This is a genomic window from Flavobacterium palustre, assembly GCF_014639535.1.
Taxonomy (GTDB): domain Bacteria; phylum Bacteroidota; class Bacteroidia; order Flavobacteriales; family Flavobacteriaceae; genus Flavobacterium; species Flavobacterium palustre.
The window spans coordinates 1-57,671 of sequence record NZ_BMGA01000010.1; the positions used below are offsets into that span (position 1 = coordinate 1).

Annotated in this window: 52 protein-coding genes and 1 tRNA gene; 33 read left to right on the plus strand and 20 right to left on the minus strand. The window is 32.8% G+C overall.

Annotated features, from left to right (window positions below):
• The 3 genes from IEV84_RS15125 to IEV84_RS15135 all read right to left on the minus strand — a co-directional run.
• The coding region (locus IEV84_RS15125) for a hypothetical protein (RefSeq protein WP_229732708.1) at positions 1–1,128 on the minus strand (1,128 nt) is incomplete at its 3' end.
• Positions 1,129–1,135: 7 nt separating this feature from the next.
• A complete protein-coding gene (locus IEV84_RS15130) occupies positions 1,136–1,765 on the minus strand; it encodes a hypothetical protein (RefSeq protein WP_188495442.1) in 630 nt (209 codons plus the stop codon).
• Positions 1,762–2,232 (minus strand): T9SS type A sorting domain-containing protein, encoded by a 471-nt coding sequence (locus tag IEV84_RS15135; RefSeq protein WP_188495444.1) that lies wholly within the window; start codon positions 2,230–2,232, stop codon positions 1,762–1,764. Before IEV84_RS15135 ends, IEV84_RS15130 begins: the two co-directional genes overlap by 4 nt.
• 362 nt (positions 2,233–2,594) lie before the next feature.
• On the opposite strand from IEV84_RS15135, the gene IEV84_RS15140 reads away from it, so the two are divergent.
• A complete protein-coding gene (locus IEV84_RS15140) occupies positions 2,595–3,773 on the plus strand; it encodes a helix-turn-helix domain-containing protein (protein ID WP_188495446.1) in 1,179 nt (392 codons plus the stop codon).
• A 59-nt stretch (positions 3,774–3,832) separates the two neighbouring features.
• Here the strand turns inward: IEV84_RS15140 and IEV84_RS15145 are convergent, their stop codons facing one another.
• Positions 3,833–7,066, minus strand: coding sequence for a cytochrome c biogenesis protein CcsA (locus tag IEV84_RS15145; RefSeq protein WP_188495455.1), 3,234 nt, complete (start codon positions 7,064–7,066; stop codon positions 3,833–3,835).
• Between the two features lie 364 nt (positions 7,067–7,430).
• Here IEV84_RS15145 and IEV84_RS15150 point away from each other — a divergent pair, with 364 nt between their 5' ends.
• Complete coding sequence (locus IEV84_RS15150) at positions 7,431–8,123, plus strand: hypothetical protein (RefSeq protein ID WP_188495457.1); 693 nt, start codon at positions 7,431–7,433, stop codon at positions 8,121–8,123.
• Between the two features lie 409 nt (positions 8,124–8,532).
• Positions 8,533–8,703, plus strand: a complete 171-nt coding sequence (locus tag IEV84_RS15155; RefSeq protein ID WP_229732716.1) for a DUF6500 family protein — start codon at positions 8,533–8,535, stop codon at positions 8,701–8,703.
• A 330-nt stretch (positions 8,704–9,033) separates the two neighbouring features.
• Here IEV84_RS15155 and IEV84_RS15160 read toward each other — a convergent pair whose 3' ends face one another.
• Positions 9,034–11,949 (minus strand): FAD-binding and (Fe-S)-binding domain-containing protein, encoded by a 2,916-nt coding sequence (locus tag IEV84_RS15160; RefSeq protein ID WP_188495459.1) that lies wholly within the window; start codon positions 11,947–11,949, stop codon positions 9,034–9,036.
• A 450-nt stretch (positions 11,950–12,399) separates the two neighbouring features.
• On the opposite strand from IEV84_RS15160, the gene IEV84_RS15165 reads away from it, so the two are divergent.
• From IEV84_RS15165 to IEV84_RS15235, 15 genes are all read left to right on the plus strand, one after another.
• A complete protein-coding gene (locus IEV84_RS15165; protein ID WP_229732709.1) occupies positions 12,400–14,052 on the plus strand; it encodes a glycoside hydrolase family 10-like protein in 1,653 nt (550 codons plus the stop codon).
• Positions 14,039–15,307, plus strand: coding sequence for an MFS transporter (locus IEV84_RS15170; protein WP_188495460.1), 1,269 nt, complete (start codon positions 14,039–14,041; stop codon positions 15,305–15,307). Before IEV84_RS15165 ends, IEV84_RS15170 begins: the two co-directional genes overlap by 14 nt.
• Before the next feature lie 182 nt (positions 15,308–15,489).
• On the plus strand, positions 15,490–17,085 hold the full coding sequence (locus tag IEV84_RS15175) for a glycoside hydrolase family 3 protein (RefSeq protein ID WP_188495462.1): 1,596 nt from the start codon (positions 15,490–15,492) through the stop codon (positions 17,083–17,085).
• 134 nt (positions 17,086–17,219) lie between these two features.
• Positions 17,220–17,858, plus strand: a complete 639-nt coding sequence (locus IEV84_RS15180) for a peroxiredoxin (RefSeq protein WP_188495464.1) — start codon at positions 17,220–17,222, stop codon at positions 17,856–17,858.
• Between the two features lie 185 nt (positions 17,859–18,043).
• Positions 18,044–18,352 (plus strand): thioredoxin family protein, encoded by a 309-nt coding sequence (locus tag IEV84_RS15185; RefSeq protein ID WP_188495466.1) that lies wholly within the window; start codon positions 18,044–18,046, stop codon positions 18,350–18,352.
• 94 nt (positions 18,353–18,446) lie between these two features.
• Positions 18,447–18,704 (plus strand): DUF6952 family protein, encoded by a 258-nt coding sequence (locus tag IEV84_RS15190; RefSeq protein WP_188495468.1) that lies wholly within the window; start codon positions 18,447–18,449, stop codon positions 18,702–18,704.
• Positions 18,705–18,884: 180 nt separating this feature from the next.
• Positions 18,885–19,382 carry a thiol peroxidase gene (gene tpx, locus IEV84_RS15195; protein ID WP_188495470.1) on the plus strand — a complete coding sequence of 166 codons (498 nt, stop codon included), beginning with the start codon at positions 18,885–18,887 and terminating at the stop codon, positions 19,380–19,382.
• A 1-nt stretch (position 19,383) separates the two neighbouring features.
• Positions 19,384–19,758 (plus strand): diacylglycerol kinase family protein, encoded by a 375-nt coding sequence (locus IEV84_RS15200; RefSeq protein WP_188495472.1) that lies wholly within the window; start codon positions 19,384–19,386, stop codon positions 19,756–19,758.
• Positions 19,759–19,780: 22 nt separating this feature from the next.
• The gene (locus IEV84_RS15205; RefSeq protein WP_188495474.1) at positions 19,781–22,231 is read left to right on the plus strand and encodes a DNA translocase FtsK; all 2,451 of its coding nucleotides are present in this window, start codon (positions 19,781–19,783) and stop codon (positions 22,229–22,231) included.
• A gap of 5 nt (positions 22,232–22,236) precedes the next feature.
• Entirely contained in the window at positions 22,237–22,878 is a 642-nt protein-coding gene (gene lolA1, locus IEV84_RS15210) for an outer membrane lipoprotein periplasmic chaperone LolA1 (RefSeq protein WP_188495476.1), read from the plus strand.
• Between the two features lie 8 nt (positions 22,879–22,886).
• Positions 22,887–24,350, plus strand: coding sequence for an LptF/LptG family permease (locus tag IEV84_RS15215; RefSeq protein ID WP_188495477.1), 1,464 nt, complete (start codon positions 22,887–22,889; stop codon positions 24,348–24,350).
• Positions 24,351–24,356: 6 nt separating this feature from the next.
• Positions 24,357–25,490, plus strand: a complete 1,134-nt coding sequence (ribB, locus tag IEV84_RS15220; RefSeq protein WP_188495479.1) for a 3,4-dihydroxy-2-butanone-4-phosphate synthase — start codon at positions 24,357–24,359, stop codon at positions 25,488–25,490.
• 157 nt (positions 25,491–25,647) lie between these two features.
• Positions 25,648–25,732, plus strand: a tRNA-Ser gene (locus IEV84_RS15225).
• Positions 25,733–26,017: 285 nt separating this feature from the next.
• Positions 26,018–27,265 carry a site-specific integrase gene (locus IEV84_RS15230; protein WP_188495481.1) on the plus strand — a complete coding sequence of 416 codons (1,248 nt, stop codon included), beginning with the start codon at positions 26,018–26,020 and terminating at the stop codon, positions 27,263–27,265.
• Positions 27,266–27,441: 176 nt separating this feature from the next.
• On the plus strand, positions 27,442–28,935 hold the full coding sequence (locus IEV84_RS15235) for a hypothetical protein (RefSeq protein WP_188495482.1): 1,494 nt from the start codon (positions 27,442–27,444) through the stop codon (positions 28,933–28,935).
• On the opposite strand, the gene IEV84_RS15240 is transcribed toward IEV84_RS15235, so the two are convergent.
• On the minus strand, positions 28,915–29,085 hold the full coding sequence (locus IEV84_RS15240) for a DNA-directed RNA polymerase subunit alpha C-terminal domain-containing protein (RefSeq protein WP_188495483.1): 171 nt from the start codon (positions 29,083–29,085) through the stop codon (positions 28,915–28,917). The genes IEV84_RS15235 and IEV84_RS15240 overlap by 21 nt on opposite strands.
• Positions 29,086–29,485: 400 nt before the next feature.
• Between IEV84_RS15240 and IEV84_RS15245 the strand changes: the two genes are divergently transcribed.
• The 8 genes from IEV84_RS15245 (at position 29,486) to IEV84_RS15280 (ending at position 39,908) form a co-directional block, all read left to right on the plus strand.
• Complete coding sequence (locus tag IEV84_RS15245; RefSeq protein WP_188495484.1) at positions 29,486–29,773, plus strand: helix-turn-helix domain-containing protein; 288 nt, start codon at positions 29,486–29,488, stop codon at positions 29,771–29,773.
• 24 nt (positions 29,774–29,797) lie between these two features.
• Entirely contained in the window at positions 29,798–30,694 is an 897-nt protein-coding gene (locus IEV84_RS15250; RefSeq protein WP_188495485.1) for a transcriptional regulator, read from the plus strand.
• Positions 30,681–31,337, plus strand: a complete 657-nt coding sequence (locus IEV84_RS15255) for a P-loop NTPase family protein (protein WP_229732710.1) — start codon at positions 30,681–30,683, stop codon at positions 31,335–31,337. Before IEV84_RS15250 ends, IEV84_RS15255 begins: the two co-directional genes overlap by 14 nt.
• Positions 31,338–31,547: 210 nt before the next feature.
• Entirely contained in the window at positions 31,548–36,428 is a 4,881-nt protein-coding gene (locus IEV84_RS15260) for a DEAD/DEAH box helicase (protein ID WP_188495486.1), read from the plus strand.
• A complete protein-coding gene (locus IEV84_RS15265; RefSeq protein WP_188495487.1) occupies positions 36,429–37,634 on the plus strand; it encodes an SIR2 family protein in 1,206 nt (401 codons plus the stop codon).
• 1 nt (position 37,635) lies between these two features.
• On the plus strand, positions 37,636–38,151 hold the full coding sequence (locus IEV84_RS15270; RefSeq protein ID WP_188495488.1) for a hypothetical protein: 516 nt from the start codon (positions 37,636–37,638) through the stop codon (positions 38,149–38,151).
• Between the two features lie 117 nt (positions 38,152–38,268).
• On the plus strand, positions 38,269–38,616 hold the full coding sequence (locus tag IEV84_RS15275) for a helix-turn-helix domain-containing protein (protein WP_188495490.1): 348 nt from the start codon (positions 38,269–38,271) through the stop codon (positions 38,614–38,616).
• Entirely contained in the window at positions 38,616–39,908 is a 1,293-nt protein-coding gene (locus IEV84_RS15280; protein ID WP_188495492.1) for a type II toxin-antitoxin system HipA family toxin, read from the plus strand. Before IEV84_RS15275 ends, IEV84_RS15280 begins: the two co-directional genes overlap by 1 nt.
• Positions 39,909–40,332: 424 nt before the next feature.
• Here IEV84_RS15280 and IEV84_RS15285 read toward each other — a convergent pair whose 3' ends face one another.
• From IEV84_RS15285 to IEV84_RS15320, 8 genes are all read right to left on the minus strand, one after another.
• Complete coding sequence (locus IEV84_RS15285; RefSeq protein WP_188495494.1) at positions 40,333–41,061, minus strand: superoxide dismutase; 729 nt, start codon at positions 41,059–41,061, stop codon at positions 40,333–40,335.
• Positions 41,058–42,224 (minus strand): chromate transporter, encoded by a 1,167-nt coding sequence (locus IEV84_RS15290; RefSeq protein ID WP_188495496.1) that lies wholly within the window; start codon positions 42,222–42,224, stop codon positions 41,058–41,060. The genes IEV84_RS15285 and IEV84_RS15290 overlap by 4 nt, the downstream gene beginning before the upstream one ends.
• Before the next feature lie 13 nt (positions 42,225–42,237).
• Positions 42,238–42,738 (minus strand): hypothetical protein, encoded by a 501-nt coding sequence (locus IEV84_RS15295; RefSeq protein ID WP_229732712.1) that lies wholly within the window; start codon positions 42,736–42,738, stop codon positions 42,238–42,240.
• 60 nt (positions 42,739–42,798) lie between these two features.
• Positions 42,799–43,668 carry a chromate resistance protein ChrB domain-containing protein gene (locus IEV84_RS15300; RefSeq protein WP_188495499.1) on the minus strand — a complete coding sequence of 290 codons (870 nt, stop codon included), beginning with the start codon at positions 43,666–43,668 and terminating at the stop codon, positions 42,799–42,801.
• Between the two features lie 45 nt (positions 43,669–43,713).
• A complete protein-coding gene (locus tag IEV84_RS15305; RefSeq protein ID WP_188495501.1) occupies positions 43,714–44,370 on the minus strand; it encodes a hypothetical protein in 657 nt (218 codons plus the stop codon).
• Between the two features lie 30 nt (positions 44,371–44,400).
• Entirely contained in the window at positions 44,401–45,306 is a 906-nt protein-coding gene (locus IEV84_RS15310; RefSeq protein ID WP_188495502.1) for an IS1595 family transposase, read from the minus strand.
• Between the two features lie 142 nt (positions 45,307–45,448).
• Complete coding sequence (locus IEV84_RS15315; protein ID WP_188495503.1) at positions 45,449–45,694, minus strand: hypothetical protein; 246 nt, start codon at positions 45,692–45,694, stop codon at positions 45,449–45,451.
• Positions 45,695–45,782: 88 nt separating this feature from the next.
• Positions 45,783–46,388 carry a hypothetical protein gene (locus IEV84_RS15320; protein WP_188495504.1) on the minus strand — a complete coding sequence of 202 codons (606 nt, stop codon included), beginning with the start codon at positions 46,386–46,388 and terminating at the stop codon, positions 45,783–45,785.
• Positions 46,389–47,739: 1,351 nt separating this feature from the next.
• Between IEV84_RS15320 and IEV84_RS15325 the strand changes: the two genes are divergently transcribed.
• Together IEV84_RS15325 and IEV84_RS15330 are read left to right on the plus strand one after the other, a co-directional pair.
• On the plus strand, positions 47,740–48,165 hold the full coding sequence (locus tag IEV84_RS15325) for a DUF6943 family protein (RefSeq protein WP_188495506.1): 426 nt from the start codon (positions 47,740–47,742) through the stop codon (positions 48,163–48,165).
• Between the two features lie 25 nt (positions 48,166–48,190).
• A complete protein-coding gene (locus tag IEV84_RS15330; protein ID WP_071185565.1) occupies positions 48,191–48,370 on the plus strand; it encodes a hypothetical protein in 180 nt (59 codons plus the stop codon).
• 65 nt (positions 48,371–48,435) lie between these two features.
• Here IEV84_RS15330 and IEV84_RS15335 read toward each other — a convergent pair whose 3' ends face one another.
• The 6 genes from IEV84_RS15335 to IEV84_RS15360 form a co-directional block, all read right to left on the minus strand.
• Positions 48,436–50,490, minus strand: a complete 2,055-nt coding sequence (locus tag IEV84_RS15335) for a TrbL/VirB6 family protein (protein WP_188495508.1) — start codon at positions 50,488–50,490, stop codon at positions 48,436–48,438.
• A 9-nt stretch (positions 50,491–50,499) separates the two neighbouring features.
• Positions 50,500–51,045, minus strand: a complete 546-nt coding sequence (locus IEV84_RS15340) for a type II toxin-antitoxin system antitoxin SocA domain-containing protein (RefSeq protein ID WP_188495509.1) — start codon at positions 51,043–51,045, stop codon at positions 50,500–50,502.
• A gap of 206 nt (positions 51,046–51,251) precedes the next feature.
• Positions 51,252–51,425, minus strand: a complete 174-nt coding sequence (locus tag IEV84_RS15345) for a hypothetical protein (RefSeq protein WP_188495511.1) — start codon at positions 51,423–51,425, stop codon at positions 51,252–51,254.
• On the minus strand, positions 51,412–51,690 hold the full coding sequence (locus IEV84_RS15350; protein WP_188495513.1) for a hypothetical protein: 279 nt from the start codon (positions 51,688–51,690) through the stop codon (positions 51,412–51,414). The genes IEV84_RS15345 and IEV84_RS15350 overlap by 14 nt, the downstream gene beginning before the upstream one ends.
• Positions 51,691–51,752: 62 nt before the next feature.
• Positions 51,753–52,190, minus strand: a complete 438-nt coding sequence (locus IEV84_RS15355) for a DUF5675 family protein (protein ID WP_188495515.1) — start codon at positions 52,188–52,190, stop codon at positions 51,753–51,755.
• A gap of 43 nt (positions 52,191–52,233) precedes the next feature.
• A complete protein-coding gene (locus IEV84_RS15360) occupies positions 52,234–52,992 on the minus strand; it encodes a hypothetical protein (protein ID WP_188495517.1) in 759 nt (252 codons plus the stop codon).
• Positions 52,993–53,289: 297 nt separating this feature from the next.
• Between IEV84_RS15360 and IEV84_RS15365 the strand changes: the two genes are divergently transcribed.
• The 5 genes from IEV84_RS15365 (at position 53,290) to IEV84_RS15385 (ending at position 57,597) form a co-directional block, all read left to right on the plus strand.
• Positions 53,290–53,493, plus strand: coding sequence for a hypothetical protein (locus tag IEV84_RS15365; RefSeq protein WP_188495519.1), 204 nt, complete (start codon positions 53,290–53,292; stop codon positions 53,491–53,493).
• A 433-nt stretch (positions 53,494–53,926) separates the two neighbouring features.
• Positions 53,927–55,174, plus strand: coding sequence for a site-specific integrase (locus IEV84_RS15370; RefSeq protein WP_188495521.1), 1,248 nt, complete (start codon positions 53,927–53,929; stop codon positions 55,172–55,174).
• A gap of 72 nt (positions 55,175–55,246) precedes the next feature.
• A complete protein-coding gene (locus tag IEV84_RS15375; RefSeq protein WP_188495523.1) occupies positions 55,247–56,071 on the plus strand; it encodes an RteC domain-containing protein in 825 nt (274 codons plus the stop codon).
• A gap of 250 nt (positions 56,072–56,321) precedes the next feature.
• Positions 56,322–56,624: a helix-turn-helix domain-containing protein gene (locus tag IEV84_RS15380; protein ID WP_188495524.1), complete on the plus strand. Its 303-nt coding sequence runs from the start codon at positions 56,322–56,324 to the stop codon at positions 56,622–56,624.
• 52 nt (positions 56,625–56,676) lie between these two features.
• The gene (locus tag IEV84_RS15385) at positions 56,677–57,597 is read left to right on the plus strand and encodes a transcriptional regulator (protein WP_188495525.1); all 921 of its coding nucleotides are present in this window, start codon (positions 56,677–56,679) and stop codon (positions 57,595–57,597) included.
• Positions 57,598–57,671 lie beyond the last annotated feature (74 nt).

Genomic DNA, 57,671 nt, shown 5'->3' on the forward strand with positions numbered 1-57,671 from the left:
CAAAGTAGCGTCTGCTGTAGTTCTTGCAGAAGTTTCTGTTGCCAAATCATCAGCAATGGCAGCTTCGGCAGCTGTAGCACGAGTCACTTCATTGGCTAAATTAGTGGTCAAATTAGTGTCTGCTGTAGTTCTTGCAGAAGTTTCTGTAGCTAAGTCTGCAGCAATGGTAGCTTCAGCAGCTGTAGCACGAGTTAATTCGTTTGCCAAATTAGTTGTCAAAGTAGCATCAGCTGTAGTTCTTGCAGAAGTTTCTGTAGCTAAGTCCGCAGCAATGGCATCTTCAGCAGCTGTAGCACGAGTCACTTCATTTGATAAATTAATTGTCAAAGTAGCGTCTGCTGTAGTTCTTGCAGAAGTTTCTGTAGCTAAATCAGTAGCAATGGCAGCTTCAGCAGCTGTAGCACGAGTCACTTCATTAGCTAAATTATTTGATAAGACCAATAATTTTCCATCAACATACATTTTTACCGATTTTACACTCGGGTATTTAATATCAGAAGTTCCATCTGTAGTTAAATCAATTGATTTGTTGACCAAATCTTCTTTTAAATTTAATGCTGTTTGAGTAGCGTTACTAATTGGTTTATTCAAATCAGTTGTATTATCAACGTTTTCTATACCTAAATTCGTTCTAGCTCCTAAAAGAGTCGTTGCATTAGTACCTCCGTTTTCTATAGCAACAACACCAGTAACATTTTCAGCATTGATTGCCGAAAAAGCAAGAGGCGCATAACTAAATTCCTGATTGCTTATCTCAGTATAAGTAGCACAATTTCCATTGGTATTAATTCCAACTATCAAACTTTTCTTTGAAGAGTTCCAAACAATAGACTGAAATGAAGCAGCATATCCCGCAGTTTGTGTTCCTTTACCAATCACTAAGTTTACCATACCAAAACCATCCGTTTTGGTTTGTACTGTTTCCTGATATTCAACATTTGAAAATTCATCAACAAACTTGAATACCATACAAATATCCTTATTGACAACAGGGCTATTGGCATTATTTACTCCTGGTAATTGTTCTCCCTTAGGATTCATAATTATAGCCTGATAGCTTATTCCATTCGTTTGAGCTAAAGTTTGAGCTACTATAAAAAATACAAATAATACTATTATTTTTTTCATATTGAAATTAATTAATGTTGAAATGAACTCCTAACTCTAACTGATTGGTGTTAAATGATAATTTCTCTTTAGAAGTATTGGTAATATTTATACTCTGACAAAAATTATAGCCTAAGCTTAAAGCTCCGAAGGAAGAAATGGCATATTTAGCAGAAAATCCAATGGAAGATTGCAATATAATTCCTGAAAATTCTTTCTGCTGCTTTAAGTCATAATAGTTACCATTAATTTCCTGTTTACCATAAATCATAGTGGAACAATCCAAAGCTGTTTTAACTAAAAAATCAAAATCTTTTTTAGGTTTATTTTTACTAGACAACAAAGAATATAAGAATCCTCCATGAACACCAAGATACTGAGTATCCCAACGATAAGAATTGGCAGAATTCCCGCCTATTGCATTATAATCATTCAAGGAAAGTCCTAATTGATAAGAAACTTTTTTAATGCCCAACGGTTTTTCAAATCCAACTTCATAAAAACCACCTGTACCACTTTGAATATTTGGATTTACTTGAAGACTTTCGTCTTTATAAATGTACTTGGTATAATTTTTACCTGTTTTGAAATAAAGCTCTTGTGAAAAAAGAGGAATCGTAAGCAAAAAGAAGAAAATGAATAAGTAGTTTTTTATCATAGTTTAATTAATTTAGTATAGTATTTAAAGTTGGTGGTCTGTAGTTGAACTAAGTATTCTGAGCGAGGCAATTTAGCCAGTTCAATGGTCAAAATAGTATTCTCAATTTTGACTTCTTTTGAGAAAACCAATCGTCCACTGATGTCAAAAACATGAATCTCAATTGGATTAGGCATAAGTTGTGAAAACTCAAAATTAACAACATCCTTAAACGGGTTAGGATAAGTTCGGGTTACGATCTCAGTTTTTTCAGTAGAAGCAATATAACTTCCCCAAAGACTTTGCTGAAATCCTTGCATAACAATTTCTTTATTACTAGAATTACCAATAATGCTTTGTTGACCTATAGTTTGACTTATAATATAGCCCTCAGCAGTTTTTGTGGTTATTCCTTGTGAAGAAAGCATCTGATGATGTAATACTTGCCCATAAAAAGGAACGGTAAATAATATAAACAAATACCTCATAAAAATAATTTTAAACAAACTTAATCGATATTTTTATACATTTCATCGATATTTTAAAAAATACCAGATAAAAAACAGAATCAGTAACAACTTTTTAGTTTTTAGTAAGTACACAAACCATATTAAACACAAAAATCACATATAAAACTTTTATTTACAACAAATTACAACAACAAAACAATTAGCTTTCAACTAACAATTTTAAATTATTTGAAATAATTTTTCAATTTTTAGTAAGTCGGTAATTAAATAAATAAAAACTGCTACATTTGGAAACAGGCTGAAATTGTGTACAAAGTACCTTTTTAAAACCTTTAAAGAATTATTCTTATGCTTATGCCAAAAAACTAATAAAAAACCAAATGATTTCAAATTTACTTTGCATTATTACTGGAATACTGGGCTTAATAACTACCTTTCTAATCTTTGGAAGTTACAGATTAAACAGGATGATGAATGTGTATATGATGTTATTAATACTCGTTATTTCCTTACGTCATTTATTAATAGGTTTAACATATTTTATATCAACTCCTCTTTCTGTTCATTCTTTTTATAACAACACCTATGTCTATTCTAATTTTGCAACAGTTGTCATTCCTCTATTTTATTTGTACTTTAAAAATTTAGCCAGCAATAATAAAAAATTTAATCGCAAAGAATTATTGCATTTTGTTTTCCCAATAAGCTTCTTTTTTATAATAGTGCTACTTGATAAATTAGAGCTTATTACAATACAATTGGAAATTCTGCTTTACACCGTCTTTTTTGCTTATACAGCGTGTTATACCCTATTATGCTACCAACTATTAAAAAACACGATTTGGTCAATTAAAACGGAAACTAAAACCCTAAAAAAACAAAATGAATTAATAAAAAAATGGACAGCATTTTTATTCATAACAATCTGCATCATAAGCATTAGACTAATCGTTTCTATCCTGCTAAAGAGCTATAACGATGAACACATAAAAGGACTTAGCTACCAATGGATTTCCTCCTTGATTTGGTTATTTATTCTTATCAAAATATTGATTTCTCCCGAAATACTCTATGGATATGATATGCTTAGCCAAAAAATAAATGAAAACAGAAACAATGACCTCATCCTAAATACTCTCTGGAATACCTCCCCAAACATCGATTTAAACAACAGTCAACATTTAATTTTAAAAGAAAAAATAGATAAAAACATTTTGTCCTATATAGAACAAATTGAAAAATTATCTTTTGAATATCAATTATTCAGAGATCCTAATATGAAACTTAGCGATTTAGCAAACAAACTTAATGTTCCTAAAAGTCACCTGTCTTATTTATTCAAATACCACTGTACTATTTCATTTTCGGAATACAAAAAAACAATCCGAATTCACGATGCCATCAAACATATTGAACAGGATTATCTAAAAAACAACACTTTAGATTCATTATCAAAAGAAGTAGGTTTTACATCTTACAATCCTTTTTTTACCAGTTTTAAAGAAGTTGCCGGTGTCTCTCCTATTGAATATTCAAAGAATTTAAGTTTTGGAAATTAAAAAAAGCCGTTTCAAGTGTTATCTCGAAACGGCTTTTCTATTTTAAAATCACATTTATATTATTTCTTATAATACTTTCTGTACTTAGGATAAGTAATTGCTCCTATTAAAGCAATACCTCCCATAGAATAGTAAATCCAGTTTAACGAATGTGCCTCACCACTGGCATAGGAATGCAATCCTACCAAGTGGAAATTGACTCCGTAATAAGTAAACAATATGGATATAAAAGCAAACATACTCATCAGGTTGAAAATCCATTTCCCTCTTAAACTAGGAACAAAACGAGCATGAATTACAAAAGCATAGACCATAATACTAATTAATGCCCAAGTTTCTTTTGGATCCCAACCCCAGTAACGACCCCAGCTTTCGTTAGCCCATTGCCCGCCAAGGAAGTTTCCAATAGTCAACATAATCAATCCAATGGTCAATGCCATTTCGTTGATATAGCTAATCTCTTTGATGTTTAAATCCATCTTGGCTTTGTTCTTTTCGTTGGTAAAAAAGATTAACAGTAAGGCAACAAAACCTAATATCATTCCCAGTGCAAACGGCCCGTAACTCGCTACAATCACCGCAACGTGAATCATTAACCAATAGGAATTTAAAACCGGTTGTAAATTGGCAATTTCAGGATCAATCCAGTTCATGTAAGCTGCCATCAAAATCATAGCAGTCACAAAAGCAGAGGATGCCACAGTTAATTTTGATTTAATATCGAAGGCTAAACCAAAGAACATCGTAGCCCAGGAAACATATACAATCGATTCATAAGCATTACTCCATGGCGCATGACCGGAAATGTACCAACGGGCAATTAATCCTGCGGTATGCAATGCAAACAATAATCCAATGATAATGTGCATGCCGTTAACCAAATAGTTCAACGCTTTTCTTTCTTTAAATATTTTTAAAATAGTAAACAAAAGCATTAAAATGGCTGCTGTTAAATACCAATACGGTAATTTTTGGAAAACATCATATTTATTATATAAAATTTCCAATGTCACCTTATCTTCTGACGGCAATACTTTAGCACCAAATTTCTTCTGGAAACCATGCAAACTTTCTAATAATTCATCAGCATTTTTATAATCTCCGGACACTGAAGCATTGTTCAATGAACCAAAATACAACGGCAAAACACTTTTAGTATAAGTCGAATCCATACCTTTTAAACCGGCAGTTTCTAACTCGTTGAAAGCAATCCATTTATTATTAGGGTCGTTCGGAATTGGGAAAATCTTCAAAATCGTTCCGCTCAATGCCGATTCCATCAAGTTGACTTTTTTATCCGTTTCTACGAAATCTTTTTCAAACTGATTTGGATTAGCCGCCTGATAAGCTGCTTCTAAATAAGGAGATAATTTATAATTTCCCTGTCCGTCAAAAAAGGCAATAAAAGGCGCATATTTTGCTTTAGCGTCAATTCCAATAATTTTACGGATGCTGTCATTCCCGCTTTTGATATAAATCAATGGAACTTCAATCCACAACTGTGCATATTGTGACATCGACAAAAACACCTGATCGGAATTCATGCCTTTGTATTCGTTAGCATGACTTACTTTTCGCAATAATTCAGACGAAAAAGTATTAATTGGTTTCATCCTTCCGCCTGCATCCTGAATAATCAATCGACCAAATTGAGCTGCATGTTTTTCTGAAACCTTGTATTTTGTTATTAAAGAATCCAACTGTTTCTCTGTTGGAGCCACTCTTACAGGCATTTTCCCCGATTTGGTATTTTCACTATGAGCGTGATTGTGTTGCTGTTCGGTATGGTCATGATTGTGGTCGTGCCCTTCGTGATCGTGATCCTGAATTTGTGCAAAACCATTAAAACTCAGGAATAAAACTAAAACGGTAATTAATTTATCTTTTTTATCCTTAACGACATCCAATTTTCGTTTCAAATCAGCAAAACGGGAATGTTTGGTAAACATAATGGCCATTAACGAAAAGAACAACAGGAAATACCCCGCATAGGTAATGTTAGTTCCCCAAAAATCATGATTTACTGATAATATGGTACCTTTTTCATCTGGATCAAAGCCTGACTGGAAAAAACGATAGCCTTTGTGGTCTAAAACATGATTCATATAAATACGGGCATCAAATGGTTTTTCTGCCGAATCCAAAACTGTTACCTTACTTTCAAATGAAGAATAACTTTTCTCCGTTCCCGGATATTTTTGCGCAATAAAATCGTTTAATTTTACTTTAAAAGGCAAAATATAAGCCTTACTGCCATAAAATAATGAATATTCAATATTACCGATTTTCACTGTTTCAGGTTCGCCAGTTTTACCTTTCGAGCCTAAAATAGTAACTTCTTTTTCCTGTCCTTCGGCTTTAACAGTCAGAACTAAAGCATCTTCGTGAGTTTTCGCTTTGAAGTCATTATTGGATTCGTAATCAATAACACCTCTTACAGCAGGATCTGGAAAAACAATTCGAATATCACCTATGCTGTACAACGAACGCATCATCAACGGCTGCACTTTATCTTTAGAAACCTCACCCTGTAACTTATCAGCCATACGCATAAAGTTACCTTCAAAAGGTGTTTGAATTGTATAATTTACGCCGTCAAAATTAATATTGATAGCTCCATCAGTAGGTTTGTTTAATGCAAAAAGCACATTGTGAATATTTTGCACTTCGCCTTCTTTCAGAAAATGCTCCTCACGTCCGCCCGAACCTGCTTCGACTAATTTCATATACAAAGTCCCTTTGGCATCCGGTTTCACATACTCTTTAGCGCCCATGATAAAATTTTTGTACTTGATTTCAAAAGGCGTATCGGCAAATTGTCCTACAACACTAAAATCATTATTGGTTACCGGAGATAACAAAACTGCCTTTTCAAAAACCCTGCGTTTCATCTCGCCTTTGTATTCTCCATCAACAAAAACAGTCAGAAAGGTTTTATCCGAATAAAACTGGTTTTCGGTAGCGTTTTCACGAATAGGCATCATGCCCTCATAACTGATATAACGGGTTATAAAAGCACCCAAAAGAATAAAAATAAAAGCCAAATGCAGCAATAAAGTAGCCCATTTTTCTTTTTTTAACAACTGATAACGCTTGATATTTCCAATGAAATTAACCATAAAAAACACCATAATTCCTTCAAACCACCAGGTGTTATAAACCCAAATTCGGGCCGTATCGGTATTGTATTTACTTTCGATGAAGGTTCCTGCTGCCATTGCTACTGCAAAAGCCAGAAAAAGAAAAGCCATTAAGCGGGTAGAAAATAAAAAAGAGTATATTTTTTTATCCATTTGTAAGGAATTGTGTTTTGTAAAAGTGCCACAAAAGTACTTAAAAATGTTGACTTCTAAAGTCAGGCAATTGTTAATTAAAATCCAAAATTAAGACACTGAAAACCTATTTATTGTTCTTTTTTTGGGCGTGCTCTTGTTGCAGAACTTTTTCGGGAAAATAGCTTTTTTTCTCAGCAACAAGGTCGGGTGATACGCTGTATTTTTTATTCCACTGCGTTCCATAAAAAGATGCCGCTCCTCCCCCTCACGAAAATTTCACAAAGAGAGGTTTGTTATACAAAAAACACTTTTTGTAAGACTATTTTAATATATTTGAAAAGAATGCAGCAAACATCAAAAAAAGTCACTTCTCTATAAATTTATGAAACAATATTACTCCATAATTTTAAGCTTAATATTTTTTAATTGTTTAGGCCAGAAAACAAATCAAAATATCAATTCAAATTCAATCAAAAAACAAGTTGAATTATTTGAGTTTGAACTAAAATCTAACATAATAAAACCAACATTTTCAACTATTACAGACTCTGTTTCATTTTTTGATTCTAAACTAAAAATCAAGACTATTAAAAACAAAAATCATTTTCAAATTAAAATAAACGGAAATAAAATTGAAACTGACAAATATCTAACTTTAAATGATGTTTGGAACAAAAAAGATTCAATCAATTACGCAAATCAAATTTCTCAAGTTAAATATTACAAACCCTTAAATTTATTAATACTCCAACTCGATTTTTATCCTTGTACTGGACTTGGTTGTGCTGTTAATTATCAATTAATTTATGATTTAAGTTCAAAAAAAACATATCCATTTGGAAGATTTCGAACAGGATTTGACATGAATTTATACAAGTTTAAAAATGACATTTATTATTTAAGTAAAAGTTTTTATGGTAGAAATGCTCAACTAAAAGATACTATCATTTACAACCTTTATAAAATAAAACCAAAATCTATTCCCCAGAGAGATGAAAAATATTTTGCAAAGTTCACATATGAAGATGAGAATTATGAAAATGAAACAAGCTTTACTAGAAAATGGATACAATAGCTCCATAACTTCTGGCTCGATTTCATCGAGTGCCTACTTAAATTAAAAAAACCAAATATTATATGCTATACCTAATATCCTTTTTATTACTATTTATACCAACAGTTTTCCAATACAAAATGGGAAATAAGGCATTAAACAAATCAATCAGTACTAATTATATTGTAATTTGTATTTTAAGTTTTTTTATGCAGCTGATTTTTACTTTTATAAGTTTTATTACTGTAATATTTGCCATAACAAATAGTGGAATTAAATGTGCTACAGGTGCCATTGGAATTATCCCAATCAGCATTATTATCTCACTTTTTATGATTCTAATCATTATTTTCCAACTAATCCGTAAAAAACAAAAAACAAAATAAACCCCACAATAAGTCAAAAAATAATCGCCATTTGTAACGAAAAAATTGAAAAGAAAGGAGAAAACGTCGGGCTTTCCTTTTATGCTTTCTTTGCCAATAAAAACGATAATCCCAAACTTTTAATGGAAGTGGCTGAGTGGTGGATTATGAAACACCAACTCGATCATTTTGAAAAAGCAGTAAAAATTAGAGAAATGGTGGAAAATGGATTGTAATTTTTTTTAACCGCAAAGAGAGCGAAGTTTTCCGCAAAGGTCTCTAACCTTAGAATTTAAAAATAATCTGCTAATCTGCGGTAAAAGTTCTAACCGCACAATGCTTTCGCAAAGATCTCAAAGATTAATATTAAAAAAATCTGTGGAAATTTCAGCGCAATGATTGTAAAAAATTAATTCGTGACCCGAGCGAAAGCGAATAGACGAAGTAATTCGTGGCTAAAAATCCAACCGCAAATTCGCAAATTTTTCCGCAAAGTTCATTTTAAAAACTTCTTTTTGTTATTGAAATTGATATTGATTATTGCTATTGAAATTGATTATTGCAACTTAATTCTTCAAACAACTTTTCAAAATACTTACCGGATGTTGTGCTTTTCGGCTGGTTCCGTCAAAAATCTGGTGACGACAGGAAGTTCCAGCTGCCGAAATAGCCACATTTTCATCAGTAGCTCTGATTTTTGGGAATAGAGTATCTTCGCCCATTTTCATACTTATTTCGTAGTGTTCTTCTTCATAACCAAAAGAACCCGCCATACCGCAACAACCCGAATTGTAAATGGTAACCGAATTGTTTTTAGGTACATTCAGCATTGTAAAAGTAGCTTCAACGGCGCTCAGCGATTTCTGATGGCAATGTCCGTGAATTTTAATTTGCTTTTCGTTAGTAGAGAATTGTCCCGCATGAATTCGTCCTGCCACAATTTCTTTTTTGAAAAACTCTTCAATAGTCAGCACGTTTTTGGCCAGTTTTTCGGCAGCAGTTTTATCTTCTGCCAAGCGTAAATATTCGTCTCTAAAAGTCAATATCGCCGAAGGTTCAATTCCAATAAGCTGACAATCATCACTGATAATTGGAGCAAAAGTGGCCACGTTTTTAATGGCAATCATCTTTGCTTCTTCCAGAAATCCTTTCGAAATATAAGCTCTACCGCTTTCTTCATGATCGACAACCAGGACTTCGTAACCCAACTGCGTCAACAATTCGAAAGCATCAATCCCAACATTCACATCGTAATAATTGGTAAACTCATCGCAAAACAAGACTACTTTTCCATTTGGATATTTCTTATTGCCATTGTTATTGTTATTGCTAAGCCATTTTCTAAACGTTTGTTTTGCCAAATGCGGCACTTCACGCTCGGGAGCAATTCCCATGGCTTTTTTTACCAAAGAAAGGTTGGAAACAATATTAGTCAAAGATGGAAACATACTTCCCATCTTATTCATTTTAGCATTGTTAGCAAAGAGTTTATTGCGTAACGAAAAACCATTCGTTTTTTGGTATTGGTACAAAAATTCGGCTTTTAAGGTCGCCACATCTACATTAGACGGGCATTCGCTGGCGCATGCTTTACAGCTCACGCACAACTCAAAAACTTCGTATAATTCCTTATGATCGAATTTATTATCTTTATCCGAATGCGTTAAATATTCACGTAAAGCATTCGCACGGGCGCGAGTCGTGTCTTTCTCATTACGGGTAGCTCGATAACTAGGACACAAAGTTCCTCCCGCCGAAGGCATTTTTCGACAATCGCCCGAACCATTGCATTTTTCGGCAGCTCTCAAAATCCCCATACTGTCTGAGAAATCCTGAATGGTTTGGATATCCGGTTCTACCCTGTCGGTTTCAAAACGGAAATTTTCATCCATTTTTAAGGCATTAACAATTTTACCCATATTCAACACCGAATTCGGGTCGAATGCTAATTTGAGTCTTTTTAGTAATTCATAGTTTTTTTCACCAATCATAAAAGGCAAAAATTCTCCTCTTACAATTCCGTCTCCATGTTCCCCACTTAAGGAACCACGGTATTTTTTAACCAAAATAGCCACTTCGGTAGCAATATTTCTAAATTGGTAAACCCCTTCTTTGGTCTTTAAATTCAGCACAGGACGCAGGTGCAATTCACCCGCACCCGCATGCGCATAATAAATCGCTGATTGTCCATGGCGTTCCATCATAGCCGAAAAATCGGCAATATAAGCCGGTAAATCGCTCAATTCTACCGCTGTATCTTCGATAGAATCGGCTGCTTTATCATCGCCTACAATACTTCCTAAAAGTCCAAGACCCGCTTTACGGAGTTCGTTTACTTTTTCCACATCGGCACCATATAACTTTACCGAGGCGTAACCAAAATTATTGTCTTCTAAATCTTTAATCAAAGCTTCCGCCTGTTTTTCGGCTTCTTCCATACTGATATAAGAACCTACTTCAAACATCATAATCGCTTTGGGTTCACCCTGAATAAAAAAGCGGTTTTTACTCTGTTCTTTGTTGTGTTTGGTACAATCCAAGATGGTATCATCAATCATTTCACAGGTGTACAAATGGTGTTTCATAGCCACCATCACTGCTTCTAAACTCTCCTGAATACTATTAAAATGGGTCACCACCATAATATTATTCGACGGAGGTAAATCGTCCACTTTTAAGGTTATTTCAGTTGTAAAAGCCAATGTTCCTTCGCTTCCGCAAAGTAATTTTCCAACATTAATTGTGGGCTCCGCTCCCCCAAATAAATCCGATTTCAATAAAACATCAACAGCATAACCGGTATTTCTTCGGTGAATTTCAGGTTTAGGAAATTCGTTCTTGATTTCCTGCTGATTGGCTTCATTTGATAATTCTTCGTATAAATTTCTATAAATCGAACTTTCTAGTGAATCGCCTTTGGTTTTTTCAATAAATTCAGCCGAAGTAATCGTATTAAAAACTGCTATTGAGCCATCGGCCAACACGGTTTTGATCTCAACAATCTTATCACGGGTCACTCCATAACGAATGGAAGTTGTCCCGGATGAATTATTCCCCACCATTCCGCCAATCATACAACGATTAGAAGTGGAAGTATTGGGTCCGAAAAACACACCATGTGGTTTTAAATACAAATTCAATTCGTCCCGAATCACTCCCGGCTGTACGGTAACCGTTTTATTTTCGGCATCAAAATTTAAGATATTCGTAAAATATTTGGATACATCTACTACAATTCCGTCACCAATAGTTTGTCCGGCTAAGGAAGTTCCGGCGGTTCTGGGAATCAGGGTTGTTTTATTGGCAATAGCATATTTTACTAGTCGAACTATGTCTTCCACCGATTTTGGCAATGCCACTGCTAAAGGAATGATACGATATGCCGAAGCATCAGTAGCGTATAAAGTTTTATGGAGATTATCATATAAAAGTGTTCCTTCTAACGAATTGGCCAATTGCTCTAATGAATGTGTATGAGACATAATTAAACTATCTTTTGTGTATTTAATACAGTTCTAAAAATTATTTGACAAATATAAATATATCGGTTTTTAAAAAAACATAAATAAGCTATTTAATATTTTTAACTCATTAATCAATAAACCACTTCTCACCAGAGCCCTGATGTATTAACCGCAAATTGCTTCGCCGATTCGCTATTGCTCGGGTCGCAAATTTTATTTTTGATCTGAAAATCTTTGATAAAAATTCACAAATTTGAAAATAATTTTCTAGTTGTATTAATCGCCTTTGGCGATATTCGCAAATCAAAGCTTATAAAATTACTTTCATCATGAATTTTAAATTAGTTTTAAAAATTTGCGACCCGAGCAATAGCGAATCGGCGAAGCAATTTGCGGTTATTAAAACAATTTGTATGTTTTTAACTGAAAGAAAAAAACAGTCTTTTTTGTTTTGGCAAAAAAATTGTAATGCTTAAAACTACAGAAAAATTAATCCTGATTTATCCGCTAAACTTCACTAAAAAAACTATTTTTGGTAACTCTAAAACACCGCATTCAATGAGTCATAAAAATCCAATCTGCTTATTTATCTCCGTTTTGTTGCTGTCTTTTGGCTACAGCCAGGCACAAAACAAAACCATTAATCCAAAAAACGAATTCAGAGCCGTATGGATTGCAACCGTTGCCAATATTGACTGGCCTGTAAAAAACACCGATTCGGTAGCCAAACAAAAAGCCGATTTTATTGAAATCTTAGAAACTTATAAAAAACTGAATTACAATGTGGTTATTGTACAAATTCGCTCTGCCGGCGATGCCATGTATCCAACTAATTTAGCGCCATGGTCTAAATATTTAACCGGAAAACAGGGATTAGCACCTTATCCTTTTTATGACCCTTTGGACTGGATGATTACCGAAGCTCATAATCGGGGATTTGAATTTCATGCCTGGCTGAATCCTTACAGAGCAAGTATGGATTTGAACACCTCCGAATTAAGCCGAAGCCATGATGTAATCAAACATCCTGAATGGATGATTAAATACGATGGAAAATACTACTACAATCCCGCTTTACCGGAAGTTCAGGCACATTTAATTAATGTTGTTGATGAAGTAGTGACAAAATATGATGTGGATGCCATTCATTTTGACGACTATTTTTATCCATACAGAGTACCGGGAAAAGCTTTTAATGATACTGCTTCTTATAAAAAATACGGAAAAGGGATGAGTTTGGAAGACTGGCGCAGAGATAATGTCAACACCTATCTAAAAAACACTTTTGATGCTATCAAAAAACTAAAACCCTGGGTGCAGTTTGGCATTAGTCCGTTTGGTGTTTGGAGAAACAAATCGGTTGACCCGAGAGGTTCTGACACACAGGCCGGACAAACCAATTACGACGATTTGTATGCCGACCCAATGGCATGGATGGAAGGCAATTACATCGATTACCTCTTACCGCAATTGTACTGGAGCATCGAACACAAAACGGCTTCTTATGCCAAATTATTAAAATGGTGGTCTGAAAACACCAATGAAAACACAGCCCTTTATATTGGAAACGGCACCTATAAAATCAATAACGATTCGGATAAAAAATGGTTCAATCCCAACGAAATCCCAAATCAAATTGATTTGACCCGAACCTATGCTAACGTGAACGGAAATGCTTTTTTTAGTGCCAAATGGTTTGTAAACAAAAATAAAGTAGTAACACAATTGCTAAAAGACAACCAATACCAATATCCGGCTTTGCCTTATGTTGTTCCAAATTCCAGACAAGAAGTTAAAGATGTTCCCAATGTAATGAACATCAACAATCAAAGCGATAGTACGCTGATTAGTTTGAGTTTTCCAACCCAAAGTAAAATTCGCTATGTAATGGTTTATGGAGTAACCGACAAAAATCTGATTAATGTTAATGATCCAAGTCAGATTATTGACAAAATAGCTTTTAAAGAAACCAAAGACAGTATTACCATCAAAATACCAAAACTCTATCTGGAAAAACACAACAATTGTGCATTGACTTTTATAGATTATTTTGGAAATGAAAGTCAGGCAACATTATTAAAGGCAAACAATAAAAACCTAAAAACAAATGAAGACAGATAATAACCCTTGGTATTGGATACCCTTATTAAATTTTGCTTCGGGTTTTCCGTATGTAATTATCATTTCGGTTTCGGTGTTAATGTATAAAAACCTTGGAATCAGCAATGAAGATATTGGTTTATACACCAGCTTGTTGTATCTTCCGTGGGTAATTAAACCCTTGTGGAGTCCGTTTATTGATTTACACGGAACCAAACGAAAATGGTTTTTAACCATGCAACTATTCATTTCTATTGCCTTTTTAGTTGTGGGGTTTATTATCCCGACAAGCCAGTTTTTCATGATGAGTCTGGCTATTTTTTGGGTCGCAGCCTTTGCCTCGGCTTCTAATGATGTTGCCAGTGACGGTTTTTATTTATTGGCTTTAACCAAAGACCAACAATCTTTCTTTTTAGGAATCAGAAGTACTTTTTACAGAGCTTCGATGTTAACCGGAAACGGATTAATTATTTTATTAGCGGGTTATTTGGAACATCAGTACAATGACAATCAAAAAGCCTGGTCATACACCATGATTTTTGTTGGATTGGTGATGACTTTTTTAACGATTTACAACTACTTTGCTACTCCCAAAACGGAATTACCAATCAAAGCAGGAGAAACGGAAGAGAAAAATTTTGCCACCGTTTTTATCAGTTTTTTTAAAAAGAAACAAATCGGATTGATACTGGCTTTTATTCTCTTATTCCGTTTGGGAGAATCACAACTATTGAAAATGCTGACACCTTTTTTAGTCGATAAAACTGACGTGGGCGGATTGGGATTAGAAACTGAAGATGTGGGAATTATTTATGGTACTTTCGGATTGATTGCACTTACAATTGGCGGAATTTTAGGCGGAATTGCTATTTCTAAACAGGGTTTAGGAAAATGGATGTTGCCTATGATATTGATTATGCACCTGCCTATTCTGGGTTTTGTACTACTGTCTCATTTTCACCCAGCCTCTGTTTACTATATTTATGTAGTGGTTATTCTGGAGCAATTCGGTTACGGATTTGGTTTTGCTGCTTTCATGATGTATTTAATCTATGTTGCCGAAGGCGAATCGAAAACTTCCCATTACGCTATTGCAACCGGCTTTATGGCACTCGGAATGATGCTTCCGGGCATGGCAAGTGGCTACATTCAGGAATATTTAGGTTATGGTAATTTCTTTATTTGGGTTTTCCTTGCCACCATTCCGGGATTGATTTTATCACGATTTTTAGTTTTCCCAAAGGATTTTGGGAAGAAAGTAGAAGAAAAAAAATAGTTTGTACGCTGATGAAACGGATTTACTTCGTAAAGAAGCTGATAAAAACAGATTTTTTTTAATTTTTCAAACAAATAATGACACGAAAAGTAATCAGATAAAAACAGATTAAAAATCCGTTTTTATCTGTGTTTTCGCTTTTGCGAATCCGTTTTATCCGTGTACCATCAATTCTAAATCTTATGACATTAGAACAAAAAATAGGACAATTCTTTTTTCCGGCTGTTTTTATCAATGACAGCGAAGAAAACATCCAGGCAACTGAAGAACTCATTAGAAAATACAATATTGGCGGATTGACTTTTTTTCACAGTCGCGCCAGTGCAGCGACTAATTACGAATCCAAGAAAAAAATTGAATTTAACGACGACAGTTACATTCGATTAAAAGAATTAATTGTCCGTTATCAAAAATGTGCTCCTACTCCACTTTTGATGAGTATTGATGCCGAATGGGGATTAGCCATGCGTGTCGAAAAAACACCGCAATATCCTTATGCTATTACACTGGGAGCTTTGCCTGATGATAAAAAAGACTTGGTTTATGAAGTTGGAAAACAAATCGCTTTGGACTTAAAATCGGCGGGAATTCATTACAATTTGGCTCCTTTGGCTGATATCAATAATAATCCAAATAATCCTGTGATTGGTTACCGCTCTTTTGGTGAAAACAAAGAAAAAGTGGCCGATTTTGCGTTGGAATATTTACGCGGAATGAGCGATGAAGGAGTTTTAGGCTGTTTGAAACATTTCCCGGGTCACGGAAATACCAATATAGATTCTCATTTAGGTTTGCCTGTTTTAGAAGAAAACCTGGAACAATTGCTGGCTAATGAACTATATCCGTTTATTAAAGGAATCAAGAACAATGTCGATTCGATTATGATTGGGCATTTGGCTGTTCCCGCTTTAAATGAAGGAAAAAACACTTCGGCAACTTTGTCTAAGAATATTATTGAAAAGCTTTTAAGAAAGCAATTGGGTTACGATGGTTTGGTGATTTCTGATGCTTTGAACATGCACAGCGTTTCTAAATTGTATGACATCAAAGGCCAACTGGAATGGGAAGCTTTCAATGCCGGAAACGATGTATTGTGTTTTGCCGAAAATGTTCCGGAAGGCATTCAGGCAATTTTAGAAAATGCTTCTCCGGAAAGAATTGAAGAGAGTTTTAATCGAATTTGGAAATGCAAGGAAAAAGCAGGCATTATTTCTGAAAACCAACCAAAAGGAAATTTAGATTTTGAAAAAGCTACAGCTTTAAACCAACAAATTGCCAAATACAGCATTACAAAAATTATTGATACTATTACTTTCGAAAACATTCAAAAAGCCAATAGCGAGAAAAAAGTAGCACAATTGTCTATCTACAAAAATGCGGAAAATCATTTTTCAAAAACCATTAATTCCAAATTACATTGCCCTCAATTTGCGATGGAATCGATTGTAGATTTTGATTTTGCAACTTTCGAAAAAACAGCAACATCTTTTGATTATCTGATTGTTTCGTTATTTATTCCCAAAGCAAAACCTCTAAATCGCTTTGAAATCGATGAAGCGGTTTTCAACTTATTAGAAAAATTATTAGCAACTAAAAAATGCGTGATTTATGTATTTGGAAATCCTTATGCCCTGCCTTTAATCTCTAATTTAAGCAAGGCTTCAAGACTTATTCAGGTCTATCAGGATTTTAGCGAATTCCAAATTAATGCAGCCAATCAATTTTTATTGAATTCGGAATGCACAGGAAAACTACCTGTTTCAATTGAAATTCAATAACTTAATTATCAAAACAATTTTAAAATAACTAAAACTTATTATCAAATAAATATTAATAATCAACTACTATTGCTATAAAACTTTTATAAAACTTATTTTTGCGCCATCAAATAATAACTTTTAAAATAAATAATATGTCTTTAGTAGGAAAAAAATTCCCAAGTATTACAGTTGACGCCATTTCTGAAATGGGAGATAACTTAAAAATCAACATCTTTGAAGAAGCAGTAAACAACAACAAAAAAGTACTTTTATTTTGGTACCCAAAAGATTTTACTTTTGTTTGTCCAACTGAATTACACGCTTTTCAAGCTGCTTTACCGGAATTTGAAAAAAGAAATACTATCGTAATTGGTGCTTCTTGTGATACTAACGAAGTGCATTTTGCATGGTTAAACACAGCAAAAAACAACGGTGGAATTGAAGGAGTAACTTACCCACTTTTAGCTGATACAACAAGAAATTTATCTGCTGCTTTAGGAATCTTGGATGCAGAAGCAGGTGCTTACAACGAAGATGCTGATACATATTTAGTAGAAGGTTCTAACGTGACTTACAGAGCTACTTATTTAATTGACGAAACTGGAAAGATTTTCCACGAAAGTGTTAACGATATGCCATTAGGTCGTAACGTAAACGAATATTTACGTTTAGTAGATGCTTACACGCACGTACAAACTAAAGGTGAAGTTTGTCCAGCTAACTGGGAAGAAGGAAAAGAAGCTATGTCTGCTGACAGAGTTAGTACTGCTGCTTACTTGAGCGCTAACTAAGAATAAATTCCAATCCCGAAGTTTCGGGATAAAATTCCAAATTCCAATTTTGGGATTTGGAATTTTTAAATTGGAATATTCCATTTCAAAAAAATCAATAACATCTTAATAATTTAAAATTTACTAAGTTCAATCGCAAGATTTGGAATTTGGAATTTAAGTTATTGGAATTTAAATTAAAAGATATGTTAATAGAATTAAACGAAGATACATTAGCTAATTTAGTTAATGAAAACGAAAAAGTAGTTGTTCAATTTTCAGCTTCATGGTGTGGTAACTGCCGTATTATGAAACCAAAATTCAAAAAACTGGCCAGTGAAAATGAATCGATTACTTTTGCACTTGTTGACGCTGAAAATTTCCCGGAATCAAGAAAATTAGCTAACGTAAGCAACTTACCTACTTTTGCTACTTTCGTAAACGGAAAATTGGTAAACGAAACACAAACTAACAAACAGGAAGTTTTAATCGAATTGGTAAACGAAATTGTGTAAAGATTTATTGTTTAGAGTTAGTGGTTTATTGTTCCCTAACTATAAACAATAAATTCAAAACAACAAACCATAATCTACAAACCACAAACAAAAAATGAAACTACCCGTAATAAAACATCTGACGCAGTTTATCGAAGAAAACGATCAGGATTACATCATCGAAACCATTGAAGTACTGGAAGCTCTAACTGAGGTTTCATCACTTAAAGACGAAGAATTAGATGTTATTGGTGAGTTAATTTCGAATATGTACGGCGCTCTTGAAGTACATAAACTAATTAAAAACGGAACCGATAAAAAAGAAGCATTGAATACTTTTATGAAAAGAGTATTGGGTTCTATCGACAAATAAAACTTTGGTTTTTCAACAATAAAATGCATCTCAAACAGTTGCATTTTTTTTGCATTTACAGCTATTCCTCAAATAGCCATTTCATTAAAAAACGTTTCCTCAAAGATTGAAAATCTTAAAACAGAAATCCTAATTCTTAAATAATTTTCATACTTTTGAAGCTCATTAAAAAAATCAATTATGGCTTCAATTACATTAGGAGGAAATCCAATAAACACTGCAGGAGAATTACCAAAAGTAGGTACAAAACTTGCCGATTTTAAATTAGTAAAAAACGATCTTTCTGTTGCTTCTCTAAGCGATTTTAGCGGAAAGAAATTAGTTTTAAATATTTTTCCAAGTATCGATACCGGAACTTGTGCTACTTCAGTACGAAAATTTAATGAGGCTGCTGCCAAATTAGACAACACCGCTGTTTTATGTATTTCAAGAGATTTACCATTTGCTCAAAAACGTTTTTGTGGAGCTGAAGGAATTGAAAATGTAGTGAATTTATCTGATTTTCAAGAAGGAAGCTTCGGAAAAACAAATGGATTAGAAATTGTAGATGGACCATTGGCAGGATTACACTCCAGAGTATTAATTGTTACTGATGCTGACGGGACAATTTTACACACAGAACAAGTTGCTGAAATTGCTAACGAACCAAATTACGAAGCTGCATTAGCGGTGCTTTAATATGGCTTTTCAAAAAGACAATTCTTTTTTTAGCGGACGATTAAAAAGTGTCAACTACGCCTTAAAAGGTGCTGTTAAACTTATCACTACCGAACACAGCATAATGGTTCAGTTCTCAATTGGAGTATTATTAACTGTTGCCGGATTTATTATAGGAATAACAGCCACCGAATGGCTTTTTCAAACTTTCGCAATCGGTTTAGTCTTAAGTATTGAAGGACTTAATACTGCAATAGAAAAAGTAGCCGATTTTATTCATCCGGATTACCACGAAAGAATTGGTTTTATAAAAGATATTGCTGCCGGATCTGTATTTTTTGCAGCAATTACGGCAATAATTATTGGTTTAATCATCTACGTGCCTCACTTTATTTAAGAGGTTCAGTTACATATACAGAATGGCAAAAACAACAAAAAAAGAACCTTTAGATTCGAAAGACAATTCAAAACCTAAAGTTTTTAAATCATGGGAAATATCAAAACAGCATAAAACCATTTTAGGCTGTCTTTTAGTATTATTTTCTGTTGCTTTACTGGTTGCTTTTGTCTCTTTCTATGTTTATGGACAAGAAGATCAAAGTGCTGTTTTAGAATTAACTAACAGAACTGAAACTGTAAAAAATTGGCTGGGAAAGTTTGGTGCTTTCCTGGCTGATTTAATAGTATATCAAGGCTTCGGGCTGGCTTCTTTCCTATTTGTCCGATTGTTTTTCTTAACCGGAATCTTTTTAATTCTTGGTCTTTCCAGCCGAAAACTAAAAAATATTTGGTTTTGGGATTTATTTGTAATGATTAATCTTTCGGTACTATTTGGATTCTTTGCCACTTCATTACCTGAATTAGGCGGAACAATTGGCTACGAATTGAATTTATTTCTACAGGATTACATTGGAAAAACAGGTACTTTATTGTTACTCATTTTTGGAATACTGATTTATGTTATTTTCAAACTAAGATTATCTGCTGAAAAAGTACAGTCCTTTTTTGAAAACAGCAAAAAAGATATTATTCCGGAAACCAATAATAATTTTGCCCCAAAAACAGATAGTGCATACAATTTAGAGGAATTTGCAATAACTGAAGAAGAGTCAGAACCTGAAACAGAAAAAATCCCGGAATTCAAACCTTCGCAATTTGAAATCAACAAAGAAGCTTTAAAGCCTACCATCAACAATCCGTCTGAAATTGATTTAAACCCCATTTCAAAACCGCTTGTCGTTGAAAAAACTGCAGCAGTAGCTATGGCCGTTGCCAATGAGGATTTTGTCATCGAAGCTTCACCTGAAGAAGAAGTCATAGAAGAAAATCTGGCTGCACGCCTTGTTGCTGATTTTGGATTATTTGATCCAACACTGGATTTATCCAATTATAAATTCCCAACCCTTGATTTACTCAAAGAATATTCAACCGGAGGAATTACCATTAATCAGGAAGAATTAGAAGAAAACAAAAACCGAATTGTAGATACGCTTCGCAATTACAAAATTGAAATTGCACAAATTAAAGCCACTGTTGGACCTTCGGTAACCTTATACGAAATAGTTCCGGAAGCCGGAATCAGAATCTCAAAAATTAAAAGCTTAGAAGACGATATTGCTTTATCGCTTTCTGCTCTTGGAATCCGTATCATTGCTCCTATTCCCGGAAAAGGAACCATTGGTATTGAAGTTCCAAACAAAAATCCTACGATGGTTTCTATGAAAAGTGTTATTGGTTCAACCAAATTTCAGGAAGCCGAAATGGAATTGCCAATTGCACTTGGAAAAACAATTTCAAACGAAACCTTTGTTGTCGATTTAGCCAAAATGCCTCACTTGTTGATGGCAGGTGCTACCGGACAGGGAAAATCAGTTGGATTGAATGCGGTTTTAACTTCGTTGTTGTACAAAAAACATCCTGCCGAAGTCAAATTTGTATTGGTTGACCCTAAAAAAGTAGAATTAACTCTTTTTAATAAAATTGAAAGACATTATTTAGCAAAACTTCCTGATGTTGAAGATGCTATTATTACCGATAATGCCAAAGTTGTAAATACTCTGAATTCACTTTGTGTGGAGATGGATAACCGTTATTCTTTGTTGAAAGATGCTATGGTGCGTAACATCAAAGAGTACAATGAAAAATTCAAATCCCGAAAATTAAATCCTGAAAACGGACACCGATTTCTACCCTATATTGTATTAGTGGTCGATGAATTTGCCGATTTAATTATGACGGCTGGAAAAGAAGTCGAAGTTCCTATTGCCCGTTTGGCTCAGTTAGCCCGTGCTATTGGGATTCACTTGATTATTGCCACTCAAAGACCTTCGGTAAACGTAATTACAGGTTTAATTAAGGCCAATTTCCCTGCGAGAATTGCTTTTAGAGTAACTTCTAAAATCGATTCCAGAACCATTTTAGACACTCAGGGAGCCGATCAGTTAATTGGTCGTGGAGATTTACTATATACCAATGGAAATGATGTGGTACGTGTACAATGTGCCTTTATTGACACACCGGAAGTAGAAAAAATCACTGATTTTGTGGGTTCACAAAAAGCTTATGCAACCGCTTATTTACTTCCTGAATACACCGGAGGAGAAGAAAATGGCATTAATCTTGATATGGATATTTCCGAAAGAGACAGTTTGTTTAGAGAAGCGGCTGAAATTATTGTCAACGCACAACAAGGTTCGGCATCCTTATTACAACGAAAACTAAAACTAGGCTACAACAGAGCCGGACGATTAATTGATCAATTAGAGGCTGCAGGAATTGTAGGCCCTTTTGAAGGCAGTAAAGCCCGCAGCGTAAATATTCTGGACATGCACGCTCTCGATCAATTTTTTAATAATGAAGAAAATAATTAATTACAATGAAAAAATTTATTCAATTTACATTTATCTTACTAATTTGTTTTTCCGTACAAGCACAGGACAAAAAAGCAAAAGCCCTTTTAGACCAGGTTACCGCTAAAGTAAAAAGCTATAATAATATTGTAATCGATTTTAAATATTCCCTCAACAACAGTAAAGAAAATATCAATCAGGATAGTAAAGGAAATGTCACATTAAAAGGCAATCAATATGTTTTGAATTTCATGGGAATGACAAAAATATTTGATGGAAAAAAAACCTATACCATTGTTCCTGAAGACGAAGAAATAAATATTTCTTCGGTAAACGAAAAAGATGATTCTGCTGTTACACCATCAAAAATGCTGACATTTTTTAACAGCGGTTATAAATATTCGATGGACATTTTACAAAATGTAAGAGGTCGAAAAATACAATATGTAAAATTAATTCCAACAAATGCTAAGGATCAAAGGAAAGAAATCCTTTTAGGAATTGATGTACAAACCAAACACATTTACAACCTGATTGAAACCGGTAAAAAAGGAACAAAAACAACTTTAACCGTTAATTCTTTTAAAACCAATCAACCTTTGTCAAAAAATCAATTTACCTTTGTAGCTAGCAAATACCCTAATTACTACATCAATAAATTAGATTAATCCATTACGTGAAAATTCTTGACAAATACTTATTAAAAACATTCCTGATTACATTTGCTACGGTATTTGTAATCTTGTTTTTTATATTCATACTTCAAACCATTTGGCTTTTTATTGCAGAACTTGCAGGTAAAGATTTAGATTTTGGTTTAATTATCAAATTCTTACTCTTTTCGATGCCACGAATTATACCGTTGGTATTGCCTTTATCCATCTTGTTGGCATCCATTATGACCTTTGGTAATTTGGCCGAAAACTATGAATTTGCAGCCATGAAATCCTCAGGAATCTCTTTGCAAAGAGCCATGAGAAGCCTTACGTTGTTTATTCTGTTATTGAGTATTGTGGCTTTCTTTTTTGCCAATAACGTCATTCCTTTTGCCGAATACAAATTCATCAATTTCAGAAAAAATATTGCTCAATTAAAACCGGCCATGGCCATTACAGAAGGTCAGTTCAGCGATGTGGGATACTACAACATCAAAGTCAATAAAAAATCAGGAGAAAACGGCAACAAACTAACAGGGATTACCATTCACAAAAAATCAATGAATGGCGACGGCAGTAAAACAGTCATAAAAGCAAAAAATGGAGAGCTGATAAGCAGCGAAACTTCAAGTGTGCTTCAAATGATTTTAAATGACGGAAATTACTATGAAGATATTACTCCTAAAAAATTCTCCGACCGAAACAAAGTTCCTTTTGCTAAAAGTTCCTTTAAAAAATACACCATCAACATTGATTTATCACAACTGAATGATGTTGATGTAGATAAAGAAAAAATAGCCAACACCAATACGATGTTAACGGTAAACGAATTAAATTATACTTTAGATTCTTTACATAAAAATTTTAAAACTGAAGTTGCTTCCTATTCTGAAAATATCAACTTAAGAACAGTTATCGAAAACAAAACCTATAATGATGTTGCCAATAAAGAATTAGTCAAAAAAAGAAAAACACTTCCTCCGGATATACTTTCTTTGTATGACAACAAAAAAAAATCAGAAATTTTACGAACAGCCAGCAGCAATCTTAGCAGCATAGGATACAGTATTGACGGTAGCAAAATCAACCTTCAGGCCAAGCAAAAAAACATCAATAATCACCTATTGGCTTTTTATGATAAATTTGTAATTGCTTTTGCCTGTATTATGATGTTTTTTATAGGAGCACCATTAGGAGCAATTATTAGAAAAGGCGGACTTGGATTGCCAATTATTTTTGCCGTATTAATATTTATCAGCTTCCATTTCATGAATACATTTGGAAAAAGATTTGCTCAGGAAAACGGAATAAGTCCGTTTTTAGGAGCCTGGATGTCATCATTTATACTGACACCTCTTGCAATACTGTTAACATACAGAGCTACAAATGATATTGGTCTGATCAATATGGATATTATACTGGCTCCTTTACAAAAAACACTACAAAAAATAACACAAAAATTTACCACTAACAAAAAACAATAACCTAAAATGGTCACAGATAAAATACAACTCCACACAATTGAAGAAGCAATTGAAGATATTCGTCAGGGAAAAATAATCTTAGTTGTTGATGATGAAGACAGAGAAAATGAAGGTGATTTTTTAGCAGCAGCCGAAAAAGTAACACCTGAAATGATCAACTTTATGGCAACACATGGTCGTGGATTAATTTGTACTCCGCTAACCGAAAAACGCTGTAAAGAATTGGATTTAAAACCAATGGTTACCAACAATACTGACCACATGGAAACAGCTTTCACCGTATCAGTTGACTTAAAAGGAAATGGGGTAACTACAGGTATTTCAGCCGCTGACCGAGCTAAAACGGTACTTTCTTTAATAGATGCTAAAACAAAACCACAGGATTTAGCCAGACCTGGACACATTTTCCCTTTAATTGCTAAAGAAGGTGGTGTTTTAAGAAGAACTGGACACACAGAAGCTGCTATAGATTTTGCCAGATTAGCAGGCTTTAAACCAGCAGGAGTTATTGTCGAAGTAATGAACGAAGACGGTACAATGGCCCGTTTACCTGAATTAGTAAAAATTGCAAAAAAATTCGACATCAAAGTTGTGTCAATCGAAGCTCTTGTTGCTTACAGAATGCAACACGACAGTATTATTGTTAAAAAAGAAGATTTTGACATCAATACCCGTTTTGGAACTTTCCGCTTAAGAGCCTACGAGCAAATCACAAACAAACAAATTCATATTGCTTTAACAAAAGGAACCTGGAATACAGGAGAGCCTATCTTAACCCGCATCCACTCTTCACAAGTAAATAATGATTTATTAGGTACTTTAACTAACAACGTTGACCAGCAACTAGACGATATGTTTAAAATAATCAACGAAAACGGACGTGGTGCAGTAATTTTTATCAATCAGGATATGTCGGCTGTAAATCTGCTTAATCGTATCACTGAATTAAAAACACTTCAAGCCGAAGGAACTATGAAAGCCCCTAAAGTAGTCATTGATATTAAAGATTACGGAATTGGTGCTCAAATATTACACGATATCGATATCTCCAAAATACGATTGGTATCTAATAGTACACAAACCAAACGTGTAGGAATGATTGGTTATGGTTTAGAAATCACAGAATATGTACACTATTAAACTATCGTTCTAAAAAACGAAACAGATTAACTCACACAGAATAAATCACTTAAATCAGCTATCAAAAAATAGCTGATTTTTTTATCCAAATATGTTTTTTTATCTGGAAAAACCTCCTATATTTGCACTCGCAATCACAAAACGATAGCAACATACTGGAGAAATGGCAGAGCGGTCGAATGCGGCAGTCTTGAAAACTGTTGACTGTAACAGGTCCGGGGGTTCGAATCCCTCTTTCTCCGCAGAATAACTTTCAAAAGTTATCAAAACCTCGAAAATCTTATGATTTTCGGGGTTTTTTCTTTTAAGAAACTCTCAAATAATACATTCTTTATCAAATTTCAAGGAGTAAAATCGAGACCCTAAAAAATCAAAATATTGGGTCTCGCAAAATGATTAGCTAGAACGGAGAATCATCTGATTTTACTGGGGGTTACAACCCAGTTCTTAGCACTATCATTTTTTGAACATCTTGTAAATAGACAAACCTTATTATAACTTATTTGTATAATTTAAAGGTTACCAAAATGAAAGTAAAAACCACCTTGCATTTTTATGCAAAATCAACAAAGAGTAATTCAGCAGGGTTATTTCCAATTTATGTTAGGCTGACAGTAGACGGAAAAAGATTAGAGTATAGTACAAAAAAATTCATTGATCCAACCAAATGGTCGTCAAGTACCAGCAGAATGAAGGGCAATTCAGAAGAAGCACGTTCAATAAATAGCATACTTGATTTTGTAAAAAATAAAATCAATGAAATACAATATGAACTATTAAAAGATGGTATTTCCTTTACTATTGAAGAATTTAAAAAAAGATTACTTGGTACTTCAGAAAGAACCAGGACACTTATCCCCATCTTCCAGGATCATAATAATAAAATAAAAGCACTTATCGGAAAAGAATATGCTCCGGGAACTTTAGAACGCTATGAAACCTCTTTAAAGCACACCAAAGATTTTCTAATGTGGAAATACAATGTTTCGGATATTGAGATAGTAAAAATTGACCATGCCTTTATCACCGATTATGAATTCTATTTGAGAACTGTTCGTAATTGCTCCAATAATACAGCAGTAAAATACATTAAGAACTTCAATAAGATTATCAAGATTTGTTTAGCCAATCACTGGATTGAGAAAAATCCTTTTGCTAATTATAAATCGAAAGTAAAAGAAGTAGAAAGAGTCTATCTTACCGAAAACGAAATCCAGGACATAATCAATAAAGATTTTGGAACCGACAGACTTTCATTAGTTCGAGATATCTTTATTTTTAGCTGTTTTACGGGACTTGCTTACATCGACGTAAAGAATCTTACCAAATCACATATTAGCTTTGGTATCGACGGCGAAAAGTGGATATTTACCCACAGACAAAAAACAGAATCAGCTTCTAAAATCCCGATACTTCCGGTAACCCAAATGATTATTGAAAAATACGAAAATCATCCGCAGGCAATTAATGAGGACCGCTTACTCCCTATTTTTAGCAACCAAAAAATGAACGCCTATTTAAAAGAAATTGCGACAGTTTGTAATATCAAAAAAGAACTAACATTCCACATCGCCAGACATACTTTTGCTACTACAATCACACTAACAAACGGAGTCCCTATTGAATCAGTTAGTAAAATGCTTGGTCATAAAAATTTACGAACTACCCAACACTACGCAAAAGTCCTGGATAAAAAAGTTGGAGAAGACATGAAAATTCTAAAAGATATATTTTCAAATAAAGCTATTGGTATTAATCTAAAATCAGTTAACTAATAAATATTAAAATGTTAAATTATTTGTAAGATAATTACAAATAAAACTCTAAATTGCGCAAGAATTTAATATCAAATAGCCACAATTGATATTAAATGATTAAAAATTCCAAAAACAAATTTCATCCTAATAAAACGTGTATTAATATTTAAACAATAGGATTTTTAATACTCATTATGAAAATATCATATTTACTTGAATGTTATGATGTAATCTTTCGTCAAACGATTTCCCCAATTACTAATTCAAACAAAACCATTTTTGAAGCACTTAGTAATAACGAAAATAATTCATATCGAATTTTTGAAATAGAAATCAATAAAAACAAAAACACTGATAATTTAAAAATTTGCCAAACATTTCACTCCTTACATCCTAAAGTTCAAGAATTAGAATTGAAATCAATATTTCATTTCAATGAATTTGTAGAATTTATTCCAGTTTTAAAATCAATAATCGAATTTACCGGTGAAAATATTTTTATAGCAAAGCATCCTGAATGCACAAATAAATTTTATGTATATGAAAAATGTTCGATTAATGAAATACCAGTCATACAACGCAACTTATTTTATACACATCAAATTTTAAAAAATGAAAACCTCAACATTAAACGAGCTATAAAAGAACAAGTATTTAATTATAAATCAAATTTAAAAATTGAACACTTTATTCATAAAATCCAGTTGTCTTTAGAATCTCAATTACATTTATTGATCAAACATATAGAACCTAAATCCAAAAAAGAACTATATGAATACTCTAATAATTATGATAAAATAGATTGTTTAAAATGTCAATTTTCCCATTTGGAAAAGCTGCTCATATTTCTTGAAAGAGAATACATAGATTATTTAAATGATAAATCGATGGTACCCTACCGAACGGTTTTAATTGATGAAGTTGAAATCGCTTCTAAAATAGAATTCGTCCGGAATTCTTTACTATCAATGGTTATCGATAAAGAGTTATTACAAATAATTTTCGAACCATTATTAAATCTGACTACTTTACATACTCACGAAAAAATTAGTTATTACCAATACAATTACTCTAAAAAATATCTAATTGATATTGCGAAATTCATATATCAAAATCCAAACGGAATAACTCAATTAGAATGGTGCAATTGGCTGATAGAAATGCATGTCAATATGTTTAATTTTTTCGATTATATAACTTCTATTTTAAAAAATGAGTTTAATAATTGTGATACCGAAATGGAAAAGTTAAACCTAATGTTCGATTATTTAAAAATCTACAACCAATCTAAAAACAAGCATTGCGTTTCATATAAAGAAAATCTCCCTTCTATTAAATTTCAAATTTATAACTGGCTCGAAGAAGAAATTGAATTCCTATCAAGAAAAACGGAACTCACCAAGAAAATAGAACATCGTGAGGAAAGCAACCATAATCATAATAAAATACACTTAGATCTTTCAGTTGCACAATTAGCCTATGTTCTTAATTTACTAATTAAAGCTGGATTAATAAAAAACAATAACCTCAAAGAAGTGCTTCAAGTAGCCACAGAAATTTTTAAAACTGACATGACAGAATCAATTTCTTTTGATAGTTTACGTTCTAAATTTTATAATGTAGAAACAAGTACTTCTGATGCAGTAAAATTAAAAATTGAAAACCTCTTAAATTTTACGAAGCTCTAATATTTCCTTTAAAATTCGATACCCAAAGCCACGCATTTTTACTAAATCTTCATCTGAAATAGATAATAATTCGGCTAACGTTTGAAGATTATTAAACTTCATAAAACTCAGCAATTCAGCACTTGGAGTAAAATCTTCATTTGTTCTCATAAAATAAATCGTTTTTACATAGTTATAAAAACAAGCTGCGTGGGACATCTGCTATCAGCCACAGAGGTACCGCCAAGCACCCACAGCACACGATTAACAGAGCCCACGCATTGCGTAGGCGAACAGTTAATTCGTGAGCTGTTATAGAATGTTTTGGCGGTTTTCTGTGGCTCTACTTAACTTTCGCTATATGTATTGAGTTTTCACTCAATTATTTTATTCTCGCACAAATTTAAACAAATACCCTTATTTCAAGTCATTTTGACAAAATATAAATTAAAATCTAATTATTTTTTTATGTTTTTAGTTTATTTTTCAGGGGGTTGTAACCCCTTTGTAACTGTTTTGGTGTATTCAAATGAACTCTATTTGCCATAATAAATTAATAAAATGTATAACTATGGCTATCGAAGTACTTACAAAAGAAGACCTGAATCAATTCAAAACAGAATTACTATCTGAATTCGCGCAGCTTTTAAATGCAAATCCCCAAAACAAACAGAAATGGCTCAAATCAAAAGAAGTGCTGGAATTGTTAGCCATATCACCGGGAACTTTACAAAACCTCAGAATAAATGGTACACTGACCTTTACCAAAATTGGAGGAACTATTTATTATGATCAGGATGATATCAATAAAATTCTGGAGCGAAATAAAAAAGCGGCCAAATTAACCCTCTTCAAATAATGCATAACATTTAGTTGAATTACTATGAACTATATCAAACACCTTTCGGGATTCTTTCAAAAAATCAGTTACGATACCGACCTAAATCCTACACACGTGAGTTTGTATATGGCATTATTTCAAACTTGGAATGTCAACCGTTTTCAAAATCCTATAAGCATTACCAGAAATGAAATGATGCGAATCAGTAAAATTTATTCCAAAGCAACATATCATAAATGCATTAATGAACTACACGAAAAAGAGTACATAAAATACGAACCTTCCCATAATCCTTTCAAAGGCAGTTTAATCTACGTAAACAGCTTGGAAATAAGCCTGGAGCAACCAAGCAAGAAAGAACAAAGAAGGTCAAAAAAAGAACAACCTATTGAACAAGTAGTGAACAAGTACAAGACAAGTACCTTACCAACTCCTAGACAAGCGCTGGTATCTTATATAAACAATACAAACAGTACAAACGCTTTAAATCTTGAAAACGAGAGCGCACAAGAAAAAAAATCAGATGGTGAAGATTTTGAAATTGAAAATTTGATACCAAGAGAAAAGAAGAAAAAAAAGTGGCGCGAAAAAAAAGAAAATTCAAAAAATGTCATCCCGAGCATGTCATCCCGAGCGTGTCATCCCGAGCGGAGTCGAGGGGCGAGGGACGAGGGACAAATCCCACCAAAATTCGATGATGTAAAACAATATTTCGTTTCACAAAATACCGAAGAAATCGAAGCCGAACGATTTTTTAATCATTTCCAGAGTAACGGTTGGTTAGTCGGCGGAAAATCCAAAATGTACAATTGGCAAGCTTCAGCCAATAATTGGATTTTAAACTTGCAAACCTTCAAGCCTCTCAAAATGGTAATATCAAATCCGATTCCGGGGAATTTAAAAACGTCAAACCAAAAAAAATACGATGAACCCTTATAGCGAAATTCAAAAAACATTTGTAGTGAAAAATGGCATCAAAATGTACGACTTCGACAAATGCTTAGCGGCATTACAAATCATTGGACATTACCACTTTGGTAACCAATTCAAAATTTACGAGGAAGACATCCCGGTTATCAGGAAACTAATTACCTATGCCATTCGAGATATAAATTCAACAACAAAATTAAATCTAAATCCCAACAAAGGAATCATATTGTCGGGGCCTGTTGGTTGTGGTAAAACTTCGTTAATGTATTTGCTGAATTATTTCTGTTCACATAACTACAGTTACAAAATAAAACCCTGTAGAGACATCGCCTTTGAATTTGCCGTTAAAGGATACGATGCCTTATTTCCTTTCACCAAAAAAGAATACAAGCAAATCAAACTAAACACCTATTGTTTTGATGACCTGGGAACCGAAAAACAAATCAAACATTTCGGCAACGAATGCAATGTAATGGCCGAAATTATCCTCAGCCGTTACGATTCATTCATCCACGAAAAAACACTAACACATGTGACCACTAACCTATCCGCTTCGGAACTCGAAGCGTGCTATGGTGACCGGGTACGGTCTCGGATGAGGCAGATGTTTAACCTTATAGCTTTTGACAGGGATACTAAAGACAAAAGATAATTTAGTTTATTATTAGCAATCCACACTTCTACTAATTCAAAACCAATACTAATATCCATTATTTAAAAAACATTCTAAAATCAACCAAATCAATATGATTTTAATAAATTGTTACTGTCAATGTCTCAATAATGTCCTAATAAAACATTAAGTTTGAATCCTAAAAAAAGGAAATTAAAGAAATATAAAAACCTACATATTTACAATTAAATGAGCTTCAATAAAATCCTAGAAAAATACCGTAAAATTTCATTTTCAGAAAAAGATAAAGGAGAACGTTTTGAACGTTTAATAAAAGCATATTTATTAACAGACCCTAAATATGCCAATCTATTTAAAAAAGTTTGGATGTGGAATGAATTTCCTTCAAAAGCTGATTTAGGTGGTAATGATACAGGTATTGATTTAGTAGCTTTGACAAATGACGGTGACTATTGGGCTATACAATGTAAATGTTATGCAGAAACTACAGTAATTGATAAAAAAGCAGTTGATACTTTCCTATCAACATCAAGTAGGTCTTTTAAAAATGAAGACTTACAAACCACTCATTTTTCACAATGTTTGTGGATTTCCACTTCAAATAATTGGTCTTCAAATGCCACAGAGTCTTTAAAAAACCAAAGACCTCCTGTTTCTCGTATAAATATTTATGATTTAGCAAATGCTCCTGTAGATTGGGAAAAATTAGAAAACAATATTACAGGCGAACTAGCCAGAACAAAAAAATATCCATTAAAGGAACATCAAAAAAATGCTTTAGAAAGTACCTACATTCATTTTAAAGAAAATGATAGAGGAAAATTAATAATGGCTTGTGGAACTGGAAAAACGTTTACCTCGTTGCGCATTGCTGAAAATGAAACTAAAGACAAAGGCTTAGTACTGTTTTTAGTACCTTCCATTGCATTGCTAGGACAAACCTTAAATGAATGGAGTGCTCAGGCAATGGTAAAAATAAATCCAATTTGTATTTGTTCAGATCCTGAAATCACTAAAAAGAAAAAACAAGTCGATGATATAGATACAACTTCGGTTATCGATTTAGCATTACCAGCATCTACAGATGTTCCAAATATTATTCATCAATTCAGAAGATTAAAAACTCATGCAAATGATGGAATGACTGTTGTGTTTTCAACATACCAGTCTATTGATGTAATCTCAAAAGCTCAAAAAGAATTATCAAAAGTATATCCCGAATACAGTGAATTTGATTTAATTATTTGTGATGAAGCGCACAGAACAACTGGTGCTAAATTATCTGGTCATGACGAATCAGCTTTCACAAAAGTTCATGATAATGATTTTTTAAAGTCAAAGAAAAGACTTTACATGACAGCAACACCTCGTTTATATGACAATGAAACCAAAAGTAAAGCTGCTCAAGCAGATGCTATGCTTTGGTCAATGGACGATGTAAATGTTTATGGTGAAGAAATCTATCGTATTGGTTTCGGAGAAGCCGTGCAGAAAAAATTATTGACAGATTACAAAGTACTTATTCTCACATTAAGTGAAAATGATGTGCCTCCAGTAATTCAATCTATGATTGCAAATGCAGAAAGTGAAATAAAAGTAGATGATATGCCTAAATTAATTGGTTGTATCAATGCACTTTCAAAGCAAGTCCTTGGCGATGAGGGATTGGTAAAGTCATCAGACCCTAATCCAATGCGTAGAGCGGTTGCCTTCTGTTCAACTATCGTGACTTCGCAAACTATTACAGATACATTTAATGATGTCTCTGATACTTATATTGATTCATTACCAAAGGAATTCCGAGACAAAACAGTTTCCGTAGCGTCAAAACACATAGACGGTTCTATGTCGGCTACACAACGAAACGAATTATTAGGTTGGTTAAAAGACGAACCAAAAGATAATGAATGTCGTGTTTTAACAAACGTCAGATGCTTATCAGAGGGGGTTGATGTACCATCTCTCGATTCAGTTATGTTCTTATCAGCAAGAAACAGTCAAGTAGATGTTGTACAATCTGTCGGTCGTGTAATGCGTTTATCCGAAGGCAAACAATATGGTTATATTATAATTCCGGTTGTTGTACCTGCTAACGTTAGTGCAGAAGATGCCTTAAGTGACAACGAGAGATTCAAAGTAGTTTGGTCTGTTTTAAATGCATTACGTGCTCACGATGACCGATTTAATGCTACTGTCAATAAAATTGAATTAAATAAAAAGAAACCTTCCAATATTTTAGTGGGAGGTTCAGGTATTGGATTTGATGAAAATGGAGACCCTTTTGTTAAAGATGGCTATGATGGTTCTACAGGTGAAATAATTGACGACCAACTACAAATTCATTTTGAAGAATTACAAAGCGCAGTATTTGCGCGTATGGTATTAAAAGTTGGAGACCGTAGATATTGGGAACAATGGGCGCAATCTGTAGGAGAAATTGCAACACGTCAAAAAGAACGCATTTTAGAATTGATAAAAAATTCACCTAAACACGAGAAAGAATTTGAAAATTTCTTAAAAGGTTTACGCAAAAATATCAATCCTTCTGTAGGTAAAGAAGAAGCGATTGATATGTTATCACAGCACATCATTACAAAACCTGTATTTGATGCATTATTTGAAGGCTATTCTTTTGTTGAAAACAATCCAATGAGTCAATCCATGCAAAAGATGTTAGACTTATTAGAAGAAGAGACAATAGAAGAAGATGTAAAGACATTAGAAAGCTTTTACGAATCTGTAAAAATGCGTGCTTCGGGTATTGATAATGCAGAAGGAAAGCAAAAGATTATTTTAGAATTATACGATAAGTTCTTTAAAACTGCTTTCCCTAAAATGGTGGAGCAGTTGGGAATTGTGTATACACCTACCGAAGTAGTAGATTTTATTATCCATTCCGTTGCCGATGTATTGCAAAAAGAATTTAACCGTAATATCTCAGACGAAAACGTGCATATCTTAGACCCTTTTACAGGAACAGGTACTTTCATTACACGTTTAATGCAATCAGGTGTTATTCGTCCAGAAGATTTAGAACGCAAATACAAAAAAGAAATTCATGCTAATGAAATTGTTTTATTAGCCTATTACATTGCTTCAATAAATATAGAAAACGTATTTCATGACCTAACACCAGACCCTAATGACGGCATTGGTAAAGAAGTATATCATCCATTTGAAGGTATTTGTTTAACAGATACTTTCCAATTAGGCGAAACAAAAGATGGTGAACAATTATTCGATGAGATGTTCCCGAAAAACTCAAAACGTGTACAAGACCAACAAAAAGCACCAGTTCGTATTATAATCGGAAATCCACCTTATTCAATTGGTCAAAAATCGGCTAATGATAACGCACAAAATCAGTCTTACCCTAAATTAGACAAACGTATTGCGGATACCTACGCTAAAGCTTCAAATGCAGGTTTAAATAAATCATTATATGATGCCTACATCAAAGCATTCAGATGGTCAACAGACCGTTTAGACCCTAAAAATGGAGGAATTGTTGCCTTCGTTTCAAATGGTGCATGGTTAGATGGGAATTCAACAGATGGTTTTCGTAAGTCTCTTGAAAAAGAGTTTGATTCCATATTCGTTTATAATTTAAGAGGAAATGCAAGAACAAGTGGTGAATTAAGACAAAAGGAAGCGGGTAACGTTTTTGGTGGTGGTACCCGTACACCTATTTCAATTACTTTATTAGTTAAAAATCCAGAATCTAATAGCGAAAAAGCTAGAATCCATTACCATGATATTGGTGATTATTTAACACGTGAAGACAAACTTAAAATTGTTTTAGAAAACAAAACATTTTTAAATCCAAATTTTGAATTAACTACATTACAACCGAATGAGCAAGGGGATTGGTTAAGTATGCGTAATGATGCTTTTGATAATTTTATTCCATTAGTTCCTGAGAAAAAGTTTGATTTAAAGACTCAATCTATATTTAATACATACGCAATAGGTATTGCAACCAATCGTGATGCATGGACATATAATTTTTCAAAAAAAGAAATTGAAAAAAACATGCAATCAATGATAGATTTTTATAATCAACAAAAAGATGCATTTGTAACTGCTAAACAAAATTTAAAAAATTTAAGTATAGAGCAATTTATTGATAACGATGCTACTAAAATTAGCTGGACTAGAGCTTTGAGAAAAGATGCTACTAATGGGATTACTCATATTTTTAAATCCAATGAATTTAGAAAATGTGTTTATCGTCCTTTTACAAAACAAAACTTATATTTTGACAAACCTTTTATAGAAAGTCCAGGTTTAAGTCCTATGTTTTTTCCAAAAAACACTTTATCAAATTTAGTTATTAGTATTACTGGTGCTGGTGCATCAAAGGCGTTCACCGTACTTATTTCTAATTCTATTCCGAATCTTGATGCGATAGAAAAAGCTCAATGTTTTCCACTCTATTATTTCGAAGAAAACAAAACAGCACAAAAAGGATTATTTGATGAAGGCAATGGTGAAGATTATATCCGTAGAGATGCTATTTCAGATTTTATTTTAGGAAGAGCAAAAGAACTATATGGTAAAAATGTAACCAAAGAAGATATTTTCTATTATGTATATGGCTTTTTACATTCAAATGAATACAGAGAAACCTTTGCAAATGATTTAAAGAAAATGTTACCAAAACTTCCATTGTTAGAGGAAGTAAAAGATTTTTGGGTTTTCTCTAAAGCCGGTCGTCAATTAGCAGAGTTACATTTAAACTATGAAAATGTTGCTCCTTATGATAGCGTTAGTGTTATCGGGGAAGACAAAAACAATTTTTTAGTTGATAAAATGAAGTTCCCTAAAAAGAACCAAAAAGACACTATCATTTACAACAATCATATCGTAATTTCAAATATTCCTGAAAAAGCATACGAATATATTGTAAATGGTAAATCTGCCATCGAATGGATTATGGAGCGTTATCAAGTTACTACACATAAGGACAGCGGTATCACCAACAATCCAAACGACTGGGCTACCGAAGTTGAAAATCCACGATATATTTTAGATTTACTATTAAGCATAATCAATGTATCTGTTCAAACTGTAGATATAGTTAGCAATTTACCAAAACTAAAGTTCTAAATGACCAAGACCCAACCAAAAATAGCAATTAAGTTTTATCAAGGAGTAAAAGATTTAACGTCTAATTTTAAAGACGAAGAACAACTAATTGAAGGTATTAAGGAAAAGATGAATGATTTCTTCAATATGAAGAACATTTGCTTTTTATTTGGTTCTGGTACAAGTAGTGGTTCTATTCCTACAATGAAAGAACTAGTTACAAAAGCTAAAAATGAAATTACGTCTCTATCTAAAACCCATGTAGCATTTTATGAATCAATTACATTAAAAGACCCTGATAATTTAGAAGAATTATTAGGGATCTTATATTCTTCTAAAATATATTTTTCTAGTGATGCTTCTAAAGGTGGTGAATTACAAATTTGTACAGAAGTTATTGAAGTTATAGAAAGGGTAATTTACACTGAGATTAATATTGATTTTAATGATTCAAAACATGAAGCCCAATTAAATAATTATAAGAATTTTTACCATAAAGTAGGTTTTCGAAACAAGGATTTATCGCGTATAAGTATTTTTACCACTAATAATGATATGTTTAATGAATATGCGTTAGATAGTTTAAATATTTCATATATCAACGGATTTGGTGGTGGTATAAATCGGTTTTTTAATCCTGCGTATTTTAACTATACTTTTTCAAAAAGAATGGATACCAGTATTGATAAATATGAACCTATTGAAAATTTGGTTTATTTATATAAAATTCACGGTTCAGTCAACTGGTTGGAGGACATTTCAAATGCAAATACTTTTTTCAATATACGTGAAGAAACTTCTTTGAAAAATTTAGTATATGATTCTTCAAACAACGTCTTAATTTATCCTACTCCTACAAAACAAAATAAAAGTTTAGGGAGTCCTTATACTGAACTTTTTAGAGAGTTTCAAAAAAAGTTATTGGAGCCAAATACTGTAATATTTGTAATAGGTTACAGCTTTAGTGATGAACACGTTAATAATATTATTTACCAATCTTTAGCAACTAATTCTACTATCAATGTTGTTATTTTTAATGATTTATCTTCAAAAGAAATTTCTAAAATAAACGACAATAGGATATTTAAAATTTATGGATATGATAGTACTGGTGCAAAAATTCATTATTTCAACAACATAATTGATAAGTTTATACCAGATATAAATATGCATAATAATGAAATTGAGCTACTTCGAAAATATATAACTGAAAATAAAAAACCTTAATATGAAAATAGGTAAAATTGTTTCGGTGGAATATGATAAATTCAGAGTAAAACTCTTTCATAATACTAAGGTCTCAACTATTAATATTGATGGGAAAGTATATTATTTTGGCAACATTGGTAGTTTTTTAAAAGTAAATAATTCAATTGGTGATTCAATTATTTGCGAAGTTGTAGCAGTATTAGATAATAGTAATGAATCTAAACCTTTTAGCGAATTTAATCTCGATAGTGCAAGAGAACTAATAATCAAACCAATTGGAACTCTTGATAAAAACAATAAATTCCTAATGGGTGTTGGCATTTTTCCATCAATCTATAGTGATACTATGATTGTTACAGAGGAAAATATGAAAGGAATAATGCTTAATAAAAATGAGGTTTCTACAACAAATAAAATTCATGATTACATCGATATAGGTATTAGTAAAAATTTTATCCACACCAATCAATTAGGCTATATTAAATACAATGAGAACGAAAACTTTAATAACAGTGCTACATTTTCAATAGAATAAACTAAAAACCAATACAATAAACCTGTAATAGTATAATAAACCAACTAGGTTTATTAAATAATTATTTTTATTATATTTGTATGACATATCAGTCACTAAAACCAAAATAAGCACTTTATGAATGATAAACAATACATAAACTGGATTGCAATGAGCGATGTTGCACTGGCACAAACCATTGGAGCATTTATAAAACACCACAGGTTAGTACAAAATAGAACTCAGGAAGAAGTCGCTAATGAAGCAAACATAAGCCGCTCAACATTAAGTTTATTAGAAAAAGGAGAAGCCATTACAGTACCTACCCTTTTACAAGTACTAAGAGTTTTAGATTTACTTTATATAATGGATGTTTTCAAAATTCAGGAGCAAATAAGTCCAATTGAACTGGCAAAAATAGACCAACAAAAAAGACAACGTGCTAGAAATAGTGATAGTGATAATTCAAAAAAATCAGACTGGTAATGATTACAACCGCTTTTATTAAAATATGGGATGAAACAGTGGGTGCTGTAGCCTGGAATGTAGAAACAGGGATTGCAAGTTTTGAATATGACCCTAAATTCATAACAAAAAAATGGGATTTGGCACCTTTAAAAATGCCATTGGCAAGTAGCAACCGTAGAATCTTTTCCTTTCCGGAACTTAAAAATATAAAAACATTCAAAGGATTACCTGGATTATTAGCAGATGTACTTCCAGACGATTATGGGAATCAACTAATAAACAATTGGTTAGCCCAAAATGGTCGTCCCGAAAACAGTATGAATCCTGTTGAAATGTTATGTTTCATTGGAACTCGTGGTATGGGTGCGCTAGAATTTGAACCTTCACAATTCAAAGCCAATAAAAGAGCATTTGACATCGAAGTAGATAATTTAGTTAATATCTCACAAAAAATGCTGGAAAAACGAGAAGGATTTGAAACCAACTTAAGCGAAGACGAACAAAAAGCCATGTTAGACATTCTTAAAATTGGAACTTCAGCAGGAGGAGCTCGTCCTAAAGCAATTATAGCATACAATGAAAAAACAGGACAAGTAAAATCTGGACAAACCAATGCTCCAAAAGGATTTGAACATTGGCTAATTAAATTAGATACAGTAAGTGATGTCCAATTTGGAGAAAGTACAGGTTATGGCAGAATAGAAATGGCCTATTATCTCATGGCAAAAGCTTGTGAAATAGAAATGATGGAATGTCGATTGATGGAGGAAAATGGTAGAGCTCATTTTATGACTAAACGTTTTGATAGACAAGATGGCGATACCAAACATCATATCCAAACACTGTGCGCTATGCAACATTATGACTTTAATCAAATAACAAGTTTTAGCTACGAGCAGTTATTTCAAACAATGCGGTTATTAAAATTACCCTATCCGCAAGCAGAACAACTTTTTAGAAGAATGGCTTTTAATGTAATTGCTAGAAATTGTGATGATCATACCAAAAATTTTGCCTTTAGATTAAAACAAAATGAAAATTGGGAATTGACTCCTGCTTATGATGTTTGCTTTGCCTACCGTCCGGAAAGTACTTGGGTAAGCCAACACAATTTAAGCATTAATGGAAAAAGAAAAGACATCACAAAAGAAGATTTGTTAATCGTAGCAAAATCAATGAATATAAAAAAAGCACCCTTAATTATACAACAAATTAATGATGTAGTCAGTAAATGGACAACATTCGCAGAAGAAGCCAAAGTAAATAATAACTTTATGGAACAAATTAGCAAATCGCATTTAATTTTATAAAAAACGTAAAAATTAGAACACAAAATAATTCAAACAGTCCTCACGAAGTCCCATTAGAAATACAACTAGATATTTTCGAAAAATTGAGGGGATTTTAGTTTCCAGTTGCCACTCCTTTGCCAACGCTAGAAAAAAATTACTTTCATGTTTTTATTCTAGCACAAAAACAAGTAATTTGCTTTTCAGCCATAATTAAAAAGCTATCAATGAAAAAGCACTCATTATTTCAAGTTGATTTAATGAGTGCTATAAAAAATAGTTTTAAACTAATATTCAATTGAATTTCTGTTGAAATTTTAAAAAACTTCAAATAAACGAAAATTTTGTACAATTGAATTAGACAATTAATTTATAGATAATAGAAAAGAACATCAGCCTTTAATAACAAACATCTTTACAGAATAATTACCCTAATTTCAAAATTTTACAATGTCAATTTTAACGCATCGTTTAATCGTAATGCCACATTATCCCAATTGATAATATTAAAAAGGGCATCCACAAAATCAGTACGTTTGTTTTTGTATTTCAAATAATAAGCGTGTTCCCAAACATCAATAACTAATATCGGTATTGCACCCCATTGCGTTAGTTTTTCGTGGTTTTCACATTGCAAAATTACCAAGCTATCACTGTAAGGCTGGTAAGCTAATATTCCCCAACCGTTTCCATCCACATTTTTCGCCGTGGCAGCAATTAGAACTTTCAATCTCTCGAAACTACCAAAACTTTTCTCAATTCGTTTGAGTAAATCTCCTTTTGGTAAGTTGCTTTTATTCGTGAGATTTGTCCAAAATATGGAATGTAAGATATGTGATGAAAAATGATAAGATAGTTTTTTTGTCCAAAAATCAACTGTTTCCAAATTGTTTTCGTCCAATGCTTTTTTTATCATTTGCATGTCCTTGTTTGCTCCTTTTACTGCTCCACCGTGATGAAAAGTATAATGCAGATGTAAGGTTTCAGCATCCATATAGGGTTCCAGAAAATTTTCGCTATAGGGCAATGTTTGTTGAATGTAATTACCATTGGCATCTACCAATTTATCAATTGAATTATCGGCTAAATTTTCAGCAAAGGCATTTGTAGTAGGAAGCACTAATGCTGCTGCACCAAACAAGGTGCTTGATTTTAAAAACTCTTTTCGGTTCATAGTACTAATTTTATAACAACTCCCACAACTGCTGCAACAGCAATAATGTAGGGTTCTTGAATTTTCTTGATATAAAGTAAAGCAAAAATGGTGGAAATAGCAATCAGTGTTGTTGGAATATCCAAAATACTTCTGGATGCAATTACTCCAACCGCTCCCACCAATGCTCCAACTACAGCTGCTGTAATTCCATCCACAAAAGCTTTGATAGATTTATTTTGCGCGATTTTTTTAAAAGATGGAGCCAAAGCAATCGTAAATAAATAACAAGGTAAAAATGTGGCTAAAGCAGCTACCAAAGCACCTGGAAAACCGGCAACCAAATAACCAATAAAGCCAACAGTAATAACAACGGGACCGGGAGTAATCATTGCAACGGCAACTGCATCTACAAATTGATGTTCCGTCAACCATTGGTTTTCTACCACAACTCCCGAATGTAAAAAGGGTACAATTGCCAATCCACTACCAAATACAAATGCTCCAGCTTCGGCAAAAAAGATGGCAATTTTCACGAGAGTAGAATTGTCATAGTTCCAAAAGCCCATTGGTAACAAAACAATAGAATTGGTAGTTTTATTATTAAACCATTTTGGAGGAGCTTTAACAAACATATATAAAAATCCTGCTACTATAAATAACAAAACCTGTTCTTGCTGTGTAACCAATGTTACAATTACAGCAACGATAAAAAACAGCCACAACAGCCAATTTTGTTTGAAAGAAGATAGATTAAATTTTCCGATAGATTTTATGGTCAGTTTATAGGAACTCATTACGATAATACCGATAACTGCTGCGCCTATGCCATAAAAAACGGCTTGTATCCAAGACAAACCTCCATATAATTTGTAAACGATTCCCAATAGCACTACCATTATAAAAGAAGGTAAAATAAAGGCAAAACCTATTAAAGTTGCCCCTAAAAAACGGTAATGTACAAATCCAAGGTAAATAGCTAATTGTGCCGCTAATGGCCCTGGAGCTAATTGTGCCAAAGCTAGACCTTCTTTATATTCTTCTTCTGAAATCCATTTTCTGTTTTCGACTAAATCTTTGTGCATATAACCAACCAAGGCTACTGGTCCACCAAACCCCATTGTTCCTAATTTCAGAAAATAAAGGGTTAATTCCTTTAAAGTATATATTGGGTTCTTTTCCATAATTCAAGATGTTTTAAAAAGCGATACCAAATTGGAAACCTACAGTAAATGTAGCTGGATGTTCGTTCCCAAATCGTACTGGTAATGGAACAGCCACATAATAACTACTGTTGGTGTTTTTTATTACTGTTTTGTTGAAAACCGGCGTTATACCATATCTACCATTCGTTTCAAAAGCAGCCCTTCCTGCAAAGGTGTAACCTTTCCCTAATGCTACCAATACTCCGGGATGGAATAACAAATTATTCATTTTGCTGATTCCGTCTTCTGATTTTATGTTGGGAACTACTTCAAATGAAAATCCAATTTTAGAGCTTTTCCAAATATTGACTCCTGTTGGAAAACCAACGGCGTAATAATCTCTGAAATTTACATTCGTTTCCTCAGAACTAAAAGTAGCTATTGGATGAAGTACACCAAAATACCCCGTTATTTTGGGATAAGAGGTTTGAGAAAAAACAGAGGTATTGAATACCAATAAAGCAAAAAGGATGGCTAATCTTATTTGTGTCATAATCATTAATTTATTTTATGACGACAAAACTAATGATGTCAGGATGGTATAAATAGTATCTTATTTACCTTTTGTATCTGAATTACCTTTTTGTGATTTTTTACGATAAAAAGAAGGGTTTTTCCCTGTACTTTGTTTAAATATTCTCGTAAAATGACTTTGGTCTGAAAAACCCGTCATATAAGCTATTTCAGTAAGCGTATAGGTTGAATTTTGAATAAGAGTTATGGCTTTTTCTATTCGTAATTTTCTAACATAATCTCCAAAATTAAGGTCGTCAAAATACTTTGAAAATTCTCTTGATAGATAGGAAGGGTTTATTTCCAAATCATTAGATATTTTTTTTAAGTCAAAAGTAAATTGGGTATCTATTTGATCCTGAATAATTGCTTTTAAATCTTTAACCCAGGCAGGCGTTTTCTTTTTACTTACTTTTTTCTCTTTTAAAAATGTTTGATATACTTCGTGTAACAGTTTTTCAAAAGGGCTGTTTTGTAAATGATTTTGCTTGTATAAATGTGTTGCCCAACTGTATAGCGCATCATAAATAACCATTCCGGTTTTCAAAAGTTCATAATCATCTTTGATATTGTATGAAAGTCCAGCTGAGATTGCCCAAAGTCCAGCAGCTTCTTTTGCTAAATCATGTCTGTCTGTATCTGCTCCACGAACAATTTCCGCAATTATCAATAGAGCGGGATCAGTAATTTTATGTTTTTTAATGATATAATCAAAAGAGCTTTTGTCCTTATAGTGGGTATATTCTACATCAGGCATATCAAACGGAATGGCATCCAAGGCTTTTGCTTTATCTAATACTTCGCTGAATGGAACATAAATAAATTCGGCTTCTTTATCAATAAACGTCTTTATCAGCCAAGGACAGGCAATTCTATCTATTTTAGGTCTTTCTCTGGTAATCCATTTCATCTGTAATTCTTTTTTGGGTACAATTAAAAAGTTGACAGTTTTAAATTATTTACACGGTTTTTGTTTAATCCTTGCTTTTTCGTTACTAAATTTTTGCCTTTCGTTTCTATCTAATTTTTGTAAAATATAGTTGTAATCATAGTTTTGACGGTCTAATTCTTTTTGTAAACTATCAAAAGTAACTTGATGTTTGTCTTTTACAGCAGTAGTAATTACAGCAATTTTAGCTTTTATTTTATTTTGCTCTGCAATCAAATACAAATAAGTTGCATCCTGATTTAATTTAGATTGCAAAAAAGCTATTTTATTTTTTAAAGGAGTTATTTCACGAATATTATTGTTGTCATTTTGTTCTAATTCTTTTTCAAATTCCGGTGTAGAGATATGTCCATAAATATGTTCGTGAGCTTCTGAAATCTTACGACTCTTATTCAGATATTTAATGTTAATTTCGTTTATCCGATGATTAAGTAATGCTATTTCAGATTGAATCGGTTTTATAATTCGGGTTATCTTTTGATTTATGGAAATCAATTCTGGATTCAATTGTCTTGAGTTTTGAATGCTCTCTAATCTTACTTTTTCTTTAGTACTTAACCAAGCACATTTTGTTTTTTTATATTCCTGTAGCCAACTTTTTCGATTGTCAATGCAAGATGTTGCCAATAAAAGTGTAGCCAGAATCCAAATAAATTTATTCATTGATTTTATTTTTTGATTGTCCGTTTTTAGTTATAATCCTGTAATGCTTGCTATTACTAGCCTGTCGAATAATTTTTCTTCAAAATATCTCCTGTTAAGCTTGTAGACAAACTCATTTAGGTATAACTGAAGATATTTCCCTTTAATTTTATGATAATTCCCTAAGAAATTTCTTTTTTCATTGCTAATTGCGATATGTACCCACTTTAAAGTTTCTGTTGTTGTTTCTTTATTCGATTTTTCAGTGATATGAATCTCAACATAATCTGCAATATCTATATAGGATGTGCTTTTGTCTGTAAAAAGAATACTTTTTTCAGAAATAGATTCCTGAATTGTTTCATTAATTTGTTCAGAAGTATGATCTGTTAAAACTTTTGCTTTAAAATACCTGCATTGATTTGATTTTTCTCCTGTTTCAATATCTTCCAAAACAGTTGATTCAGCCATAATTGCAACATTGGATTTTCCAACAGCACCACGTCCGCGAATTCCTTTCTCCTGTTCTATTTTAGAAGACTCAACAGTAAAATATCCTTCATCAAATTCAATCATCCCTTCTAAAGTATAACGAGCATCTCGATTGCCCATTGCTTTTCGCAACTTATGCACCATAGACCAAACTGGTTCGTAGCGTTTCAAACCTAATTGTTTTTGAATTTCTTTGCTTGAAAAACCTTTTTTGGTGGCCGTAAGCAGGAATATCGTTTTGTACCAAATTAAAAAGGACAAATTAGAACTTTGCATTATAGTACCACTTCGCAATGAAATTCTGCTCCTGCATTTTTTACATTCATAACTCCATCTACTTTTTATCCAAAAATGATCTTTGTTTCCACATTTGCATTGAACGCCAATTTTATCTCTCTCTTCCTTAAAATGAAGCCTGCAAGCTTCTTCGCTGCCAAAATTTGCAGTAAAACTGAATAGATTCATCCTTTTTTTTATCAAAAATAACACTTTTTCTTTAATTATGATTGATTACGGACAATCAAATTTTATTTTTATCTATTTTCATATAATATAAAGTTTAATTTAATGCCTGTAATTACAATAATTACAGGCATCAAAAAATTAATTAATGGTCGTGTTTCTCGCCATTTTCGTGTTGGTGGTCGTGCGCTTCTTTTGTAGCTGTACTATCTTTGCCAACAGTAAATTCTTCTTGGGTAACAGAATCGGTTTCGTGATTCGGATGTGCTGCACCATCTTCGTGTTGATGCGTTCCATCTGTGTGATCGTGTCCGTGTTCTTCGGTTTTTTTACCATTACAAGCAGTAAATAACATTCCTGCAACTGCCATTGAAAGCAATAATTTTTTCATTGATTTTGTTTTTAGAAAGTTGTATATATGAAAATAACTTAAAGCCCAAAAAGGCAATAAGTGTCCTGTAATTCAAATAATGAATAGTTTAGCTAAAAATTGTGGGCGGACCACGAAACTGTAAGGAATGTAAATGGGGAGAAATAAAAATAAGCGGTTCATTATTTCGAACTACTTCATTTTTATTATAATATCCAATTGAATCTGTAAAAACTGAAGTTGAATTTAGTACAAAGTCTTGATTCGGAACTTCTTTAATGATTTTTACAACCTCTTCTAATTGGCTATTGGAAAAAGTATCTGAAGAGTGGTTAAAATGAGAAAATAATAATGACAATGGACTTTCATCCGATTGTTCTTCGTGATGATGATGGTGTTTCCCATCGTGATGATGTTCTACTATGTGGGTATGCGGAAATAAGCTATGTCCTAATTGAATAAAACAAGCTATGAAAAGAAACAATATGTAAATTGACTTTCTATACATTGCAACAAAAGTAAGTAATTTTTTCAAAAGTAAATAGAGACAAAAAACAGAAAGCTTAATCATTATCTCTTCGAGTTGTACAAAACTTTCATTTACTTCAAGTATTCCTAAACAAAAAGTTGCCGATTGATTCATTTCGCTAATTAAGTTTCCAATAACGAGAACATTCTTTTTCGTATGTTGGTAAAAAGACGTTTTACATTTCATAAGCCACTCCTTTGCCAACGCTCAAAAAAAATTACTGTCATGGTTATTGGCTCAATAACCCGTACGCTCCGCAACTCATGCCAGTAATTTTTTCCCCAAAAGCTTCTTTACATAATGTGGCATTATAGTGCATCAACAAAATCGCAATCCAAAAGAAGTTACCGTATGCACTATAATAACATTATGTAAAAAAGCCGCACACCCAACGCGCTTGCCAGTGGCTCCAGGACAACATTTTTTGCAGCTCCCATCGCATCACCCAGCTACAAAAAAATACCGTCCTTCGCCACTGGCTTTAACAATGTGCTGTATTTCATTAGAAACTTTAGTGTTATTATTACTATTAACTAAATTTGCGTTAGCTGTTTTTATCTGCTTTGTGCTTAAATAGGAAGTAGTTGCATTGCTTTTGTAAGTGCTTTATCAATTCCATAGCAATTTCCAGTCTGAATACAGGAAACGGAATATAAACACTAGTTAAGCACCCACAAAACCAAAATCCCCGGCAAGAGTATTATTTTTTATTTGCCAGAAAAACAGCAGTAATTGCTTTAACGGAAAAGCCGATGCCATACCGTTCCTATTAGTAATAAATCTTACACTATAAGTATCGTCTTTCTTTCAAGCCTATGGCAGCAGCTTTTCCATTAAACCAATCAGAACATCCCGATAAGCAAATAAAAAATAATACCCTTGCTTGCGCTACTGCCATCGCACTAGGTAAGTCTTTGTATTGTTTTTTGAAGATGCTTTACTTTCTATAAGACAACATACTGCTGACTGAAAACTGCCTCTGCCGACTGACTAAAAAAGCATCCTCAAAAATCAAATAGTAAAAAAGAGTATCAAATTTTTCAGCCGGATAAAAAACGTTTTTATTTTTTGATTTCGGTATTTCCATCCGTCCAAAAAATTGGATACCCTTTCAAGAACTACCCTGCTAAAATCAACATTTATTATTCCAAAATTTCATCCAAACAGACAAGGGAAATTTGATTAGATATTTCAAAATAAAAAATAAAAAAAAGAGAGCAAAGCTAAGTTGCAGGTATTCAAAAAAGCAAGTTCAAGCCCTCCGGGTTTCATAAAAAATCTCCACCCTTCAACCTGAATTTATTTCAGGTTCTTTTTTATAAACCAATCTCTGCTTTTTAATAGATTCTGGATTAAAAGTCGGGTAGTATTTTTTCTGAAAAACTTGCTTTTTTGAAACCTTCCACTTGAAGAACGGCTTTCTTTTTTTTCTTTTTCTTTTGAAAAATTTATTGGTGCAGAGCGTAGCGAGGCACTCAGGTAGTCATCAGAAACAGCAGGGAAATAAGAAGAAAAGCTAATCTTTAAATCCGAAGCTATGCCAAATTTCATTATCAAAACACACCAAAAAGACACGCTTTACAGCAAACCGCATTTATTCATATTAAACAAGGGAATGAACAGCGGTAAACCCCAAAAAGAACCATTTACAAACAGTTTTGTAATCATTTTTCAAAATGAGGAAGATTGTGAGAATAGTTATTTTGTGGCGTACAGCTTATGGAAAACCAAGTTTTGGCATCCATTTTTAGTAGGTTCGGTTATCCCGTTTTTACGCCTTCAAAATTTTTCGAAAGAATTCAATCTAAAAGCCAGTTTGATGATGCAGGAACACGAAGAACATCTCAAACAAGTTGCAGCTTTAAAACTCCTGGAACAAAAAGAAAAACAATTCCACCAGAATATCAATCTCATTAACGATATGCGTAGGGTGATTTTGTACCGCTACTGCAAGAAAAACTGATTAATTAACTTTTAAAATTACTCCTATGAGCATTTTTTTATTATTCCAAACAGACAATTGGAAATCAAGAGCATCAAGAGTGTTTTTTGGTGCTTTTGATAGCAGAAACAAAGCTATTGACTTTGCAAAATACAACGATTTGTACTGCCATAATTCAGAAGTAGTGGTCGTTGAGGTGGTACTCAATCAATTTGGTGAAATCTAAAAACAGTAAAGCCTATTCTTACGATTAGGTTTTCTGTTTTTTTTTTTAGGATATTTACTAAAAGATTATTTCCTTTTTTTAAAGTTCTCTTTTTTTAATAAAATAGAATCAATTTTTTTTGTTGCCAGTGAATCAATACTTTCGTTAAGTTCTTTTTTAATCACAACTTCAGTTTTTTCATCTGAAATAATAGTATTATAACCAATAGTAGCTAAAACAATGAGAACAATAACATAAATATATCCTACCCAGGATCTTATAAAGCCTCTTGTCGCAAATAATATCAACATAACAAAAATTCCTAATGCACAAGCTAATCCAAACATAAATAAAATGGATTCGGAAACACTATCCACAAATTTATATGCAGGGATAGAAGATAAAACGAAAGTTATAATCGCTGTAAAAATGGATATGATTTCGATAGATTTAAAGTCTCTTTTTTCTATTTCTCCTTTTAATTCTTTAATTTCTTCTAAATCTTTACGTATTCTTCTTATAGCATCAATTTGAAATGAAAGACTTTTGAATTTTTGTCTTATTTCTGCATATTGCTTTTCTATTTGGTTGTTAACCGCAGGTAATATAAATGACGATGAAATAAATATGAAAGGTAATTCTTTGATTTTAAATTCAGGGATATTAATTGTACTCTCGTCAAACGGTAGTAAAAAGATATAATTATTATTGATTTTGGACCATTCTTTGTTTAAATAGTATTCATCTAGTTTTTTTCTGCATTCTGAGGAGATTAGTTCCTCATATTCGTCGAGAAACTTTATGTTGCTTACTTCATCACTCTTTTTATTTAGAATATCTATTAACGCATTAAGGTACTTGTAGTCTAAAAAGAAATTGTTAATATCTCCTTGTGTTTTGTCTTTTGCTTTGTAATACTCATCCTTGATGGTATGTATATTGTTGTTTTTTTCTAAAAAAGATGAAAACGCGTTATTTACGGCATAATTTTTAATGATATTAAGAGAATATCTATCGTAAAAATTGTCGGTATTTTCACTTTTTTTACTTAATAAAAACTTGCTGATTTCGGTTAACTTCGAATAATTTCTGTTAACGTCCTTATAATACTTTATAAGTTGATGTAGTTGAAGAAATTTAAGATCTTCAAATTCATTATTTTTAAATTGTTTTATTCTACGTTCAGTCTTATGCTGCCATGGAGAAAATAATTCATAATGTGAATCTATAATATTAGTCCAGTATATTATATCTGGATTTGTTGTACTATAATCTTGTATAGTATTGGTGTTTCCATCAACTGAAAAATGGACGGCTGTATTTTCTTGTTGTTTCCTGGCTGTCCATTTATATTCTAAATATTCTATTTTAAACTTTAGAACTTTAGTAATAGTGTCAAATTCGAATAAATCTATTTCTTCAATAGCTTTTTCTATTTTAAACAATCCTTCAAATTGTCTGTCTTCACTTGAAAAAAAATGATCATAAAATGATAACTCAAGATTGTTTACAAAATATTTACATAGGTTTTCGGAATGATCTGAAAGTGTGGCTTTATGGTATTCTTTTCTAATTTGTTGATTAAATGAAAACACATAATCAACTTTGTCTGTAGAATATTCATTTTCAATCCCCTTTATAAAAGTCTTGTAAAATGTACAGCCTATTTTTATTGCTGATATGAATTCAGAAATTTTTGTTTGTAATTCTCTATGAAAAGAATTTGTATAATTTAAGGTGTCTGATAGTCTATTCTCAACAATGTCAATTTCATTTTTTAAATTCTTGTTATAAATATACTCACCTGAAAGGAGTGAATAATTTAGTAACTTATATAGATTACTAAGTGTAGTGTCTGAATCTTGAAAGTAAATGTCTTTTTGAACTGATAGCGATGAAACAATTTCTTCTTTATCGTCTTGAGATAATTTTTTAGTTAATTCTTCAGTTACTTCTAGAGATTCATTTGTGTCATTTGGAACTTCATTATCAGGTTCATCTATATTATCAAATAACCAAGAGGTACTTGATTTGTCAGATTCCTCAAGACCCGAAATCTCGTGAAAAACTGTATTAATATCTTTGGAGTTCTGCTCAAAAACCTCAATGATTGAACATATTTTAATAGCATAATTCTCCATTAATAGAGGTTAGTTGTTGAGGTGAAAAAATTTTTCTTCTGCTTTAATTATTTCTGAAGGAATAAATTCTCGGAGTGTGTAATTTTTTTTTGCTTTTGCAAAAAAATATCTCCATGAATACCATGAATGACTTAATTCTACTAAATCAAAAGCATTCATTTTTATGAGATTTGGATTTATAGTCTTTAAAACTCCAATAGACGTATCTATTTTTGTTCTTGAGTCAATGTTGATTTCTGTAACTTCAAAATCTGGTAGTATGGTAGTTTTTGTATTGTCAATACTTATTCTGCGGAGTCTTTTATTCTTAATTGCAAAATAAATATCACTCTCAACATGACCATATGGCATAGCTACTATATTATCAAAGACATCATCTAGTAAGGTATTTTGTGAGTTTTTGGTAGTACCTACAGCAGATACAAAGAAAAGTAGTTTAAGAGCTTTCAATACACTAATATCATTGTTTTCGCTTCCGTTATTTAAACTTTTATTCCATTCAAGAAGTTTAAATACAAGATATTCAAATGCGTCTATTTTTTTTTGCTCTTTCATAGCCGTTTTTTACAAGGGTGCAAAAGTACTAAGTTTTCGTAAATATAATACTAATTTTAAAGAATCTTTTGTTTTAAACCATTTTTTTTTATTGGTTATCTGTTTATGGTTCTTCAAAACCAAGAGTCTCTGTGTAAAACAGAAAGCCTGATCTCACGACCAGGCTTTTGAATTGCTTCGGAAAAGGTTACCAATCAAAACCGAAACTATTTTTTGAATTTAATCAAACATTTTAAAAGAAGCGAAACGACAAAACTGACGGTAGCTCCTATGACTGCCAAGATAATGGTTTTTACAATATCTTCAGAAAGGATATTGGGTACAATACTCAAAAACGTTCCTGAAGCAGTCCCAATCGGAAGGCTGTTATTCGATTCCATCGCGTGCTAAATTTTCGTTGTCCTTTTGCAACTGCTTTAAAATAGCTTCTTCATTTTCTACAGTATCATCAACTGTAATTTGGCTAATCGCCGAAATGATACCTCCCGCTAAAGCGGTATAACCTGCCACACTCACTACAACAGCCGGTAAAGCTACAGGTGCAGCTACAATTGTTCCACTTATGGCCAATAATACCAAACCAATACTACGCAAAGTTTTAAAAAACTTTGGTGTTGGTGCTTTTGCTCTTTCTACTATATTCATAATATACCTTCTATTTATTGTCCTCCTGAGCGTGTCCTCCCGAGTGCGTCAGGCTGAGCGTGTCAGGCTGAGCGCAGTCGAAGCCCGAAGCTAGAAGCCCCAAGGGACGATTCAACAATTAATTCAACACTTTCTTCATTATCCAAAGCCTTATATACAATGCCTTTCAGCTTATTAAAAGCTATTCGGGACATCAAACCAAGTCCTGGACCAGAAAGTTTAGTGACCGGAGCAATACAGCCTTGTAACTCCTGTTGGGCATTATTAGCTGGATGAAATAGAATAAACTTTCTATTGGGTACATCCACCAATTCCAAATGCCATTTGTATTTAGCACTGTATCGCTTTCTGATAAAATATTTCCCCTCCGGAACACAGGAAACCTTCGTTTCGTTCATCTTCCACGGCAATTCAATAGTATTACAGATCAATTTACCTTCACATTCGAGTTTACCATTGGTTCCTTCAGGGAAATAAGTTCTGTTTAAAAACAAAACCATATTTTAACACTTAAATTTGTCAGACTGAGCTTGTCGAAGTCCATTACACTCCTCCGTTAACTACGATAAGTGCTAACGGGTTGTAAGCTCCGTTTTTCAGCGAATACATACTTCCATTCACCTCTTGGTAGAACTCCAATCCTAAAGCCAAAAACAAGGGTTTAGTACTGTTTGGAGTAACCATATTTACTTGGTTAATCACAGCGGTAGCCGTAGCATCCCAAGCCATAATGGCTGTTTCTGCATGTTGTTCAACAAAACTTTCATTCTCAAAATCAACTTCAACACCGGCTGAAATGATTTTGAAATGAGTAGTTCCCCCGGGAGCAGCAATCATATTCGATGGAATAAAAGAAGGAATATCCACGGTAATTTCACCGGTAACCCTGTCAATACTTCCGGTATAAGGAGCAAATAAACTAGTACCTAGCTTTCCACGAATATTAAATTCAAATCCTGCCAACAATTCTGCCTCACCGTCAATTACGTTTCGTAATCCACGTTCGTTAGTAGAATCAGCCTGAATCACCTTAACCATAGATTGCGTCAAACGGCTCACCATTCTGCTATCCGCAGAGTTCAAAAGCAAGACTCTAAGAGCTGTTCTTAAAACCTTTCCTGCTTTTCCAGCTCTACCAAATTCAGATCCGTTTTCACGTGTTCTTTGAAACGCAGGATCAGTTGCGATTCTGTTAGCGTCAATTCCGCCTTTTTCTCTCGCTAAATGACCATCCTGCGTTTTGTAAAAAGTAATATCCCCGATAGTACCTTTTAATTTAATTATGCCTTTTTGCCTTGCCATAATTCCTAAAATTTAAGTTTGAAATTAATTTTACATTCTCTCAATCAACATTCTGCTGCAGCATTCCTAATTTGATTTCAAAGCAAATTTTAGACATTAAAACCACATAAAAAAAGTGAACCATACGATATGACATTTAATGATACAATTGGCATATATAGACTTGTTTGTCAAAGATTTTTTTTGAAAATCGAATAATTTGTAACTTAAAACAATTAAGAATATTCACTATTTTTATTCTCAGATTAGATAGTAGTCATAAGTTAATCAAAGTCTTATCAAAAGCATAGTTAGTGTATGAAAACAGAACCAAAGAGAGTGTGTATCTACGCAAAGGATATTCAACGCATTACTGGAAAGTCATATCGTCAAAGCATCAGAATACTTCAAAAAATCAGAACCGAACTTAAAAAGCAGGAGAATGAGTTAGTAAGTATTGAAGAATTCTGTTTATTTACCAGTTTAAAATACGAACTAGTAGAGCCTTTAATTATTGGATAAACTAGTTAAACTAATTCATTTATTGAACAAGTTAATCGTTTATTATTCATATATTTGCGGTATAAGATTTGTCTAAAAATAACATATTTTTTGAGGTTCAAAATCGAGACCCTAGAATTTTATTTTGCTAAACCCCTATTAAATATAGGTTGAAAATGGATTTTCGAATCCCTCTTTCTCCGCTGACTGATTAACAAAAGTCAACAAAACCCTTTAAATCTTATGGTTTAAAGGGTTTTTCTTTTTATGCAATGTGCAGAATATTCATTTATTCTCAATACTAAAGGAGCACAATTCGGGGTACATAAATGAGGTTCATTTCAAGTACCCCTATCTGAAGTAAATGAGTATCCGAGCACAGGTATAGAAGCTGAACATCTTGATTGGCTTCGGTAACAATTTTAACTTAATAATAATTTAAAAGGTTACCACCATGAACAATCCAATTACAATTCTTTTTTACCTAAAAAGAGCAAAAGCAAATTCAAATGGACTAGTTCCCATATTTCAAAGAATTACCATTAACGGAAAACGATTAGACAACAGTACCGGAAAATTCATAGATCCGACAAACTGGAACGCTGATTTATCCAGATTAAAAGGTAATTCGGCAGAAGCTAGAACAATAAATAGTCATCTTGAAAATTTAAAAGGAAAGATTTATGAAGCTGAGAAAAAATTAATCTCCCGGGATGAAGAATTAAACATCGAAAATATCCGAAATATACTTTACAATAGTAAGAAACGGGAACATTTACTGATTCCTATTTTCAAAGAACACAATCGTAAAATAAAAGAATTAATCGGTTTGGAATACGCACCAGGAACACTGGAACGATATGAAACATCCCTAAAACACACTCAAAATTTCCTAAAATGGAAATATAGTATTTCCGATATCAGTATTGAAAAAATTGATCACGCCTTTATTACCGAATATGAATTCTATTTGCGCAGCGAGCGAAAATGCGCCAATAACACAGCTGTAAAATACATCAAGAACTTTCATAAAATCATCAATCAATGTCTAGCCAATGGATGGCTAGATAAAGATCCTTTTGTAAACTATAAAGCAAAAGTCAAAGAAGTAATTAGGGAGTTCCTAACTGAAAAAGAAATTGAAACAATAATGAATAAAGAGTTTGTTTCTGAGCGTCTCGAATTAGTCCGTGACATCTTTATTTTCAGCTGCTTTACCGGTTTGGCATATATCGATGTAAAACAACTTACATTGAATAATATTTCGTTAGGAATAGATGGAGATAAGTGGATATATAAAAATCGACAAAAAACAGACACAACATCTAAAATACCATTACTCCCTACTGCACAACTTATTCTGGATAAATATGAAAACCATCCCGTCTGTAAGAACGAAAAACGACTACTTCCTATCCTGTCCAATCAAAAAATGAATGCTTATTTAAAAGAAATAGCGGATGTATGTGGAATCAAAAAGGATCTTACCTTTCATATTGCCCGCCATACTTTTGCAACAACGGTAACACTTTCTAATGGTGTCCCTATCGAAACTGTTAGCAAGATGCTTGGTCATACTAATCTAAAAACTACTCAACATTATGCCAAGATATTAGACAAAAAAATTAGTGAGGACATGCAATTTCTTAAAGATAAATTTAACGTAAAAAGAGATAAAATACAACAAAATAAAAATATTTAGTAAGAAATATACATTACAATATTGGGATTTAATACTTAATATTGCCGCATAAACCAATCCAAATAAAAGTTTATGCTACCAGACTATAAAACCTACTTTGATCAAATATATTTAGGCTTAAGAGCTTTAAAACAACAGGAAAACAATGGAAATTGCAAAAAGCTAATTCAATATTTAGAACACCATAAATTGGTGGTCAATAACTGGTTACGCAATTATAACTTTTCAACGGACGAAGAAGAAATAAAATTTTTCAAGAATTATAAGCCTCAATTAACCTCTAAAATCATCTATTACAAAATCCGCCAGGATATCTACCTCAACTTACCTAAATCACAGAAAGCAATCTACAAATACTACGACAAACTGCTGGATAAAAACAATCATGTTCCAACTAAATTAAAACCGTTTTATCGTTATTTAGGAAAGGAATCGACTCACCGGGATACCGAATATTTCTTAAGACGAAATAATATCTCCGACATCAATGATCAATATCATTTTATTTTTTCAGATGAGCGAACCTGTACAAAAATGGATATTTCAATAGCCATATTAATAGCCCGCGAAAAAATCATTAGTCATCTTGAAACCAGGTTGAATGAAATTGAACAACAAACCAAAAATTCTAAATGGATTTCCAATTTGAAATGGACGGGAACCAAAATTGAACTTATCGAATTAATTTATTCACTCCAATTTGTAAAGGTTATAAATGCGGGTAATACCGATATCAAAGAAATTGCTGCCGGTATGGAACATTTATTTAACATCGAGTTAAAACCCCATTTGTACGGAACTTACCAAGATATTAAGAAACGAAAAACAGGACAAACTAAGTTCCTGGACAAAATGTCAATTACCTTACAAACTACCATTTTCGACGAAGAAATCTAAATCCTTGCCATGCAGGGATTTTTTATTTCCCCATGTCAACCACATAGGGAAATTTATAATTTTTCAACACTTTGGGCTTTTAACAGCTTTCAAAATTATCCGTTTACAAACGAATAATCATAAATTACTTTTAAAAATCAACTAGTTACGTTTTTTTAATACAAAATCGTTCCCTACTAGGGAACACCTATGGAAATAAATTATTCCAAAAGCCCTTGTTTTGTCTTGTTCAACTTTAAACAAATTCAAAATGAGCTTACATCCTAAAAAACTGTTCCCGGAAGTCGAAAATATCGAACTATTGAACCACCAGGTCGTTACCAAAAGAGACCTTCTAAATGCTTCTAACATTATTCTCTCTGAATTAAAAGAAATCCTATCCATAAAGGAAAAGCCATCCGAATGGTTGCGTTCAACCGAAGTTCGTAAAATATTAAAAATATCCAGCGGAACGCTCCAAACACTTCGTATCAGTGGTGCTTTAAATTACACCAAAATTGGAGGCACCTTGTACTACAAATACGAAGACCTCGAGAAATTACTCAATCAATAAAATAAGACGAAAAAGTCTTAACACTTAATTCTGTCATCTTAATACTTGAGTTATGAACTACATTAAACATCTCACTGGCTTTTTCATTAAATCCAATCAGGATCTAAGCATCACTCCAACTCACATCAGTTTGTATCTGGCATTATTTCAAAGATGGAATCTAAACCGCTTTAAAAATCCAATTCTAATCTCCAGAGAAGAAATGATGCTTACTGCTAAAATAAAATCCAAAGCCACTTACCATAAATGTATTAAGGAGCTGCATGATAAAAAATATATTATTTACAAACCATCCTATAATCCTTATACCGGCAGCGAAGTAATCTTACCCGATTTATCTTTAAATGCAATAGACAGCCATGGTGTTAACGATTCAATTACAGAGATTACCATACCAGATATTGAACCAAACCTGTTCAATTCAGAACAAACAAGTACAAAAGATGAACCTATGAAGTTCAATAAATGTGTAACTAGTTCAAATAATGAGTTTAGCGAACCATTAAATGAACCAACACCCCCTAAAAAAGACACAAAAAAAGACTTAACCGTACTAAATTTTGACAGCACCATACCAAATTTTGACCGAACCGTACTAAAAAATGGTATCTATAATAAAACTAATATAAACACTAATAAAACTATAAGTGCACCCACCCAAAAAAAGGAAAAAAATAAAACCAGTTCAATAAATGAAAAAGTACCTCCAAACTTAGATGCTGTTAAAAATTATTTCAAAGAAAAAAATATCCGCGAACTGGAAGCCGAAAAGTTTTTCAACTATTATAATTCCAATGGCTGGCTCATAGGTGGTAAAACGCCAATGAAAGATTGGAAAGCAGCAGTACGAAATTGGATCTTAAACCTGGAAAAGTTCAATAACAATCAAAACCTTCAAACAAATCCAAATCCAAACTTAAAACCTAATAATCTCAACGTCTCTAACAACAAAGACTATGCCGAACCGCTATAATCTGAACTCATAGCCAAAACATGTCATCTCGAGCGAAGTCGAGAGACCACAACCCACAACTTGTCACCCTGAGC

Excerpts from the sequence above, each read along its gene's own strand:
- IEV84_RS15140 (WP_188495446.1), top strand. The coding sequence starts at position 2,595 with ATGATTTCAAATTTACTTTGCATTATTACTGGAATACTGGGCTTAATA.
- IEV84_RS15355 (WP_188495515.1), bottom strand. The coding sequence starts at position 52,190 with ATGGTTTTGTTTTTAAACAGAACTTATTTCCCTGAAGGAACCAATGGT.
- IEV84_RS15205 (WP_188495474.1), top strand. The coding sequence starts at position 19,781 with ATGGCAAAAACAACAAAAAAAGAACCTTTAGATTCGAAAGACAATTCA.
- IEV84_RS15175 (WP_188495462.1), top strand. The coding sequence starts at position 15,490 with ATGACATTAGAACAAAAAATAGGACAATTCTTTTTTCCGGCTGTTTTT.
- IEV84_RS15265 (WP_188495487.1), top strand. The coding sequence starts at position 36,429 with ATGACCAAGACCCAACCAAAAATAGCAATTAAGTTTTATCAAGGAGTA.
- IEV84_RS15240 (WP_188495483.1), bottom strand. The coding sequence starts at position 29,085 with ATGAGAACAAATGAAGATTTTACTCCAAGTGCTGAATTGCTGAGTTTT.
- IEV84_RS15180 (WP_188495464.1), top strand. The coding sequence starts at position 17,220 with ATGTCTTTAGTAGGAAAAAAATTCCCAAGTATTACAGTTGACGCCATT.
- IEV84_RS15330 (WP_071185565.1), top strand. The coding sequence starts at position 48,191 with ATGAGCATTTTTTTATTATTCCAAACAGACAATTGGAAATCAAGAGCA.
- IEV84_RS15145 (WP_188495455.1), bottom strand. The coding sequence starts at position 7,066 with ATGGATAAAAAAATATACTCTTTTTTATTTTCTACCCGCTTAATGGCT.
- IEV84_RS15315 (WP_188495503.1), bottom strand. The coding sequence starts at position 45,694 with ATGAAAAAATTATTGCTTTCAATGGCAGTTGCAGGAATGTTATTTACT.
- IEV84_RS15350 (WP_188495513.1), bottom strand. The coding sequence starts at position 51,690 with ATGAATATAGTAGAAAGAGCAAAAGCACCAACACCAAAGTTTTTTAAA.
- IEV84_RS15325 (WP_188495506.1), top strand. The coding sequence starts at position 47,740 with ATGCCAAATTTCATTATCAAAACACACCAAAAAGACACGCTTTACAGC.
- IEV84_RS15165 (WP_229732709.1), top strand. The coding sequence starts at position 12,400 with ATGCTTAAAACTACAGAAAAATTAATCCTGATTTATCCGCTAAACTTC.
- IEV84_RS15370 (WP_188495521.1), top strand. The coding sequence starts at position 53,927 with ATGAACAATCCAATTACAATTCTTTTTTACCTAAAAAGAGCAAAAGCA.
- IEV84_RS15385 (WP_188495525.1), top strand. The coding sequence starts at position 56,677 with ATGAACTACATTAAACATCTCACTGGCTTTTTCATTAAATCCAATCAG.
- IEV84_RS15190 (WP_188495468.1), top strand. The coding sequence starts at position 18,447 with ATGAAACTACCCGTAATAAAACATCTGACGCAGTTTATCGAAGAAAAC.
- lolA1 (WP_188495476.1), top strand. The coding sequence starts at position 22,237 with ATGAAAAAATTTATTCAATTTACATTTATCTTACTAATTTGTTTTTCC.
- IEV84_RS15320 (WP_188495504.1), bottom strand. The coding sequence starts at position 46,388 with ATGAAATGTAAAACGTCTTTTTACCAACATACGAAAAAGAATGTTCTC.
- IEV84_RS15375 (WP_188495523.1), top strand. The coding sequence starts at position 55,247 with ATGCTACCAGACTATAAAACCTACTTTGATCAAATATATTTAGGCTTA.
- IEV84_RS15290 (WP_188495496.1), bottom strand. The coding sequence starts at position 42,224 with ATGGAAAAGAACCCAATATATACTTTAAAGGAATTAACCCTTTATTTT.
- IEV84_RS15135 (WP_188495444.1), bottom strand. The coding sequence starts at position 2,232 with ATGAGGTATTTGTTTATATTATTTACCGTTCCTTTTTATGGGCAAGTA.
- IEV84_RS15345 (WP_188495511.1), bottom strand. The coding sequence starts at position 51,425 with ATGGAATCGAATAACAGCCTTCCGATTGGGACTGCTTCAGGAACGTTT.
- IEV84_RS15260 (WP_188495486.1), top strand. The coding sequence starts at position 31,548 with ATGAGCTTCAATAAAATCCTAGAAAAATACCGTAAAATTTCATTTTCA.
- IEV84_RS15380 (WP_188495524.1), top strand. The coding sequence starts at position 56,322 with ATGAGCTTACATCCTAAAAAACTGTTCCCGGAAGTCGAAAATATCGAA.
- IEV84_RS15230 (WP_188495481.1), top strand. The coding sequence starts at position 26,018 with ATGAAAGTAAAAACCACCTTGCATTTTTATGCAAAATCAACAAAGAGT.
- IEV84_RS15365 (WP_188495519.1), top strand. The coding sequence starts at position 53,290 with ATGAAAACAGAACCAAAGAGAGTGTGTATCTACGCAAAGGATATTCAA.
- IEV84_RS15235 (WP_188495482.1), top strand. The coding sequence starts at position 27,442 with ATGAAAATATCATATTTACTTGAATGTTATGATGTAATCTTTCGTCAA.
- IEV84_RS15285 (WP_188495494.1), bottom strand. The coding sequence starts at position 41,061 with ATGAACCGAAAAGAGTTTTTAAAATCAAGCACCTTGTTTGGTGCAGCA.
- ribB (WP_188495479.1), top strand. The coding sequence starts at position 24,357 with ATGGTCACAGATAAAATACAACTCCACACAATTGAAGAAGCAATTGAA.
- IEV84_RS15250 (WP_188495485.1), top strand. The coding sequence starts at position 29,798 with ATGAACTATATCAAACACCTTTCGGGATTCTTTCAAAAAATCAGTTAC.
- IEV84_RS15170 (WP_188495460.1), top strand. The coding sequence starts at position 14,039 with ATGAAGACAGATAATAACCCTTGGTATTGGATACCCTTATTAAATTTT.
- IEV84_RS15335 (WP_188495508.1), bottom strand. The coding sequence starts at position 50,490 with ATGGAGAATTATGCTATTAAAATATGTTCAATCATTGAGGTTTTTGAG.
- IEV84_RS15245 (WP_188495484.1), top strand. The coding sequence starts at position 29,486 with ATGGCTATCGAAGTACTTACAAAAGAAGACCTGAATCAATTCAAAACA.
- IEV84_RS15130 (WP_188495442.1), bottom strand. The coding sequence starts at position 1,765 with ATGATAAAAAACTACTTATTCATTTTCTTCTTTTTGCTTACGATTCCT.
- IEV84_RS15340 (WP_188495509.1), bottom strand. The coding sequence starts at position 51,045 with ATGAAAGAGCAAAAAAAAATAGACGCATTTGAATATCTTGTATTTAAA.
- IEV84_RS15185 (WP_188495466.1), top strand. The coding sequence starts at position 18,044 with ATGTTAATAGAATTAAACGAAGATACATTAGCTAATTTAGTTAATGAA.
- IEV84_RS15305 (WP_188495501.1), bottom strand. The coding sequence starts at position 44,370 with ATGAATAAATTTATTTGGATTCTGGCTACACTTTTATTGGCAACATCT.
- IEV84_RS15280 (WP_188495492.1), top strand. The coding sequence starts at position 38,616 with ATGATTACAACCGCTTTTATTAAAATATGGGATGAAACAGTGGGTGCT.
- IEV84_RS15275 (WP_188495490.1), top strand. The coding sequence starts at position 38,269 with ATGAATGATAAACAATACATAAACTGGATTGCAATGAGCGATGTTGCA.
- IEV84_RS15360 (WP_188495517.1), bottom strand. The coding sequence starts at position 52,992 with ATGGCAAGGCAAAAAGGCATAATTAAATTAAAAGGTACTATCGGGGAT.
- IEV84_RS15255 (WP_229732710.1), top strand. The coding sequence starts at position 30,681 with ATGAACCCTTATAGCGAAATTCAAAAAACATTTGTAGTGAAAAATGGC.
- IEV84_RS15160 (WP_188495459.1), bottom strand. The coding sequence starts at position 11,949 with ATGTCTCATACACATTCATTAGAGCAATTGGCCAATTCGTTAGAAGGA.
- IEV84_RS15300 (WP_188495499.1), bottom strand. The coding sequence starts at position 43,668 with ATGAAATGGATTACCAGAGAAAGACCTAAAATAGATAGAATTGCCTGT.
- IEV84_RS15270 (WP_188495488.1), top strand. The coding sequence starts at position 37,636 with ATGAAAATAGGTAAAATTGTTTCGGTGGAATATGATAAATTCAGAGTA.
- IEV84_RS15200 (WP_188495472.1), top strand. The coding sequence starts at position 19,384 with ATGGCTTTTCAAAAAGACAATTCTTTTTTTAGCGGACGATTAAAAAGT.
- IEV84_RS15310 (WP_188495502.1), bottom strand. The coding sequence starts at position 45,306 with ATGAATCTATTCAGTTTTACTGCAAATTTTGGCAGCGAAGAAGCTTGC.
- tpx (WP_188495470.1), top strand. The coding sequence starts at position 18,885 with ATGGCTTCAATTACATTAGGAGGAAATCCAATAAACACTGCAGGAGAA.
- IEV84_RS15295 (WP_229732712.1), bottom strand. The coding sequence starts at position 42,738 with ATGACACAAATAAGATTAGCCATCCTTTTTGCTTTATTGGTATTCAAT.
- IEV84_RS15150 (WP_188495457.1), top strand. The coding sequence starts at position 7,431 with ATGAAACAATATTACTCCATAATTTTAAGCTTAATATTTTTTAATTGT.